Raw genomic sequence first — 56,949 nt, 5'->3', positions numbered from 1 at the left:
CGAGCCGAGCATGATCGAGCGGTGGGAAATCGATTTGTCGCCCGGTACGCGAATCCGTCCGGACACGCGGCCACCAGGTTGGGCCAGGAAGATCAGGTCGTTGGCGTTCATAGCGTCCACATAGGCCCGGCGGGCCAGGATTTTACTGAAATGCTCGCGGGCGACTCGAGCGCGGGTGAATACACCCAGCAACTGGTGCCCGTCCCCAGCATCGACCGCGTCGCGCAAGGCGTCGAGATCGCTGCGAAATGTATCCAGCGTGCGCAGGACAGCGTCGCGATTGGCGAGGAAGATGTCATGCCACATGATCGGGTCGCTGCCGGCGATTCTCGTGAAATCGCGGAATCCTCCCGCAGCGTACCGGAAGATGTCGAGGTTTTCATTGCGTTTGGCCAGCGAATCCACCAGGCCGAACGCCAGCAGGTGCGGCAAGTGGCTGGTGGCTGCGAGGACTTCGTCATGGCGCTCGACCGGCATGTGCTCGACATCGGCCTCCAACGCGCGCCACAGGCGATCGACCAGGGCCAGGGCTGCCGGGTCGGTTTCGGCGAGCGGCGTGAGGATCACCTTGTGCCGGCGGAACAGTGCAGCGTTTGAAGCCTCCACCCCGCTCTGCTCGGAACCGGCGATCGGGTGCCCGGGCACGAAATGCGCCAGACGCTCGCCGAACACGGCCCGCGCAGCACGCACCACATTGCCCTTGGCGCTACCAACATCGGTGATCACCGCCGCCCCCAGGTCGAGCTGCGCCAAGCGAGCCAGAAGCTTTTCCATGGCCAGGATCGGCACCGCCAACTGGATCACGTCGGCGCCGACACAGGCAGCAGCCAGATCCTCCTCGCAGCGGTCTACCACGCCGAGCGCGACAGCCTGCTTGCGCGATTGGGCATCCAGGTCGACACCGACCACTTCGCGGCACAGGCCGCTTTCACGCAGGCCCTTGGCGAAAGAGCCACCGATCAGACCCAGGCCGACGACGACCAGGCGATTGATGAGCGGTGCGGGTTTGTTTACAGCATTAACCACGAGTACGAACCCTGTTCAGAACAGCAACATGTGCCAAATGACGGCCTACGGATGGGCAGGAGAAACCCGCCCCTACAGGCTCGACGCCACGCTCACGGGCGACGCGAAACCTGTGGGAGCGGGCTCGTCCCGCGATGGAGCGCAAAGCGCTCCCGCCCACGGGCGACAATAATTTCAGAGCACCGCCTTCGGATACGACCCCAGCACCTTCAGCGCCACGGCTTCCTGGCTGATCTTCTCCAGCACCGCCTTGATCAGCGGATCGCGGTGATGGCCGACGAAATCGATGAAGAACACGTAGGTCCACTTGCCGCTGCGCGACGGACGGGTCTCGATACGGGTCAGGTCGATGCCGTTGTCGTGGAACGGCACCAGCAGTTCGTGCAGCGCGCCCGGCTTGTTGCTCATCGAGACGATGATCGAGGTCTTGTCGTCGCCGGTCGGCGGCACTTCCTGGTTGCCGATCATCAAAAAGCGCGTGGAGTTGTCCGGACGGTCTTCGATCTTCTCGGCCAGACGGGTCAGGCCGTAGAGATTGGCCGCCATGTCGCCGGCGATCGCCGCCGAGTTCCACTCACCCTTGACCCGCTTGGCCGCCTCGGCATTGCTCGAGACCGCCACGCGCTCGACGTTCGGGTAGTGCGCATCCAGCCACTTGCGGCACTGGGCCAGGGACTGGGCGTGCGAGTAGATGCGGGTAATGCTGTCGGTCTTGGTGTTCTCGCCCACCAGCAGGTGGTGGTGGATGCGCAGCTCGACCTCGCCACAGATCACCATGTCGTGTTCGAGGAAGCTGTCCAGCGTGTGGCTGACCGCACCTTCGGTGGAGTTCTCCACCGGCACCACGCCGAAGTTGACGGCACCGGCCGCCACTTCGCGGAACACTTCGTCGATGGCTGCCATTGGCCGGCTGATCACCGCGTGACCGAAGTGCTTCATCGCCGCGGCCTGGGTGAAGGTGCCCTCGGGGCCGAGATAGGCGATCTTCAGCGGCTCTTCCAGGGCCAGGCACGACGACATGATTTCGCGGAACAGTCGCGCCATCTCTTCGTTGCCCAGCGGCCCCTTGTTGCGCTCCATGACGCGCTTGAGCACGGCGGCTTCACGCTCGGGGCGGTAGAACACCGGCTTTTCGCCTTCGGCCAGCGACGCCGTCTTGACCCGCGCCACTTCTTCGGCGCAGCGGGCGCGGTCGCTGATCAGCTCGAGGATCTTCTCGTCGAGGCTGTCGATGCGAACGCGCAGGGCCTTGAGTTCCTGTTCGGACATCAGCCGTGCTCCTTCTCGAATTCGGCCATGTAGGCCACCAGGGCTTCCACCGCATCCAGACCCAGGGCGTTGTAGATGGAGGCGCGCATGCCGCCCACCGAACGGTGACCCTTGAGGTTGAGCAGGCCACGGGCGTCGGCGCCAGCCAGGAAGGCCTTGTCCAGGCGTTCGTCGGCCAGGCGGAACGGCACGTTCATCCACGAGCGGGCGTTGTGGGCGATCGGGTTGGTGTAGAAATCGCTGTTGTCGATGAAGCCATACAGGCGCTCTTGCTTGGCGCGGTTGCGCTGCTCCATGGCGTCGACGCCACCCTGCTCCTTGAGCCACTCGAACACCAGGCCCGAGAGGTACCAGGAGTAAGTGGCCGGGGTGTTGTACATCGAACCGTTGTCGGCCGAGACCTTGTAGTCGAGCATGGTCGGGCAGCTGCTGCGGGCATGGCCGAGCAGGTCTTCACGGACGATCACCACCACCAGGCCGCTCGGACCGATGTTCTTCTGCGCGCCGGCATAGATCAGGCCGAACTGCGAGACGTCGATCGGGCGCGAGAGGATGTCCGACGACATGTCGACCACCAGCGGCACGTCACCGGTCTGCGGTACCCAGTCGAACTGCAGGCCGCCGATGGTTTCGTTGGAAGCATAGTGAACGTATGCAGCCCCCGGGGTCAGCTTCCACTCGTTCTGGCCAGGAATGGCCAGGTAGTCGTAGGGCTTGGCGCTGGCAGCGACGTTGATGTTGCCGAACCGGCGCCCTTCCTCGATGGCCTTCTTCGACCAGATACCGGTCTCGATGTAGTCGGCCGTACCGTTTTCCGGCAGCAGGTTCAGCGGAATCTCGGCGAACTGCTGGCTGGCGCCGCCCTGGAGGAACAGCACCTTGTAGTTGGAGGGGACGGACAGCAGCTCGCGCAGGTCCTGCTCGGCCTTTTCGGCGATCGCCACGTAGTCGTCGCTACGGTGACTCATTTCCATCACCGACAAGCCCTTGCCACGCCAGTCCAGCATTTCGGCCTGGGCACGCTGCAGGACAGCGTCGGGAAGCGCGGCAGGGCCTGCGCAGAAGTTGAAGGCTCGTTTGCTCACATCCACTCTCGCTCTAATAGAACAAAATCTAACCAGCTGGTTCAGCGGTACCCTGTGGGAGCGGGCTTGCCCGCGAACACCGGCGAAGCCGGTGCCATGCATCGCACCGCCCGCTCCCACAGAAACCAGACGTTGCCGTCTCTAATCAGTCAAACGGGGCGACCTTGGTCGCCCCGCTCGGGTTTTACGCTTGCTTACTCCTGCGGAGCCTCTTCGGCGCCTGCAGCTTCGTCATCCGGCGCATCGGCTTCGACGCCCTCCTCGTCCGTCTCGATCACATCGTCGAGTTCGTCCTCGGACGGCTCCTGGATACGCTCCAGCCCCACCAGCGTCTCGTCGCTGGCCAGCTTGATCAGCGTCACACCCTGGGTGTTGCGGCTCAGGCTCGAGACCTCGCCAACCCGTGTGCGCACCAGCGTGCCCTGGTCGGAGATCAGCATGATCTCCTCGCCTTCCTGAACCTGGATGGCGCCGATCAACAGACCGTTGCGCCCCTTGGTGCCCATGGCGATCACGCCCTGGCCACCACGCCCGCGACGCGGGAACTTGGACAGCGGGGTGCGCTTGCCGAAGCCGCGCTCGGAGGCGGTGAGGATCTGCGCGCCGGACTCGGGGATCAGCATGGAAATCACTTCCTGCCCCTTGCCCAGCCTCATGCCGCGAACACCGCGCGCGGTACGGCCCATTTCCCGCACCACGCTCTCGGCGAAGCGGATCACCTTGCCGGCGCTGGAGAACATCATGACTTCCTTCGCGCCGTCGGTAATGGCCGCAGCGATCAGGGTGTCACCTTCCTTGAGCTTGACCGCGATCAGGCCGTTGGAGCGTGGACGGGCGAACTGCACCAGCGGGGTCTTCTTCACGGTGCCGGAGGCAGTGGCCATGAAGATGTAGGCACCCGTCGGCTCGGCGACCAGTTCCGGCGTATCGCCGTCTTCTTCGTCGACTTCTTCGGCCTCGATCACTTCGCCTTCGAGCACCGCGTCATCCGCCTCGTCGATTTCCTCGTCGAGATCGGCGCTCTGCTGCAGGGCCTCGAGGTCGATCTGCAGCATCGCGGTGATGCGCTCGCCGTCTTCCAGCGGCAGCAGGTTGACCATCGGCCGGCCACGCGCTGCGCGGGAAGCTTCGGGAATGTCGTAGGTCTTGAGCCAGTACACCTTGCCCTTGCTGGAGAACAGCAGCAGGGTGGCGTGGCTGTTGGCGACCAGCAGGTGTTCGATGTAGTCCTCGTCCTTCACACCGGTCGCCGACTTGCCCTTGCCGCCACGGCGCTGGGCCTGGTAAGCGGACAACGGCTGGGTCTTGGCATAGCCGCCGTGGGAGATGGTCACCACGCGCTCTTCTTCGGGGATCATGTCGCCGTAGTTGAGGTCGTGGCGGGCATCGAGGATCTCGGTGCGACGCGCATCGCCGTACTCGGCGCGGATCGCCTCCAGTTCTTCGCGGATCACTTCCATCAGGCGCTGGGCGCTGTTGAGGATGCGGATCAGCTCGCCGATCTGCTCGAGGATTTCCTGGTACTCGGCCAGCAGCTTCTCGTGCTCCAGGCCGGTCAGGCGGTGCAGGCGCAGGTCGAGGATGGCCTGGGCCTGCTCGGGCGACAGCCAGTACTTGCCTTCACGCAGGCCATACTGCTCGGGCAGGTCTTCAGGGCGGCAGGACTCGGCACCGGCGCGCTCGACCATGACCTGCACGGCGCTGGATTCCCACGGCGTGCCGATCAGCGCTTCCTTGGCCTCGGACGGGGTCGGCGAGGCCTTGATCAGGGCAATGACCGGATCGATGTTGGACAGCGCGACCGCCTGGCCCTCGAGGATGTGCCCGCGCTCACGCGCCTTGCGCAGCTCGAACACGGTACGGCGGGTCACCACTTCACGGCGGTGACGGACGAACGCCTCGAGCAGGTCCTTCAGGTTCAGCAGGCGCGGACGCCCGTCGATCAGGGCGACGACGTTGATGCCGAACACGCTCTGCAGCTGGGTCTGCTGGTAGAGGTTGTTGAGCACCACCTCCGGCACCTCGCCGCGGCGCAGCTCGATGACGATGCGCATGCCGTCCTTGTCGGACTCGTCGCGCAGCTCGGTGATGCCCTCGATCTTCTTCTCTTTGACCAGCTCGGCGATCTTCTCGATCAGCCGCGCCTTGTTCAGCTGGTACGGCAGCTCGGTAACGACGATCTGCTGGCGGCCACCGACCTTGTCGATATCCTCGACCTCGGAGCGGGCACGCATGTAGATGCGGCCACGGCCGGTGCGGTAGGCCTCGATGATGCCCTGGCGGCCGTTGATGATGCCGGCCGTGGGGAAGTCCGGCCCCGGAATGAACTGCATCAGCTCATCGATGGTGACTTCGGGGTTGTCGATAAGCGCCAGGCAGCCATCGATCACCTCGCCGAGGTTGTGCGGCGGGATGTTGGTCGCCATGCCCACGGCGATACCGCTGGAACCGTTGACCAGCAGGTTGGGGATCCTGGTCGGCATGACCGCCGGGATCTGCTCGGTGCCATCGTAGTTGGGCACCCAGTCGACGGTTTCCTTGTGCAGGTCGGCCAGCAGCTCGTGGGCCAGCTTGGTCATGCGCACTTCGGTGTATCGCATGGCCGCGGCGTTGTCGCCGTCGACCGAACCGAAGTTGCCCTGACCGTCGACCAGCAGGTAGCGCAGCGAGAAGGGCTGCGCCATGCGCACGATGGTGTCGTACACGGCGGTGTCGCCGTGCGGGTGGTACTTACCGATGACGTCACCGACCACACGGGCGGACTTCTTGTACGGCTTGTTCCAGTCGTTGCCCAGTTCGCTCATCGCGTACAGGACGCGGCGATGCACGGGCTTCAAGCCGTCACGTGCATCGGGCAGCGCTCGCCCGACAATCACGCTCATCGCGTAGTCGAGGTAGGACTGTCTCAGTTCGTCTTCGATATTGACCGGGAGGATTTCTTTGGCCAGTTCGCCCATGAGAAGCCTGATTCCTTTTTCTGGTGAAACTTCGCCATATCCATCGGTGGACGAACGAAGCTCGCCGCCGCAGCGTTGGACGGTGCGGCGACTTACGACAAATCAATGAGTTGAGCCCAGGATCTGCGCAATGAAGGGCGCTGAAAAGAGCGACCTTGGAAACTGTCGGATAGTACCACAAAGGGTTGCGCGGTGGGAGATATGGCAGGATGCCGCTGGCGCGGAAAAATACCGCGCCCAACGCCACCCCCGGCACGAGGGCACAAGCAATCAGTGCAGGCGCTTGCGGCACATCAGCTGGGCGATTTTCGCGGTATCCGGCCGCTCGACAATCCCCTTCTCGGTCACGATCACATCGATCAGATCCGCCGGGGTCACGTCGAAGACCGTATTGAACACTTCGACATCGGCCGCCACCCGCTTGCCGGCAACCTCCAGCAATTCGCCCGGCTCACGCTCTTCGAGAGGAATATCGTCACCGCTGGCCAGGTTGAGGTCGATGCTGGTGCTCGACGCCACCACCATGAAACGCACGCCATGGTGCATGGCCGAGACGGCCAGCTGATAGGTGCCGATCTTGCTCGCCACATCGCCGTTGGCAGCGATGCAGTCGGCACCGACCACAACCCAGGTGATGCCCTTGGTCTTCATCAGGTGCGCCAGCGCCGAATCCGCGCACAGCGTGACCGGAATGCCTTCGTGAGACAACTCCCAGGCAGTCAGGCGCGAGCCGTGCAGCCAGGGCCGGGTTTCACCGGCATAGACCCGCTCGACCATGCCCTCCAGGTAGGCCGCATGGATCACCCCCAGGGCGGTGCCGAAGCCACCACTGGCCAGGGCACCGGCATTGCCGTAGGTCAGCAGGGTCTGCTCGCTGCCCTGGTGACGACGGATCTGCTCGATACCGTTCTGCGCCATGGTCAGGTTGGCCTCGCGATCACTGTCGTGGATCGCCACGGCCTCGGCCTCCATCAGCGCCAGCACGTCTTCGTCGGGGCGCAGGCGCTGCAGGCGCTCACGCATGCGGTTGAGCGCCCAGAACAGGTTGGCGGCGGTCGGACGCGACTCGGCGAGGTCGAGGAAGTCCTCCTCCAGCGCGCGCTCCCAATCGTCGCCCTCGGCCAGGCGCTGACGCAGCGCGAGCACCAGGCCATAGGCCGCACTGATACCGATGGCCGCCGGACCGCGCACGGCCATGTCACGGATCGCCCGGACCACCGACGCCACGTCGGCGCAGGCCAGCCAGTGCTCGCGGACAGGCAGCAGACGCTGGTCGAGCAGGTGCAAGGTGCCATCACGCCACTGGATGGAAGTCACCTTCTCCGCCGCCAAAAGTCGCTCGCGCATCGCCTCTCCCCGCCGTTCACTGATCAAAAGCGGACGATTATAGCGAGCCTCGGGCGCAGGCGCTCGGGTATACTGCGCGTTCCATTCAACGGAACCCGGTAGCCCGCCTATGCTCTCAGCCTCTTCGCCGCTCGACCTGCTGCTCGCACCCCGCTGGCTGGTGCCCGTGGAGCCGGCCGGCGTGGTACTCGAAGGGCATGCCCTGGGCATCCGCGACGGGCTGATCGCCTGGATCGGCCCCCGTGAACGGGCACCACAGGCCCTGGAGGTGCGTGAGCTGCCCGACTGCGTGCTCACCCCGGGGCTGGTCAACGCCCACGGACACGCGGCCATGACCCTGTTCCGCGGCCTGGCCGACGACCTGCCGCTGATGACCTGGCTGCAGGAACACATCTGGCCGGCCGAAGGGCGCTGGGTCGACGAAGCCTTCGTGCGCGACGGCACCGACCTGGCCATCGCCGAGCAGCTCAAGGGCGGCATCACCTGCTTCGCCGACATGTATTTCTTCCCCCGCGAAGCCTGCGACCGCGTACACCGCAGCGGCATTCGCGCCCAGGTGGCCGTGCCGCTGCTGGACTTCCCCATCCCCGGCGCACGCAGCCCCGACGAAGCCCTGCACCTGGCGATCGAACTGTTCGGCGATCTGCGCCACCATCCGCGGATCAGCATCGCCCTCGGCCCGCATGCACCGTACACGGTCAACGACGAGAACCTGGAGAAGATCCGGGTCATCGCCGACCAGCTCGACGCCGCGCTGCACATGCACATTCACGAAACCGCCGGCGAAGTCGAAAGCGCCGTGGCCGAACACGGCGAACGCCCGCTGGCGCGCCTGGCCCGTCTCGGGCTGCTCGGGCCGCGGCTGCAGGCCGTGCACATGACCCAGATCAGCGACGACGACCTGGCGCTGCTGGTAGAAAGCAACACCAGCGTGATCCACTGCCCGGAGTCCAACCTCAAGCTTGCCAGCGGTTTCTGCCCGGTCGAGCGCCTGTGGCAGGCCGGTGTCAACGTGGCCGTAGGCACCGACGGCGCCGCCAGCAACAACGACCTCGACCTGCTCGGCGAAACCCGCACCGCAGCCCTGCTGGCCAAGGCCGTGGCGGGCTCGGCCACGGCCCTGGACGCCCATCGAGCCCTGCGCATGGCCACCTTGAACGGCGCCCGCGCGCTGGGCCTTGAAGCCAGCATCGGTTCGCTGGAGCTGGGCAAGGCCGCCGACATCAGCGCCTTCGACCTTTCGGGCCTGGCCCAGCAGCCGGTGCACGACCCGGTTTCACAACTGATCTATGCCACCGGCCGCGACTGCGTGCGCCACGTCTGGGTCGCAGGCCATCACCTGCTCGACGACCGGCAGCTGACGCAGATGGATGAAGCCGCGCTGATCGATACCGCCCGCACCTGGGGCGAGCGCATCCGCGTAGGCAAAGCATGACAGACCGGCAGCCGAGGCTGCCGGTCGAGACACCTTTTATCGAAGTTTTCAGAGGATCTGTTCAATGAGCAACGTTGACCGCGCCGAAATCGCCAAGTTCGAGGCCCTGGCTCACCGCTGGTGGGACCGCGAAAGCGAATTCAAGCCCCTGCACGAGATCAACCCGCTGCGGGTCAACTGGATCGACGAGCGCGCCAGCCTCGCCGGCAAGAAAGTACTCGATGTCGGCTGCGGTGGCGGCATTCTCAGCGAGGCCATGGCCCAGCGCGGCGCCAGCGTGACCGGCATCGACATGGGCGAGGCACCGCTGGCCGTGGCGCGCCTGCACCAGCTGGAGTCCGGCGTCGAGGTCGAGTACCGGCAGATCACCGCCGAAGCCCTGGCCGAGGAAATGCCCGGCCAGTTCGATGTGGTCACCTGCCTGGAAATGCTCGAGCACGTGCCCGACCCCTCTTCGGTGATCCGCGCCTGCCATCGCCTGGTCAAGCCCGGCGGCCAGGTGTTCTTCTCCACCATCAACCGCAACCCGAAGGCCTACCTGCTGGCGATCATCGGCGCCGAGTACATCCTCAAGATGCTGCCGCGCGGCACCCATGACTTCAAGAAATTCATCCGGCCTTCGGAACTGGGCGCCTGGAGCCGCGTTGCCGGCCTCGAGGTCAAGGATATCATCGGCCTCACCTACAACCCGCTGACCAAGCATTACAAGCTGGCCAGCGACGTCGACGTCAACTACATGATCCAGACCCTGCGCGAGGAATGAGCATGCGCCTGCGAGCAGTACTCTTCGACATGGACGGTACCCTGCTGGACACCGCGCCGGACTTCATCGCCATCTGCCAGGCCATGCTCGCCGAACGCGGCCTGCCGGCAGTGGACGACCAACTGATCCGTGGCGTGATCTCGGGCGGGGCGCGGGCCATGGTCGCCGTCACCTTCGCCATGGACCCGGACGCCGAGGGCTTCGAAGCCCTGCGCCTGGAGTTCCTCGAACGCTACCAGCGCGATTGCGCGGTGCACAGCAAGCTGTTCGACGGCATGGCCGAACTGCTGGCCGACATCGAGAAAGGCAACCTGCTGTGGGGCGTGGTCACCAACAAGCCGGTGCGCTTCGCCGAACCCATCATGCAGCAGCTGGGCCTGGCCGAGCGCTCGGCACTGCTGATCTGCCCCGACCATGTGAAGAACAGCAAGCCCGATCCCGAGCCACTGATCCTCGCCTGCAAGACCCTCGACCTGGACCCGGCCAGCGTACTGTTCGTCGGCGACGACCTGCGCGACATCGAATCCGGGCGCGATGCCGGCACCCGCACCGCGGCCGTGCGCTACGGCTATATTCATCCAGAGGACAACCCCAACAACTGGGGCGCCGACGTGGTGGTGGACCACCCGCTGGACCTGCGCAAGGTGATCGACAGCGCGCTGTGCGGCTGCTGATCCGCGAGGCCTGACGCCCGCCATGGAAGATGGCGTCGCCCACCGATTTCAAGGATACATCACATGTTCGACTACACCGCCCGCCCCGACCTGCTCAAGGGTCGGGTCATTCTCGTCACCGGCGCCGGACGCGGCATCGGTGCCGCTGCAGCCAAGGCCTACGCCGCCCTTGGCGCCACCGTGCTGCTGCTGGGCAAGACCGAGGCCAACCTCAACGAGGTCTACGACCAGATCGAGGCAGCCGGCCATCCACAGCCGGTGGTCATCCCGTTCAACCTGGAAACCGCCCTGCCCCACCAGTACGACGAACTGGCAGTGATGGTCGAGGAGCAGTTCGGTCGCCTCGACGGCCTGCTCAACAACGCCTCGATCATCGGCCCGCGCACGCCGCTGGAGCAGTTGTCGGGCGACAACTTCATGCGCGTGATGCACATCAACGTCAATGCCATGTTCATGCTCACCAGCACCCTGCTGCCGCTGCTCAAGCTGTCCGAAGACGCCTCGGTGGTGTTCACTTCATCGAGTGTCGGGCGCAAGGGCCGGGCCTACTGGGGGGCCTATGGCGTGTCGAAGTTCGCCACCGAGGGCCTGATGCAGACCCTGGCCGACGAGCTGGAAGGCGTGGCGCCGGTGCGGGCCAACAGCATCAACCCCGGTGCCACGCGCACGGCGATGCGGGCACTGGCCTACCCCAGCGAGAACCCGCAGGACAATCCGCTGCCCGAAGACATCATGCCGGTGTACCTGTATCTGATGGGGCCGGACAGCCGCGAAGTGAACGGGCAGGCGTTCAACGCGCAGTAGACGCATGCCGTTCACCGGCCTTGTTGCCAGACAAGGCCGGTGAACAACCTCAAGCCCGGTCAGCCGGCAGCCAGCGCCGGCTTGTGAAAGACCTGGCGCTGGACAGGCTCCATCGCCAGGCAGCGCTCGAGGAACAGGTACATGCAGTCGTAGCTCTTGCAGATGGCCTTGCGCAGTTGCGCCTGCAATTCTTCCGATGGATTCTCACCCACCAGCGTGCAGATGATTTCCAATGCCTCCCAGGGGTGCGCGTCATCGTACTCGGCGTGCAGGTCCAGCCATCTCATCGCTGCCTTGGCATCCTTGTCACCCTTGCGGATGAAGTCTTGCGCGTAGGCTGTATCGGGGTAGACCTTTGCCGACCACTCGCCCGTCGCGCCTTCGATCGCGTAGTTGGTCGCCGCCATCGCAATGGCCAGCGACTCGGTCGCGCAGACTCGCCAGCACCAATCGTTGAGGCCATTGAGCTCCGGCGGCACCTCCTGGGCCTGCAAGTCGTGCAAGGTGATCTTGTGCGCCTTGCACCACTTCACCCAATGGTCGGCGTGATTGAGCTCAACCCGGATATTGCGTATCAGCCAGCGCCGCGCCATATCCTCGCCCTGGCTGCGACCATAGCGTGTCTTGGTGAGGTTATGCGCCATGTACAGGGAAAACTGCTCGACCACCGGCCAGCCACCGATGAGGTACTGGCGTATGGTGTCACGACTCAGGTTGCCATCGCTCAGGCGCTGGTAGACTTCATGCTCTACAACCCTGCGTTTGCTCTCGGCACACTCCGAGATCATTTTCTGCGCCCAGTCGGGGTAGCTCTTGGGGTCCATCAATGGACCGATCCGTACGAATGCGTCAATCACTGTCAGCTCCTTGATTCCTTGTGATTTTCCGGACGACTACTACTGTCAGCGGAAGGTCCCTGGCGCCCGGTGCATCAGGGGCCTTACTGCCATGCGTTGGCGCTGAAGGCTGTCACAGGTGAATACCTGCGGCCGCTCGATCAGATAGCCCTGGGCGTAGTCGACGCCGATCTCCTGCAGCGCCTGCTCGATCAACGGGGTTTCGACGAACTCGGCGATGGTCCTCTTGCCCATGACATGGCCGATATGGTTGATCACTTCCACCATAGCCCTGTTGATGGGATCGTCGAGCATATCCTTGACGAAACTTCCGTCGATCTTCAGGAAGTCTACTGGCAAATGCTTCAAATAGGCGAATGACGACATTCCGGCGCAGAAATCGTCCAGCGAGAACTTGCAACCCAACCCCTTCAATTCATTGATGAAGCGAATGGCGCTTCCCAGATTGGCGATAGCGCTGGTCTCGGTTATTTCGAAACAAATCATGTGCGCCGGGATCTGGTACTCGGAAAACAGCCGCTGCAGGTACTCGAGGAACTTGTCGTCACCAATGCTGGTGCCGGACAGGTTGATCGCGCACATCGCCAGCGGCTTGCTGCGCCCCTCGTCCAGCGCCTGGCGAATGACCATGAACACGTTGCGCACCACCCAGCGGTCGAGCGCGGTCATCAGGCCATAGCGCTCGGCGGCGGGAATGAAGCTGTCGGGCAGGATGGTACGGCCGCTTTCATCGTGCAGGCGCAGGAGGATTTCCAGATGCCCGGCACCGGCATCGTTCTTCAACGGCGCGATTTCCTGGGCATAGAGACAGAAGCGGTTTTCTTCCAGCGCCACGTGCAGGCGCTGGATCCAGGCCATCTCGCCAAAGCGCATCGACAGCTCGCTGTCGTCGGCATGGTAGACCTGTACCCGGTTACGGCCTTTTTCCTTGGCCATGTAGCAGGCCATGTCGGCGGCGCGCAGGGAGGCCTCCAAGGTGCCTGGCGACTGGGCGATGTGCACCAGGCCGATGCTCACGGTGGTGACGAAAGGCCGGCCCTTCCACACGAAATGCAGGCTCTGCACGGTCTGGCGCAGGTGTTCGGCGATTCGTTCGCCCTGGTCGGGCGGGCAGTTCTCCAGCAGCACACCGAACTCATCGCCACCCAGCCGCGCCAGCGTGTCGCCTTCGCGCAGACCGGCCTGCAGCACGGCGCAGATGTGGCGCAGCAGCTCGTCGCCTGCGGCGTGCCCGCAGGTGTCGTTGACCAGCTTGAACTGGTCGAGGTCGAGGAACATCAGCGAATGGCGCCCCGACTGCCGGGCCAGGGTGTTGAGCGCCTGTTCGAGGCGGTACTCGAATTCACGGCGGTTGGCCAGGCCGGTCAGGGCATCGTGGGTCGCCTGCCAGGACAGGTTGGCGATGTACTGCCGCTCCTGGGTCATGTCGTGCAGGGCCAGGACAATGCCGCTGATCTGGCCATCGGTATGGATGGGCGAGCCGACCAGATTGACCGACACCGTGCTGCCGTCCAGGCGCTGGATCAACCGCGCATGCTCGGCACCGCCCTTGAGGCTGCCACTGAGCACCTGCTCGACCAGGGTCAGGCTGTCCTTCTCGGCATTTTCATCGAGCAGGCTGAACAGCGCCGCCAGCGGCAGGCCCTGGGCCTGGGCAGCCTGCCAGTGGGTGAGCTGCTCGGCAGCCGGGTTCATATAGACAATGCAGCCCTCGACATCGGTGGTGATCACCGCGTCACCGATCGATTCGAGGGTAGTCTGCGCCCGCTCTCGCTCGACCTGCAGGGCGCTGGCAAAGGCCTGGCGCTGGGACAGCAACCGCGCCGAGCGGCGCCAGGCCAGGGCGATGAGAAACAGCGCCGTGACCAGGTTGGTGACCATCAGTACCCGCAGCAGCACCCGCGACCCCTCACCCAGCGCATCGCTGAAGGCCTTGGCGGCCGGCGTCACCCCTTCGTTGATGGCCACGATCCGGGCCTTCCAGCCGGCGACCTCGCGGGCACCGGCCAGCCCCGCGGCGAAACCGGCGCGCATTTCCCCGGCCAGCACGTCCAGCTGGCGAAGGTATTCGTCACCCGTGTTCCAATGATTGATGGCGGTCTGCATGTAGCTGACCTGGCTGAAGTTGCGGTAGAACCAGATGATCCGGTTGACGTCCTCGGGATGATTACCACCCTGCAGGATCCCGCGCCGCGCTGCGTCCAGGTCCGGCACGGGCTGGTCGAGAGCGACCCGCAGCTGGCGATCGCCCTGGGGCACGGCAATAGCCTGGCGATAGCGCTGGAAGATGCGCTCGTCGTGGCCTTCGGCGTAGAGGTTCAGGTAATAGATGGCGTCCTTCTGTGCCTTGGACCACAGACTCTCGCCGGCCACATAGGCACGCATGGCCGAAAGCGAATAAAGGCTGAGGCTGCCCAGCAGCACCTGGAAAACCACCACTGCGACGAAGGGCCAGATGATTCCCAGCAACCTTGGCGCTTCGAGAGTCCGATTTCCCTTCATGTAGTCCCTGTCACAGAGCGGATATGGCACAAATCGACCCAGACAAGCACAGCGTAGGCCATTTGCCATAATTGCGCGGGGCTTTTTGTCGCGGCCATTGCGCCTATTGGGGCGCTGCGTGATCAGGACTGTTGCAGATGCCCGTACAGCTTGGCGTACAGCCCGCCTTCGGCGATCAGCTGCTGGTGGCCGCCGTCCTCGGCCACGTGTCCGCCGTCGAACACCAGAACCCGGTCGGCCTGTTTCACCGCCGAAAGCCGGTGGGCGATGATCAGGGTGGTGCGGCCGCTCAGAAACCGCGCCAGTGCCTGGTGCAGGTTGTATTCGGTGGCGGCGTCGAGGGCCGAGGTAGCCTCGTCGAGTATTACCACCTTCGGCTCGGCCAGCACCATCCGTGCGATTGCCAGCCGCTGGCGCTGACCGCCCGACAGGCGCACGCCGGAACGCCCGACCACGCTGTCCAGCCCCTGGGGCAGCGCGGCGATGGTGGCCTCGAGCTGGGCGATGCGCAGTGCCTGCCAGCACGCCTCATCGGTGCAGTCACGGCCCATGGTCAGGTTGGCCCGCACGCTGTCGTTGAACAGCGACGGGTGCTGCAACACCACCGCGACATGCTCGCGCAAAGTTTCCAGGCCGATTTCCTGCAAGCTGGCGCCGCCGAAGCGGATGGTTCCGGCCTGGGCGCTGTAGAGCCCCAGCAGCAGTTGCACCAGCGTGCTCTTGCCGCCGCCGCTGGCACCGACGATGGCGACTTTCTCGCCCGGGGCGATGGACAGGTCGAGGTGCTCCAGCACGGGCTCGTCGGCGTAGGCAAAGCGCAGGTCGCGCACCTCGATGCCTACTGTCTGGTGCCCGGCAAACGGGTCGCAAGCGGCCGGGTATTGCGGCTCGTCCTCGCGCGACAGCAACTCGTTCAAGCGGCTGAGCGCGCCGCCGGCGGCATAGTAGGCGTATTGCAGGTTGAGCAGTTGCTCCACCGGCCCGATCATGAACCACAGGTAGCTGAACACCGCCAGCATCTGTCCGATCGACAGGTCGGAGAACAACACCGTCAGCATCGCTGCGGCACGGAAGATGTCGATGCCGAACTGGAACAGCAAGCCGCTGGCACGGCCACTGGCATCGCTTTTCCACTGCGAGGCCACCGCGTAGTCACGCACCTCCCGGGCGCGCACGCCCAGGCGGCCGAGGAAATAGCCCTGGCGGTTGCTGGCGCGGATCTCCTGGATGGCGTCGAGGGTCTCGCTCAGTGCCTGGGTGAAACGTCCGGTGCTGTCGTTCTCGAGCTTCTTCAGGTGCTTGACGCGCTTGCCCAACTGCACCGTGAAGTAGATCACCAGGGGGTTGAACAGCAGGATCAGCAGCGCCAGCTTCCAGTGCATCCAGATCAGGATCGCCGCGGTGCCGGTGAGGGTCAGCATGGCCACCAGGAAGCGGCTCAGGGTCTCGCCGACGAACTTGTCCAGGGTGTCCAGGTCGGTGACCAGGTGCGTGGTCACCGTGCCACTGCCCAGGCTTTCATATTCCTTGAGCGAGATGCGCTTGAGCCGCTCGATCAGGCGGATACGCAGGCGGTAGACGATATCCTTGGCCAGGCTGGCGAACTGGCGGGCCTGGATCACGCCGAACGCCAGCGAGGCAAGCCGCAGCGACAGGGTGGCCGCCAGCATCAGGCCGATGTAGCCGGCCGGCGCCTGCCACTGGACGGGCAGCAGTTGGTTCATCCACTTCAGCGCGGCATCACCGTGGCCCAGCAACACTTCGTCCACCAGCAACGGCAGCAGCAGAGGGATCGGCACGCTGCAGACGGCAGCGAGCACGGCCACCAGGTTGGCGGTCCACAGGGCTTTCTTGTGATGCAGGGCCAGGCGGCGAATCTGTGCCCAGCTCAGTCGGTCGTGCGCAGCGGCAGGCTGCCCTGGCACAGGGTCTGGGGACCCTGGCAGGTCAAGCACAGGCGGCCTGCTCCAGCCAGCGGCCAAGCAACGGCTGCAGGCGCTCGAGTGGCTGATAGCCGTTGGTCAGCAGCGCCAGCTGGCCATTGCGCTCGGCCAGCAGGGTCGGGAAGCCGGCGATGCCCAGATCCTGGACCCAACTGAAGTCGGCGGCCGTGCGATCACGGACCTCGGTGCTGGAGAACGCGTCGGAAAAGCGCTCGCGGTCGAAACCGGCCTGTTCGGCCAGGTCCAGCAATTGCGGGGCGCGGGTGACATCCACGCCCTGCTCGTAGAACGAAGCCTGGATCAGCTTGAGCAAGCCCCAGCCACGCTCGGCGTCGAGCTCGCGCGCGGCCACCAGCGCCCGGCAGGGCGGTTCCGTGTCGTAGACGAAACCATCGGGCATGGCCTCTTCGAAGCGGAACGCCTGGCCGGTAGTCTCGGCCACCGCCTGCCAGTGCTCGAGGATGTACTTGCGGGTCGAGCCGTCCAGCGCGCTGCTGGCGCTGCGCAGGCCGCCCACCACCAGGTGCGCCTGCACCCCGGCGTCACGCGCCTGGGCGATCAGCGCCTCGGCCACCGGCGCAAACCCCCAGCACCAGGAGCACATCGGGTCCATCACGTAGAGCAGGCGGGCGGTCATGGCTCAGGCCTCGGCTTTGTAGTTGTAACCGATCGGATGCGGCAGGTTGCGCGCCTTGGCCAGTTCGATCTGCTTCTGGCGGTCGATGGCGCTGCGCCGGGTCTTCTCGCTCAGGGTGTCCCAGCAGTGCGGGCAGCTCACCCCGGGCGAATAATGCTCGGACGCGCGATCCTGTGCATCGATCGGATGGCGGCAGGCATGGCACTGGTCGTACTCGCCCTCGCTCAGGTCGTGACGCACCGTGACCCGGTTGTCGAAGACGAAGCAGTCGCCGTCCCAGAGGCTTTCTTCCTGAGCCACTTCCTCGAAGTATTTCAGGACCCCGCCCTTGAGATGATAGACCTCCTCGAAGCCTTCACCGAGCATGTAGCTGGACGCCTTCTCACAGCGAATGCCGCCGGTGCAGAACATCGCGACCTTCTTGTGCTTGCTCGGGTCGAAGTTGGCCTTGATATAGTCGGGAAACTCGCGGAACGTCTCGGTCTTGGGGTCGATGGCGCCCTTGAAGGTGCCGATGGCCACTTCATAGTCGTTGCGGGTGTCGATCAGCAGCACTTCAGGGTCGCTGATCAACGCGTTCCAGTCCTTGGGCTCGACATAGGTGCCGACCTGCTTGTTGGGGTCGACGCCCGGTACGCCCAAGGTGACGATCTCTTTCTTGAGCTTGACCTTGGTGCGGTAGAACGGCTGCTCGTCGCAGTACGACTCTTTATGGTCGACATCCGCCAGGCGCGGGTCGCTGCGCAGCCAGGCCAGCAGGCCGTCGATGCCTTCACGGGTACCGGAAACGGTGCCGTTGATGCCCTCGAGCGCCAGCAGCAGGGTGCCTTTGACGTCGTTGTCCTGCAAGGTCTTGAGCAGTGGCTCGCGCAGGTCGAGGTAGTCTTCGAGGGTGACGAACTTGTAGAGCGCCGCCACGACGATCGGTTGGGACATGAATCTGTATCTCCAGGTGGTTGCCCTCGTAAGGGGCGGACCGGGTTTGACGAAAAGCGAGGGGGCCGCAAAAGCGGCCCCCCGATGACGCGGATTCTACCAGAACGACGGAAAGGTTTCAGTGCCCGCCGCCGGCACACACCGGCGAAGCTGGCGCCACCCCGACCTTCGCCCATTCCTCGGACGTGTAGGTGTGGATGGCCAGGGCGTGGATCTCGCCCATCAGCTCGCCCATGGTGGCGTAGACCTTCTGGTGGCGCTTGACGCTGTTCAGCCCGGCGAACTGCTCGCTGACCAGCACCGCCTTGTAGTGCGTCTCCTGCCCACGGCTGTGCATGTGGCTTTCGTTCAGCACCTGCAGGTGCAGGTCGCCAAGCGCCGCCAGCTGCTGTTCGATGCGTTGCTGCATGCTCATCGGTTCAGGCTCACTTCTTCGCCGGGGCGGCGGCCTTGCCAGCGTTCGGGTCCAGTTCCTTGGTCATGTCGTCCAGCAGCTTGTTCACCACCGGCACCGCAGGCTCCAGGCTCTGCTGGGTCAGCTGGGCCGACTGCTGGGTGACCTTGGGCATTTCGCGCAGGACTTTCTTGCCCAGCGGCGACTCGTAGAACTTGACCAGGTCGTTGAGCTCCTGCTCGCTGAAGGTCGCGGTGTACAGGTTGACCATCTGCGGCTTGAGCTTCTTCCAGCCGATGGCGTTGTCCAGGGCAGCGTTGGCCTTGGCCTGGTAGCTGTCGAGCACGGATTTCTTCGCTGCCGGAGCCTTGGTCTGCTCGAAGCGCTGGGCGAACATCTGCTGGACCTGCATGTACACCGGGGTGCCCAGCTTGTCGGCATTGGCCAGGGTCAGGAACTTCTCGGCGGCGGCGTTGTGGCTGGCGGTGGCGGCGAGGACCTGGCCGCTGGCACAGGCCAGGGCGACGGCGGCAAAGAGGACACGGAGACGGGTCATTGCAATTCCTTCATGAGAGGGTGAGGCGGATACCTCAGAGTAGAGCATTCTGCGCCGCGTGAGGCGCTGTACTCAAGTGGGAAGACGAGCGATTGACCGCCCGGGTGGATCAAGGCCTAAACTGCGCACTCGAACTGACAATGGAGTGAATGCAGTATGAGCCGTATCGAGACAGACAGCCTGGGCCCGGTCGAAGTTCCAGAGGACGCTTATTGGGGTGCGCAGACCCAGCGCTCGCTGATCAACTTCGCCATCGGCAAGGAGCGCATGCCGCTGGCTGTCCTGCACGCCCTGGCGCTGGTCAAGAAGGCCGCGGCCCGGGTCAATGACCGCAACGGTGACCTGCCTGCCGACATCGCTCGCCTGATCGAACAGGCCGCCGACGAAGTGCTCGACGGCGAACACGACGACCAGTTCCCGCTGGTGGTCTGGCAGACCGGCAGCGGCACCCAGAGCAACATGAACGTCAACGAGGTGATCGCCGGGCGCGCCAACGAACTGGCCGGCAAGGGCCGCGGCGGCAAGACGCCGGTGCACCCCAACGATCACGTCAACCGTTCGCAGAGCTCCAACGACTGCTTCCCCACCGCCATGAGCATCGCCGCGGCCCAGGCCGTGCACGGCAAGCTGCTGCCGGCCATCGCCGAACTGTCTTCGGGCCTGGCCGAGCTGTCGGCGCGCCACTCCAACCTGGTCAAGACCGGCCGCACGCACATGATGGACGCCACGCCCATCACCTTCGGCCAGGAGGTCTCGGCCTTCGTCGCCCAGCTCGACTACGCCCAGCGCGCCATCCGCGCCACCCTGCCGGCGGTCTGTGAGCTGGCCCAGGGCGGCACTGCCGTCGGCACCGGCCTCAACGCCCCACACGGCTTTGCCGAAGCCATCGCCGCAGAGCTGGCCGCATTGTCCGGCCTGCCGTTCGTCACCGCACCGAACAAGTTCGCCGCCCTCGCCGGCCATGAACCGCTGACCAGCCTGGCCGGCGCGCTCAAGACCCTGGCTGTGGCCTTGATGAAGATTGCCAACGACTTGCGCCTGCTCGGTTCCGGGCCGCGTGCAGGGCTTGCCGAAGTGCGCCTGCCGGCCAACGAACCAGGCAGCTCGATCATGCCAGGCAAGGTCAACCCGACCCAGTGCGAGGCGCTGTCGATGCTGGCCTGCCAGGTACTGGGCAACGATGCGGCGATCGGCTTCGCGGCCAGTCAGGGCCACCTGCAGTTGAACGTGTTCAAGCCGGTGATCATCCACAACCTGCTGCAGTCGATCGAGCTGCTGGCCGACGGTTGCAGCAACTTCCAGGCGCATTGCGTGGCCGGCATCGAGCCGGACGCCGAGCAGATGGCCGCCCACCTGGAGCGCGGGCTGATGCTGGTGACGGCGCTGAATCCGCACATCGGCTACGACAAGGCCGCTGAAATCGCCAAGAAGGCCTACAGCGAAGGCAAGACCTTGCGCGAGGCGGCGCTGGAGCTCAAGTACCTGACCAACGAGCAGTTCGACCAGTGGGTACGGCCGGAAAACATGCTGGCACCTGGCGCCAAGGGCTGATCCTCGGCCGATAGTGACCTCTTCGCGGGCAAGCCCGCGAAGAGGTCGGCGCCGATTGTCAGTGAACCCCTGCCTCCCTGCCCCGCCGCGCCCGCCACCCCGCGATCAGCGAAGGCCCCAGCGCCACCAGCGCCGATCCCGCCACCACCGTCACCGCCCCGGCATAGCCCAGCGCATTGATCTGCTCGGCATGCACGAACTCAGGCCACACCCAGGCCGACAGCGCCACCGCAATGAAGGTGACCAGTGGCGTCAGGGCCAAGGTCGCACTCACCCGCGATGCCTCCCAATGCGCCAGCGCCTCGGCAAATGCGCCGTAGGCGACCAGAGTGTTCAGGCAGCACGCCAGCAGCAACCAGCCCTGCACTGGCGTCAACTGCAACGCCTCCAGCGGGTGCACCCAGGGCGTCAGCAGCGCCGCGCAGCACAGGTAGATCACCATCATCACCTGCTGCGAATGCCACACCGTCAGCAACTGCTTCTGGCTCAGGGCATAGAACACCCAGATGCTGGTCGCCAGGATGATCGTCAGTACACCGGTGGTATAGGTCCCCAGCGAGGTCAGCAACTCTTCCAGGCGCTGGTTGAAGAACAGCCCGAATCCGCCCAGCAGTACCAGCAGACCCAGCCCCTGGCCCAGGCTGAAGCGCTCCTTGAACACGAACACACTGGCCACCAGCAGCAACACTGGCCCCAGTTGCACGACCAGCTGCGCGGTGCCCGGGCTGAGCAGCTTCAGGCCGACCAGATAAAGCACATAGTTGCCCATCAGCCCGCACACGGCCACCGCCACCAGCCCGATGCCCTTGCGCCCCAGACGCTGGAACGGCGGCAGGCGTCGATTGGCGGCCAGCCAGGCGAACAGCAAGCCACCGGAGACCAGCAGGCGGTACCAGGTGACGGTGATCGGGTCCATGACCTGCAGCACCTGCTTGAGCTTGATCGGCAGGATGCCCCAGAGCAGCGCGGTCAGCAGCGCCAGGCACAGGCCGTAGACCCAGCGTCCGGAAGAAATGTGCATGGTGTCCTCGATCAATGCCCTGGTGCGGGGGTGATTGGATTCTAAGGGCTTGGGCCGCGCGACCGGGAAAAGATGACGGGAAAAGAATTCATCAGGTCATTCCCGCGGGGCATGGCTGCCCCGCAGTCGCCTGCCTCGCCTACTTCTTGTGCCGGGCGAACGCCGCCTCGAGCGCGTCGTTGATGGTACGCAGCACCTTGACCCGGGCCCAGCGCTTGTCGTTGGCCTCCACCAGCGTCCAGGGCGCGATCTCGGTGCTGGTGCGGTCGACCATGTCGCCCACGGCTTCGGCGTAGACGTCCCATTTCTCGCGGTTGCGCCAGTCTTCCTCGGTGATCTTGTAGCGCTTGAACGGGATTTCCTCACGTTCCTCGAAGCGCTGCAGCTGGGTCTGCTGGTCGATCGCCAGCCAGAACTTCACCACCACGATGCCGGCATTGCTCAACTGCTCCTCGAAATCGTTGATCTCGCCGTAGGCGCGCATCCAGTCGGCCGGGCTGCAGAAACCCTCGACCCGCTCCACCAGCACGCGCCCGTACCAGGAGCGGTCGAAGATGGTGAATTTGCCGCGCGCCGGCACATGGCGCCAGAAGCGCCACAGGTAGGGCTGGGCGCGCTCTTCCTCGGTGGGTGCGGCGATCGGCACGATGCGGTACTGGCGCGGGTCCAGCGCTGCCGCCACACGGCGGATCGCCCCACCCTTGCCGGCGGCATCGTTGCCCTCGAACACGGCGATCAGGGCGTGCTCGCGCATGCGCTTGTGGCGCAGCAGCCCGGCCAGGCGCGCCTGCTCGGCCACCAGTTGCTTCTGGTAGTCGTGCTTGTCCAGATGCTGGGTGAGGTCCAGGGCACCGAGCAGGCTCAGCTGGTCGATGCTGCGACCCAGGGGCGCCACGTTGCCCTGGTGCTTGCCCTTCGGCGCATTGGCCAAGGCGGCCTGCAGGCTCTCGAGCAGGATGCGCCCCACGGCCAGTGCGCGGTAGTGCGGATCGAAGCCTTCGATCACATGCCAGGGCGCGTAGTCGCGGCTGGTACGGCGCAGCACACGCTCGCCGAAACGCACGAAGCGGTCGTAGGTCTGCGACTGCTGCCAGTCCAGCGGGCTGATGCGCCAGCTGTGCAGCGGATCGTCGCGCAGGGCCTTGAGCCGGGTCTTCATCTGTTTCTTGGAGAGGTGGAACCAGAACTTGATGATCAGCGCGCCTTCGTCGCAGAGCATCTGTTCCAGGCGCTCGGCGCCGTTGATGGCCTGGTCCAGCACCGCGTCCTTGAAGCGCCCGTGCACCCGTCCCTGGATCATCTGGCTGTACCAGTTGCCGAAGAACACGCCCATCCGCCCCTTGGGCGGCAATGCACGCCAGTAGCGCCATGCCGGCGGACGCGCCAGCTCCTCGTCGGTCTGCTGGTCGAAGGTCAGCACCTCGATCATCCGCGGGTCCATCCACTCGTTGAGCAGCTTGACCGTCTCGCCCTTGCCGGCACCTTCGATGCCGTTGATCAGCACGATGACCGGAAAGCGCGCCTGCTGCTTGAGCTCGAACTGAGCCTCCAGCAAGGCTTCGCGCAGGGCCGGCACCTCGGCCTCGTAGGTTTCCTTGTCGATGCTGTGACCGATTTCCGCGGATTCGAACATGACTCACTCCTTCGATGGATAAGCAAGAGTAGCGGATTGCACGCCCGGCTTGCGCGCCTCTTCGCTGCAGCGGGTAAGGCGCGCGCTGCGCAGATGACATAAAATCCCCGCTTCACTGCCAGCCGAACCGACCATGCCTGACACCCCTCTCCCCCAGCACGCCCAGATCGACTGGGACGACCAGGGCCGCCCCCACTCGCGGCAATACGACGACGTCTACTTCTCGAAGAACGAAGGCGTGCATGAAACGGTGTATGTGTTCCTCGAGCGCAACCACCTGGCCCGGCGCTTTGCCGAACTGGCCGCGCACGCCTGCCTGGTGATCGGCGAGACGGGCTTTGGCACCGGCATGAACTTCTTCTGCGCCTGGCAGTTGTTCGCCGAAACGGCCCACCACGAAGCGCGACTGCATTTCGTCAGCGTCGAGAAGTACCCGCTCACCCGTGCCGACCTCGCCCGTGCCGCCGCGTTGTGGCCGGAGCTGGCGCCCTTCAGCGGGCCGCTGCTGGCGCAGTACGTGGCCGTGCACCCGGGCTACCAGCAGTTCAGCTTCGATCAGGGCCGGGTCACCCTGACCCTGCTGGTCGGCGATGTGCTGGAGCAGCTGCCGCTGCTCGATGCCCCGGTCGACGCGTGGTTTCTCGACGGCTTCGCCCCGGCGAAGAACCCCGACATGTGGACCCCGGAGCTGTTCGCACAGCTGGCGCGGCTGTCGCGACCGGGCACCACGCTGGGCACCTTCACCACCACTGGCTGGGTACGCCGGGGCCTGGCAGCAGCCGGTTTCACGATCAAGAAAGTGCCGGGGCTGGGCAAGAAGTGGGAAGTGATGGGGGGAGAATTCGTCGGCTGGCCTGAAGACCTGCCGACGCCGCCACAACCCGCTCCCTGGTATGCACGCCCGGCCCCCGTGCAGGCTCCGCGCCATGCGCTGGTGATCGGCGCCGGGCTGGCCGGTTGTGCCAGTGCCGCCAGCCTGGCGGCCCGTGGCTGGCAGGTCGAGGTGCTGGAGCGCCACGATGCCCCTGCCCGCGAGGCATCAGGCAACCCCCAGGGCGTGTTGTACCTGAAGCTGTCGGCGCATGGCACCGCCTTGTCACAGATGATTCTGGCCGGGTTCGGCTACACCCGCCGCTGGCTCGAGCGCCTGCAGCGTGGCCAGGACTGGGACGACTGCGGCGTGTTGCAACTGGCTTTCGACGCCAAGGAGTCCGAGCGCCAGGCCAAGCTGGCCAGCGCCTTCGACAGCAGCCTGTTGCACTGCCTGGATCGCGAGCAGGCCGAAGCGGTCGCCGGTGTCGACCTGGCCAGCGGCGGGCTGTTCTACCCCGAGGGCGGCTGGGTGCATCCGCCTGCGCTGTGCCGGGCGCAGCTGCAGCACCCGCGCATCCGTGTGCTGACGCATCACCAGGTGCTCGAACTGCGCCGGGTCGATGACCTCTGGCAAGCCTGGGACGGCGACCGCTTGCTGGCCAGTGCACCGCTGGTGGTGCTGGCCGCAGCGGCGGATGTTTGCAACTTCGCGGCGTGTGCCGAACTGCCGCTCAAGCGTATTCGCGGCCAGATCAGCCGACTGCCGCAGACCGCCAGAAGCCAGGCGCTGGGCACCGTGGTCTGCGCCGACGGCTATGTCGCACCGGCACGCGACGGCGAGCACACCCTCGGCGCCAGTTTCGACTTCCATAGCCTCGACCTCGCCCCCACTGCCAGCGAACACGCCAGCAATCTTGGCCTGCTTGAGGCGATTTCTGCCGACCTGGCGCAGCGCCTCGATACCGGCGCACTGGATCCGGCGCAGCTGCAGGGGCGGGCGGCATTTCGCTGCACCAGCCCCGACTACCTGCCGATCGTCGGGCCGCTGGCCGATCCTGCTGCATTCAACGCGGCCTATTCAATGCTGGCCAAGGATGCCCGACAGGTTCCGGCCATCGACTGCCCCTGGCTGGAGGGCCTGTACGTCAACAGCGGCCACGGCTCACGCGGCCTGATCACCGCGCCGCTGAGCGGCGAGCTGATTGCTGCCTGGGCCAGTGGCGAACCATTGCCGGTGCCTCGGGCTGTGGCCGAGGCCTGTCATCCAAACCGTTTCATACTGCGCAGGCTGATTCGCGGCAAATGAAAGGTGATCCCGGAAAACGGAGCACCATCCGCCACATATAACAGATTGATCTAAAACTCCCGCAAATCCCCTGGGTCAGTTCCTTAAGGTGCCCCATGGGAGGGCACTCTTTCCCCAACGGCAAAACCGGTAAGGACTTATGTGCGGATTAGCAGGAGAGTTGCGTTTCACCCCCATCAACCAAGCCCCCCGCCCGGCGGATCTCGCCGCGGTCGAGCGCATCACCCACCATCTGGCGCCACGCGGGCCCGATGCCTGGGGCTTCCATAGCCAGGGGCCGATTGCCCTCGGCCATCGGCGCCTGAAGATCATGGACCTGTCCGACGGCTCGGCGCAGCCGATGGTCGACAATACCCTCGGCCTGTCCCTGGCGTTCAACGGCGCCATCTACAACTTCCCGGAACTGCGCCAGGAACTGCAGGACCTGGGCTACAGCTTCTGGTCCGAAGGCGACACCGAAGTCTTGCTCAAGGGCTATCACGCCTGGGGCGCGGCCCTGCTGCCCAAGCTCAACGGCATGTTCGCCCTGGCCATCTGGGAACGCGACAACCAGCGCCTGTTCCTGGCCCGCGACCGCCTGGGCGTCAAGCCGCTGTACCTGTCGCGCAACGGCGAGCGCCTGCGTTTTGCCTCGACCCTGCCAGCGCTGCTCAAAGGCGGCGACATCGACCCGATGATCGACCCGGTGGCGCTCAATCACTACCTCAACTTCCACGCCGTGGTGCCCGCCCCGCGCACCCTGCTGGCCAACGTGCAGAAGCTCGAACCCGGCACCTGGATGCGCATCGACCGCCATGGCGAAGTCGAGCGCCAGACCTGGTGGCAATTGCAGTATGGCCCCCACCCAGACGAGCAGGACCTCGACCTCGAAGGCTGGACCACCCGCGTGCTCGACGCCACCCGCGATGCCGTGGCGATCCGCCAGCGTGCGGCAGTGGATGTCGGCGTGCTGCTGTCCGGCGGTGTCGACTCCAGCTTGCTGGTCGGTCTGCTGCGCGAAGTGGGCGTGGACGACCTGTCGACCTTCTCCATCGGTTTCGAGGATGCCGGCGGCGAACGCGGCGACGAGTTCCAGTATTCCGACCTGATCGCCCGCCACTACGGCACCCGTCACCACAAGCTGCGCATCGCCGAGCACGAGATCATCGATCAGTTGCCCGCCGCTTTCCGCGCCATGAGCGAACCGATGGTCAGCCACGACTGCATCGCCTTCTACCTGCTGTCGCGCGAAGTCGCCAAGCACTGCAAGGGTGTGCAGAGCGGCCAGGGTGCCGACGAGCTGTTCGCCGGTTACCACTGGTACCCGCAGGTGGACGGCGCCGATGACGCCTTCGCCGCCTACCGCGAGGCCTTCTTCGACCGCAGCCATGCCGAATACCGCGACACCGTGCAGGCGCCCTGGCTGCTGGACAACGATGCAGCCGGTGATTTCGTCCGCGAGCATTTCGCCCGCCCCGGTGCCACACATGCCGTGGACAAGGCGCTGCGCCTGGACAGCACGGTGATGCTGGTCGACGACCCGGTCAAACGCGTCGACAACATGACCATGGCCTGGGGCCTGGAGGCACGTACGCCGTTCCTCGACTACCGCCTGGTCGAACTCTCGGCACGCATTCCGGCACGCTTCAAGCTCCCTGACGGTGGCAAGCAGGTGCTCAAGCAGGCGGCGCGACGAGTCATTCCCCACGAAGTCATCGACCGCAAGAAGGGCTACTTCCCGGTGCCCGGCCTCAAGCACCTGCAGGGCGCGACCCTGGACTGGGTGCGCGAGCTGCTGACCGATCCGAGCCAGGACCGGGGCCTGTTCAACCCGGCCATGCTCGACCGCCTGCTGAGCAATCCCCACGGCCAGCTCACGCCGTTGCGCGGCTCCAAGCTGTGGCAACTGGCGGCCCTGAACCTGTGGCTCAGCGAACAAGGAATCTGACCGATGAAAGCCCATAGTGCCTACGGCCAGCGCCTGCTGCGCGGCCAGGCGCCCTCCTACGAACGCCTGCAGGCGCGCCTGGCCGGCGACGGCAGCGAACCGCACGATCAACCGCGTGCGGTGCACTGCGGCTGGGGACGGTTGCTGATCGGCCACACCTACCCCGACCCTGCGCAGCTGGCGGACGCCATGCTCGATGAGCAGCCCGGCGAGCGCGACATCGCCCTGTACGTGGCCGCCCCCCAGCAGTTGCTGGCCCAGGCCCCGCAGCAGCTGTTTCTCGACCCGTCCGACACGCTGCGCCTGTGGTTCACCGACTACCGCCCGGCCCAGCGCGTGTTCCGTGGCTTTCGCATTCGCCGCGCTCAGGCCGAGGGCGACTGGCAGGCGATCAACACGCTGTACCAGGCGCGCGGCATGATGCCGGTCAACCCCGAGCTGCTCACTCCGCGTCATCTGGGCGGGCCGGTGTACTGGATGGCCGAGGACGAAGACACCGGCGCCGTGATCGGCAGTGTCATGGGCCTGAATCACAGCAAGGCCTTCGACGACCCGGAGCACGGCAGCAGCCTGTGGTGCCTGGCGGTCGACCCGCAGTGCAGCCGACCGGGCGTCGGCGAGGTGCTGGTGCGTCACCTGGTCGAGCACTTCATGAGCCGTGGCCTGGCCTACCTCGACCTGTCGGTGATGCACGACAACCGCCAGGCCAAGCGGCTTTACGACAAGCTCGGCTTTCGCAACCTGCCCACCTTCGCGGTCAAGCGCAGGAATGGCATCAACCAGGAGCTGTTCCTCGGCCCCGGTCCCGAAGCCGGCCTCAATCCCTACGCGCGCATCATCGTCAACGAAGCCCTGCGCCGCGGCATCGAGGTGCAGGTCGACGACGCCAGCGCCGGGCTGTTCACCCTGAGCCTGGGTGGCCGCCGGATCCGTTGCCGCGAGTCGCTGAGCGACCTGACCAGTGCCGTCACCATGACCTTGTGCCAGGACAAGCGCCTGACCCGCAAGGTGCTGCACGATGCCGGCCTGCAGGTGCCCGCCCAGCAACTGGCCGGCAACGCCGACGACAACCTGGCCTTCCTCGAAGAGCATGGCGCGGTGGTGGTCAAGCCGGTAGACGGCGAACAGGGCCAGGGCGTGGCAGTCAACCTCACCGAGTACGAAGAGATCAGCCACGCTGTGGAACAGGCGCGGCGTTTCGACAGCCGCGTGCTGCTGGAGAGCTTCCACGCCGGATTCGACCTGCGCATCCTGGTGATCGGCTTCGAAGTGGTGGCCGCAGCCATCCGCCATCCGGCCCAGGTGATCGGCGACGGCACGCACACCATCAAGGCGTTGATCGAGGCCCAGAGCCGTCGTCGCCAGGCGGCCACCGGAGGCGAAAGCCGCATCCCGATGGACGAGGAAACCGAGCGCACCCTGCGCGCCGCCGGATTGGGCTTCGAAGACGTGCTGCCGGCGGGCCAGCGCCTGGCGGTACGGCGCACGGCGAACCTGCACACGGGCGGCACCCTGGAAGATGTCACCGAACACTTGCACCCGGTGCTGGCCGACGCGGCGGTGAGAGCTGCGCGGGCGCTGGAGATCCCGGTAGTGGGCCTTGACCTGATGGTCCGCGATGCGCAGCAGCCGGACTACGTGATCATCGAAGCCAACGAACGTGCCGGGCTGGCCAACCATGAACCGCAGCCGACCGCCGAGCGCTTCGTCGACCTGCTGTTCCCGCATAGCCGGCCTCTGGCCTGAATCTGCTGGCCTGTTCGCGGGCATCACCGTGGCAACGGGCTTGCCCGCGAACAGGCCCGCAAAGTCCCCAAGGAGTACCCATGTCCGAACCACTCCCCGAACCCGACCTGGACTACCTCAAGCGCGTGCTTCTGGAGATGCTCGCCATCCCCAGCCCCACCGGCTTCACCGACACCATCGTGCGTTACGTGGCCGAGCGCCTCGACGAGTTGGGCATCCCCTTCGAGCTGACCCGCCGCGGCACCATCCGCGCCACGCTCAAGGGTCGCCAGAGTTCGCCCGACCGCGCGGTCTCGGCGCACCTGGATACCATCGGCGCCAGCGTGCGCCAATTGCAGGACAACGGCCGCCTGGCACTGTCGGCGGTAGGCCACTGGTCCAGCCGATTCGCCGAAGGCAGCCGGGTCAGCGTGTTCACCGACACCGGCGTGTTTCGCGGCAGCGTGCTGCCGCTGATGGCCAGCGGACACGCCTTCAACACCGCGATCGACCAGATGCCGGTCAGCTGGGAGCATGTCGAGGTGCGCCTGGACGCCTACTGCGCCACCCGCGCCGATTGCGAGGCGCTGGGCATCGGCATCGGCGACTTCGTCGCTTTCGACCCGTTGCCGGAATTCACCGACAGCGGTCATATCAGTGCCCGCCACCTGGACGACAAGGCTGGCGTGGCGGCGTTGCTGGCGGCCCTCAAGGCGGTGGTGGAAAGCGGCCGTCAACCCTTGATCGACTGCCACCCGCTGTTCACCATCACCGAGGAGACCGGCTCCGGCGCGGCGGGTGCGCTGCCGTGGGATGTCAGCGAGTTCGTCGGTATCGACATCGCGCCGGTAGCACCGGGGCAGGCATCCAGCGAACACGCAGTGAGCGTGGCCATGCAGGACTCCTCCGGCCCTTACGACTATCACCTGTCGCGCCACCTGCTCAAGCTGGCAGGCGAGCAGGACCTGCCGGTGCGCCGCGACCTGTTCCGCTACTACTTCAGCGACGCCCACTCGGCGGTGACCGCCGGGCACGACATCCGTACCGCGCTGGTGGCCTTCGGCTGCGACGCCACCCATGGCTACGAGCGCACCCACATCGACAGCCTGGCCGCGCTGAGCCGCTTGCTGTCGGCCTACCTGCTCAGCCCGCCGGTGTTCGCCAGCGACTCGCAGCCGGCCAATGCATCCCTGGAGCGGTTCAGCCATCAGCTGGAGCACGATGCTCAGATGGAAAGCGACACCCGGGTGCCGGCGGTGGACAGCCTGGTCGGCAACAAGAGCTGAACCTGCTGGCGGGCCTTTTTCGCGGGGACGCCGGCGAAAAGGCCCGCCAGCGATTAACGTCCCATCGCCACTTTCCAGTAGCATGCAGCCCAATCTGCCCAAGCCGACAACCATCATGCTGATCCCTTACGACCAACTCGAAGCCGATACCCTCACCCGCCTGATCGAAGACTTCGTCACCCGCGACGGCACCGACAACGGCGACGACACCCCGCTGGAAACCCGCGTGCTGCGCGTGCGCCAGGCCTTGGCCAAGGGCCAGGCGTTCATCCTCTTCGACCTTGAAAGCCAGCAGTGCCAACTACTGGCCAAACATGATGTGCCCCGGGAACTGCTGGACTAGCTCGACGTACTGCGCTCCAGCTCCTGTTCCTTGATGCGCTTGTGGATCTCGGCCCGATGCACCACCACCTCCCGCGGCGCACTGATGCCGAAGCGCACCACACCGCCCTCGATGGCCATGACCTTGATGCGAATGTTGTCGCCGATGGTGATCACCTCACCCAGTTCGCGTCCGATTACCAGCATGCTCCGATCCTCCAGACCGAGGGAAAATCCGAGCCTGCTACGGGGATCCGGCCTATTCAATTGTTCACTCATTAAATAGACCAGACCTACCCGCCAAGGTAAAAAACCCTACAGACAAGCCACCACTAGCGCGCCTTGGCCCTCATCTTCACCGCCATGCCGGCCATCTCGTCGTAGAGCGCCTGCGGCTTCTCGCATTTCAGGCGCCAGGCGTCACGCCCGGCCTCGTGCGGCAGGATCAGGAACTCGCCGGCAGCGACCTGGGCATGGATGTAGTCGGCAATGTCGGCAGCGCTGATCGGCGAGCCCTCCAGCAGCTTGCCGACCTGCGCCTTCATCGCTGGATTCGGCCCGCGGAAGGAGTCGAGCAGGTTGGTCTGGAAGAACGACGGGCAGACCACGTGCACCCCCACCTCGAGCTGACGCAGCTCCACCAGCAGGCTCTCCGACAGCGCCAGCACGCCGGCCTTGGCCACGTTGTAGTTGCTCATCCCCGGCCCCTGCATCAGCGCCGCCATCGACGCGATGTTGACGATGCGCCCCTTGCTGCGCTCGAGCATCGGCAGGAACGCCTTGCAGCCCTTGACCACGCCCATCAGGTTGACCGCGATCTGCCAGTCCCAGTCTTCCAGCGACAGCTCGGCGAAAAACCCGCCCGAAGCGACACCGGCATTGTTGACGATTACGTCGATGCCGCCGAACTGTTCCTCGCAGGCCTGGGCCAGGGCGGTCAGCTGGCTGTAGTCGCGCACATCGCAGCGCTGCACGAAGCCGTCGCCGCCCGCTTCACGGACCTGTTCCAGGGTTTCGCGCAAGCCTGCTTCGTTGACATCCGCCAGCGCCAGGCGCCAGCCCTCCCGAGCCCAGCGCAGGGCAATCTCGCGGCCCAGACCGGAACCTGCGCCGGTGATCATGATGCGGTTTTGCATGGTGACTGGCCTTGTGCCGACTGATTTGCAACCGAGTCTAATCAAGCCCGGCCAGCCAGGCAGGGTCCATCAGGATAGTGAATGGATGGCCATGACCGTTCGGTCAGTGTCCAGGCAATCAGCCGCCAAGCGAGGCGACACTCAAATGGAATCTTTCCCAGGCGGCGCCGGTCCGAATCTACAAGAGGCCGGCAGTTCGAGGCCCTTGACCCCCAACCACGCAAGGACTCCGCCCATGACCACGATCCTCATCATCATCCTGATCCTGCTGCTGATCGGTGGCTTACCGGTCTTCCCCCATTCGCGCAGCTGGGGCTATGGCCCGTCCGGTATCGTCGGCGCCGTACTGGTGGTGCTGCTGGTGCTGTTGTTGCTCGGAATGATATGACGCCCACCTCCCTGCCAAATGAAAACGCCCCGCATTGCGGGGCGTTTTCATTCAGCGCTCGAGTATCAGTGCGAGACCGCACCCGAAGCGCCCAGACCGGTCTGCGAACGGACGAACTGCGGGTAGAACAGTGCACGTTCGTCGTCGGCGGCCTTGGACTTGTCGGTGATCGAGAAGAACCAGATACCGGCGAAGGCAATGATCATGGAGAACAGTGCCGGGTACTCGTACGGGTAGATGGCTTTCTCATGGCCGAGGATCTGCACCCAGATGGTCGGGCCGAGGATCATCAGGCCCACTGCGCTGATCAGGCCCATCCAGCCGCCGATCATGGCGCCGCGGGTGGTCAGCTTCTTCCAGTACATCGAGAGCAGCAGCACCGGGAAGTTGCAGCTGGCGGCGATGGAGAAGGCCAGGCCGACCATGAAGGCGATGTTCTGCTTCTCGAACAGGATGCCCAGGCCGATCGCCAGTACGCCCAGGGCGACGGTGGTGATCTTCGACACGCGGATCTCGTCCTTGTCGTTGGCCTTGCCCTTGCGCCAGACGCTGGCGTAGAGGTCGTGGGAAACCGCCGAGGCACCGGCCAGGGTCAGGCCGGCAACCACTGCCAGGATGGTGGCGAAGGCCACCGCCGAGATGAAGCCGAGGAAGATGCTGCCACCCACGGCATCGGCCAGGTGCACCGCGGCCATGTTGTTGCCGCCCAGCAATGCGCCTGCGGCGTCCTTGAAGTCAGGGTTGGTGCTGACCAGCAGGATCGCGCCGAAGCCGATGATGAAGGTCAGGATGTAGAAGTAGCCGATGAAGCCGGTGGCATACAGCACGCTCTTGCGCGCTTCCTTGGCGTCGCTGACGGTGAAGAAGCGCATCAGGATATGCGGCAGGCCGGCGGTACCGAACATCAGTGCCAGGCCCAGCGAGAAGGCCGAGATCGGGTCCTTGACCAGACCGCCCGGGCTCATGATCGCCTCGCCCTTGGCGTGCACCTTGATCGCCTCGGAGAACAGGGTGTTGAAATCGAAGCCCACGTGCTTCATCACCATCAGCGCCATGAAGCTGGCACCGGAGAGCAGCAGCACCGCCTTGATGATCTGTACCCAGGTGGTGGCCAGCATGCCGCCGAACAGCACGTACAGGCACATCAGGATACCGACCAGGATCACCGCGACATGGTAGTCCAGGCCGAACAGCAGTTCGATCAGCTTGCCCGCGCCGACCATCTGCGCGATCAGGTAGAAGGCCACCACCACTAGCGAGCCGGAGGCCGAGAGGGTGCGGATTTCTTTCTGCCCGAGGCGATAGGAAGCCACGTCGGCGAAGGTGTACTTGCCCAGGTTGCGCAGGCGCTCGGCAATCAGGAAGAGGATGATCGGCCAGCCGACGAGGAAGCCGATCGAGTAGATCAGGCCATCGTAGCCGGAAGTGAACACCAGTGCGGAAATCCCCAGGAAGGAGGCAGCCGACATGTAGTCACCGGCAATCGCCAGGCCGTTCTGGAATCCGGTGATGCGCCCGCCGGCAGCGTAGTAGTCCGACGCCGACTTGTTGCGTTTCGATGCCCAGTAGGTAATCCCCAGGGTGAAGCAGACGAAGGCCAGGAACATGATGATCGCCGACATGTTCAACGGCTGTTTCTGCACTGCGCCGCTGATTGCATCGGCAGCCCATACGGCGGGTGCGAAAGCACCGCAGGCCAGGACGGCCAAGGTTTTACGAATCATTGCTGCGCCTCCTTGAGGATCGCCTTGTTCAGCTCGTCGAACTCGCCGTTGGCACGCCGCACATAGATGGCGGTGAGGACGAAGGCCGACACGATCAGGCCGACACCGAGCGGAATGCCCCAGGTGATGGACGAGCCGGGGCTGAGTTTGGCACCGAGGATCTGCGGGCCATAGGCGATGAGGAGGATGAAGGCGCAGTAGAGGCCGAGCATGATCGCCGAGAGAATCCAGGCAAACCGCTCGCGCTTGGTGACCAGCTCCTTGAAGCGCGGACTTTCTTGTATCGATCGGTAGATGCTGTCGTTCATTGTTTTTGTCCTAGCAGCAACACAGTAAGGGGAGAACCCGCCTTAACTTTATGCTGCCGGTGGACGCCAACCAGACGACCTTAGTCTTAGATGCAACAGTCTTTTACCATTCAAGTAACAAAGTCAGGGCCAATGCGCACTTTGTGGGAGCGGGTTTACCCGCGAAAAGTACCCATTGGCCCTATCGGTTATTTACCCGTCCACTCCTTGACCCGCTCCGGATGCTTGGCCACCCAGTCCTTGGCCGCCGCTTCAGGCTTGGCGCCCTCCTGGATGGCCAGCATCACCTCGCCGATCTCGTCCTTGGACTGCCACTGGAACTTCTTGAGGAACTCGGCCACTTCCGGCGCCTTGCTCGCCAGCTCCTTGCTGCCGATGCTGTTGACGGTTTCGGCAGCGCCATACACGCCTTTCGGATCCTCGAGGAACTTCAGTTTCCACTTGGCGAACATCCAGTGCGGCACCCAGCCGGTCACGGCGATGGACTGCTGCTTGGCGTACGAACGGCCCAGCTCGGCGGTCATCGCCGCGCCGGAGCTGGCGGTCAGCTTGTAGCCGGTGAGGTCATAGTCCTTGATCGCCTGCTCGGTCTTGAGCATCACCCCGGAGCCTGCGTCGATGCCGACGATCTTCTGCTTGAAACTGGCGTCGGTCTTGAGGTCGGCGATGCTGGTGGCCTTGACGTATTCAGGTACGATCAGGCCGATCTTGGCGTCCTTGAAGTTGGGGCCGAAGTCGACCACGTTATCCTTGTTCTTGCTCCAGTACTCGCCGTGCGTCACCGGCAGCCAGGCCGAGAGCATGGCGTCGAGCTTGCCGGTCGCCACGCCCTGCCACATGATCCCGGTGGCCACGGCCTGCAGCTTGACGTCGTAGCCGAGCTTCTGCTTGATCACTTCGGCAGCCACGTTGGTGGTGGCGACGCTGTCGGCCCAACCGTCCACGTAACCGATGCTCACTTCCTTGGCCATCGCCTGCGCAGCGCCCATGGCCAGAACCAGGGCGCCGGTCACACCCAGGAAACGTCGCATTCTTGTTGTAGTCGACATCAAAGCATCCCCTCGTCAAGTCTTGGAGATTGCATCATCAACCTGCGGCGACGCGCGACCTGCTCCGTCAGCGACACTCACCCAACGATAAGCGACAGCACTTGGCCATTAACGTCACCCGGGGCCAGGTTTCTGCGCGATCCTTGCATGCCAAAGCGTTGACGCCGGGCTACTATCAGCGACTCTCAACCGATGAACCGCGCCAGACGATGGACCGCTCGATGCCCAGCACGCCCCGCACTACCCTGCCCTACCTGATCGCCTGCCTGTTCGCCGTGCTTGGCCTCGGTGCACTCTGGCATGGCCTGGGCAGGCCGGTGCACCTGCCTGATGCAGCCAGCCCGACGCACAAGCTGCAGTGCGCCTCCTACACGCCATTCGACAAGGACCAGTCGCCCTTCGACCAACCGTTTCGCCTGCGCCCGGCGCGCATGGACGCCGACCTGGCGTTGCTCGCCGAGCGCTTCCAGTGCATCCGCACCTATTCGATGACCGGGCTCGAGGCGATCCCGGCGCTGGCACGCAAGCACGGGCTGAAGGTGATGCTCGGTGCCTGGGTCAATGCCAACCCGGTGGACACCGACAAGGAAGTGGCATTGCTGATCGAGGCCGCCAACGCCAACCCTGACGTGGTCAGCGCGGTGATCGTCGGCAACGAGGCGTTGCTGCGCAAGGAAGTCACCGGCCAGCGCCTGGCCGAGCTCATCGCTCGGGTCAAAAGCAAGGTGCAGGTGCCGGTCACCTATGCCGATGTCTGGGAGTTCTGGCTTCAGCATCCGCAGGTGGCTCCTGCCGTGGACTTCCTGACCATCCACCTGCTGCCGTACTGGGAGGACGACCCGCGCGGCATCGACGATGCGCTGGCGCATGTCGCGCAGGTGCGTCGCGAGTTCGGCGAGCGCTTCGCGCCCAAGGACATCATGATCGGCGAGACCGGCTGGCCCAGCGAGGGCCGCCAGCGCGAAACCGCCGAACCCAGCCGGGTCAACGAAGCACGCTTCGTTCGCGGTTTCGTCGCCATGGCCGAAGCCAACGGCTGGCACTACAACCTGATCGAAGCCTTCGACCAGCCCTGGAAACGTGCCAGCGAGGGCGCAGTGGGCGGTTATTGGGGGCTGTACGATGCCGACCGGCACGACAAGGGCGTGCTGGAGGGGCCGGTCAGCAACCTGCCGTTGTGGCCACGCTGGTGGTTGGCCAGCAGTTTGCTGGTGTTGGCGACCCTGGCCCTGGCCGGGCGCCCGGCGCAGGCGCGTGCGGCATGGCTGCTGCCGCTGCTGGCTGCTGTCGGCGCAGGCAGCCTGGGGCTGTGGGGCGAACTGATGCGCACCAACGCGCGGTTTGCCGGAGAGTGGCTGTGGGCAGTACTGCTGGCCGGCTTGAACCTGCTGGTACTGGCCCACGGCGCATTGGCCCTGGCCCGTCGCGAAGGCTGGCGCGAGCGGCTGTTCAGTTGGCTCGAGGCGCGTGCGGGCTGGTGGCTGCTGGCGGCAGGGTTTGCGGCAGCGGTGAGCATGCTGGCGATGGTCTTCGATCCGCGTTATCGCAGCTTCCCCAGCGCAGCGCTGCTACTGCCGGCGCTGGTCTACCTGCTGAGGCCGGTGGCGGCGCGCCGGGCCGAAATGGCGCTGCTGGCATTGATCATCGGCGCGGGGATTGCGCCACAGCTGTATCAGGAAGGGCTGCACAATCATCAGGCCTGGAGCTGGGCGGCGGTCAGCGTGCTGATGGTCGCCGCCCTCTGGCGCAGTTTACGCAGGGAGTGAACAGCACAGCAGCAAGCCGCTGTCAGCGCGACACCCTGACCAACCGCAAGCCCGCCAGCACCACCGCGAAAACCGCCAGGCTTGCCGTATACAGCACCAGCGCCGGCAAACCTGCCAGCAGCGCCAGCACCGCTACCCACCAGCCGGGCCGCCCGGGCAACACCTGGCACAGCAGCGCCAGGCCCAAGGCGACCCAGCCGATCACCTGGAAGTGAATCCACAACCCCAGCAACGAGCGCGCCTGGCATTGCCAGTGCTCGCCCGGCGCTGCGCACAGGCCCACCCAGCGGCCGTCTTCCATCAGGCCGAAACGCACGCCATAACTGGCCGCGAGCCATAACGACAGCAACAGCAGCAAGGCAACGACTGGCCACCAACGACTCATGCACGACTCCGGAAAAAGTGTAACCGGCGCTCAGGATAATCCCCCTTGCCCGCCGCGCAAGGCAAAATGGCTCGGCTGGGCTAATGTCCAGCAACGGATGATTGCCGCACCGACCACCTTCGCGGCAACATCCGCTACGACAAAGGACGGCGTACAAGGCAACTTTGCCTTGGACACGATGGTCCTAGCTCCACACTGCCTTGCCGTCTCCTGGGGGACTCTCCATGCTTCGACCGTTGCGCCTCGCCGCCCTGCTGTGCGGCCTGCTCCTGGCTGCGGCCGCCTCCGCGCGGGACATAGACCCCGCTACCTACGGCTACCCGTTGACCAACCCGTTCGAGGCGACCATCGCCACCACCCCGCCGGACCAGCGCCCGACGCTGCCCAGCGACGAGGACATCGACCAGTCCGACTACAGCCTGAACCTGCGCCCGGAGCGCGAATTCACCCTGCCGGACAACTTCTGGCCGGTGAAAAAGCTCAGGTACCGCCTGGCCCGCCAGGATCACCAGGCGCCACTGGTGTTCATCATCGCCGGCACCGGCGCGCCCTACAGCAGCACCATCACCGAGTACCTGAAGAAGCTGTTCTACCAGGCCGGCTACCATGTGGTGCAGTTATCCTCTCCCACCAGCTGGGACTTCATGAGCGCGGCCTCGCGCTTCGCCACCCCTGGCGTCAGCCGCGAGGACGCCGAAGACCTGTATCGGGTCATGCAGGCCGTGCGTGCCCAGCATCCACGCCTGCCGGTCAGCGAGTTCTACCTCACCGGCTACAGCCTCGGTGCGCTGGATGCCGCATTCGTCAGCCACCTGGACGAAACCCGGCGCAGCTTCAACTTCAAGCGCGTGCTGCTGCTCAATCCACCAGTGAACCTGTACACCTCGATCAACAACCTCGACAAACTGGTGCAGACCCAGGTCAAGGGCATCGATCGCAGCACCACGTTCTACGAGCTGATGCTGGAAAAACTCACGCGCTACTTCCAGGACAAGGGCTACGTCGACCTCAACGACGCCCTGCTGTATGACTTCCAGAAGTCTCGCCAGCACCTGTCCAACGAGCAGATGGCGATGCTGATCGGCACCTCGTTCCGTTTCTCGGCGGCCGACATCGCCTTCACCTCCGACCTGATCAACCGCCGTGGCCTGATCATCCCGCCGAAATTCCCGATCACCGAAGGCAGCAGCCTCACGCCGTTCTTCAAGCGCGCGCTGCAATGCGACTTCGACTGCTACCTGACCGAGCAGGTGATCCCCATGTGGCGTGCGCGCACCGACGGCAACAGCCTGCTGCAACTGATCGACCAGGTCAGCCTGTACGCGTTGTCCGACTACCTGCGTGACAGCCCGAAGATCGCCGTGATGCACAACGCCGATGACGTGATCCTCGGCCCGGGCGACATCGGTTTCCTGCGCAAGGTGTTCGGCGACCGCCTGACCCTTTATCCACACGGCGGCCATTGCGGCAACCTCAACTACCGCGTCAACGCCGACGCCATGCTGGAGTTCTTCCGTGGCTGACAGAATCGTACTTGCCCTTGCCCTGTTCATCAGCACCGGCGCCCTGGCTGCGGAAACCGCACCGCGCACCAGCGTGATCGAAGCCGATGTGATCGACACCCCGGCCGTGGAGTCGGACGGTTTCCTCGATCCTCTGCGCGAGCTGAAATTCAACCCCGGTCTCGACCAGCGCGAGTTCGAGCGCTCGACCCTGGCCGCGCTGAACGTCTACGACCCGCTGGAGTCGATGAACCGGCGGATCTACCACTTCAACTACCGCTTCGACCAGTGGGTACTGCTTCCGGCAGTCGATGGATATCGCTACGTGACCCCGAAATTCGTCCGCACCGGGGTGAGCAACTTCTTCAACAACCTGGGTGATGTGCCGAACCTGTTCAACAGCCTGTTGCAGCTCAAGGCCAAGCGCTCGGCGGAGATCACCGCGCGCCTGATGTTCAACACCCTGATCGGTGTCGGTGGGCTGTGGGACCCGGCAACCAGCATGGGCCTGCCGCGCCAGAGCGAGGACTTCGGCCAGACCCTGGGCTTCTACGGTGTACCGGAAGGCCCCTACCTCATGCTGCCGGTCTTCGGGCCGTCGAACCTGCGTGATACCACCGGGCTGGTGGTGGACTACGCAGGCGAGCGTGAGGCCAACTTCCTGAATGTCGCCGAGGCCAGCACCAATCACCCGGAAATCTTCCTGCTGCGGGCGATCGACCGACGCTACACCACCAACTTCCGCTATGGACAGACCAACTCGCCGTTCGAATACGAGAAAGTGCGATACGTGTATACCCAGGCGCGCAAGTTGCAGATTGCCGAGTGAGTGCAGCGGGGCCGCCATGCGGCCTCAGCCCACCACCCCCAGAAACTGCTGCAACTCCCGCCGCTTGGCCAGGGCATCGCGGCGCCCCAGCTCGATCAGCTCACTGCAATAGCTCGCCTCGAACAGCAGGTAGCTGAGCACACCTGCCCCGCTGGTCTTCGTCGCACCCGGCCCGCGCAGGAACAGGCGCAACGCCGCCGGCAGTTCACGCCGGTGGCGCGCGGCGATCTCGTCCAGCGGCTGGCTGGGCGCAACCACCAGCACCTCCACCGGGGCCAGGCCCAGCCGCCGGGCGTCCAGGTGTGCCGGCATCAGGTGGCTCAGGTGATTGAGGCGCTGCAGCAACTCGATATCGTCCTCGAGGCTGTCGATGAAGGTGCTGTTGAGCATGTGTCCGCCGATCTGCGCCAGGCTCGGCTGCCGCCCACTGAACACACGGGCGCCCTGCGCCGGCAGCGTGGGGCGCTGCGGGTTGCCGCTGACACCGACCACCAGCACGCGGCTGGCGCCCAGGTGCAGCGCCGGGCTGATCGGTGCCGACTGGCGCACCGCACCGTCACCGAAGTATTCATCGCCCAGGCGTACCGGGGCGAACAGCAGCGGAATGGCTGAACTGGCCAGCAGGTGCTCGATGGTCAAGGACGTCGGTACGCCAATGCGCCGGTGGCGCAACCAGGGCTCGATGGCCCCGCCGCCCTGGTAGAAGGTCACGGCCTGCCCCGACTCATAGCCGAAGGCAGTGACGGCCACCGCGCGCAACTGCCCGCTGGCCAGGGAGTGGCCGATGCCGTCCAGTTGCAGGTGCGCGCTCAGCAGCGTGCGCAACGGGCTGCTGTCGAGCAGCGCCACCGGCAACTGCCGGCCCAGGCCGAGCAGGCTGTGGCCGACGAAACGGCTGGCCTGGCGCATGACACCGGGCCAGTCGCTGCGCAGCACCAGGTGGCTGCGAAAGTTCTGCCAGAAGTGGGTGAGGCGCTGCACCGACTCGGCAAAGCGCGTGGCACCGCTGGCCAGGGTCACGGCGTTGATCGCACCGGCCGAGGTGCCGACGATGACCGGGAACGGGTTGGCTGCACCAGGCGGCAGCAACTCGGCGATGCCGGCAAGCACGCCGACCTGGTAGGCGGCGCGGGCGCCGCCGCCTGAGAGAATCAGGCCGGTAGTCGCGGGTGGGGCCATCGGTACCTTCCTGGATTATCGGTTGTCAGATCCACCCCCTTCACGGGCAAGCGGCCCTTGCCCCGGATCAGCGCTTCTTCTTGTCGTACAGCCGCGGCGCACCCTCGGGCCGCGACTTGAATCGCCGGTGCGCCCAAAGATACTGCTCGGGGCATTCGCGCAGCACGCTCTCGACCCACTGGTTGATCCTCAGGCAATCGGCTTCCTCGGTTTCGCCGGGGAAGCCCTCAAGCGGCGGATGCACCACCAGGCGATAGCCACTGCCGTCTTCCAGGCGCTTCTGGGTGAAGGGAATGACCCGCGCCTTGCCCAGACGGGCGAACTTGGTGGTCGCGGTCACGGTGGCGGCGGGAATGCCGAACAACGGCACGAACAGGCTCTGCTTGGCGCCGTAGTCCTGATCCGGGGCGTACCAGATCGCCCGGCCGCCGCGCAACAGCTTGAGCATGCCGCGCACATCCTCGCGTTCCACCGCCAGCGAATCGGGATTGTGCCGCTCGCGGCCACGCCGCTGGATGAAATCGAACACCGGGTTGCCGTGCTCGCGGTACATGCCGTCGATGGTGTGGGCCTGGCCGAGCAGCGCCGCGCCGATTTCCAGGGTGGTGAAGTGCACGGCCATGAGGATCGCGCCCTGGCCATCGCGCTGGGCTGCCTGCAGGTGCTCGAGCCCTTCGATGTGCGCAAGCCGGGCAAGCCTGGCTTTGGGCCACCACCAGCTCATGGCCATTTCGAAGAAGGCGATGCCGGTGGAGGCGAAGTTTTCCTTCAGCAGGCGCTGCCGTTCGTCGCGGGAAAGCGCTGGGAAACACAGCTCCAGGTTGCGCGCGGCAATGCGCCGGCGCTCACCGGCCAGGCGATACATCACCGCACCCAGCGCGCTGCCAAGCCACAGCAGGGCACGATAGGGCAACTGCACCACCAGCCACAGCAGGCCGAGGCCCAGCCACAGGCCCCAGAATCGTGGATGGAGAAAATAGGGACGAAAACGCGGACGATCCATTGAAGCTTCCGGAATGACAAAGGCCCGGCATTCTACAACCTTTGGTCGCAGGTTGCGGCCAATCGGTCTTATCGTTATAAGTCAGGGCACTTTTTTCGTAACAAGTCGTCTATGCAGACCATGAGCCCAAACCACACACCCGACTCCGCCACCGTGTTCCAGCTCAAGGGCAGCATGCTCGCCATCACTGTGCTGGAACTGGCGCGCAACGACCTCGAAGCCCTCGACCGCCAACTGGCGGCGAAAGTCGCGCAGGCACCGAACTTCTTCAGCAACACACCGCTGGTGCTGGCCCTGGACAAGCTGCCGGCCGACGAAGGCGCCATCGACCTGCCCGGCCTGATGCGCATCTGCCGGCATCACGGCCTGCGCACCCTGGCGATCCGCGCCAGCCGGATCGAGGACATCGCTGCGGCAATTGCCATCGACCTGCCCGTACTGCCACCGTCCGGCGCCCGCGAACGCCCCCTGGAACCGGAGCCGGAAGTGAAGAAGGTCGAGCCCGCCCCTGCTCCACCGCCGGCCGTGGAAGCGGAAATCCGCCCGACCCGCATCATCACCAGCCCGGTACGCGGCGGCCAGCAGATCTATGCTCAGGGCGGCGATCTGGTGGTGACCGCTTCGGTGAGCCCGGGCGCGGAACTTCTCGCCGATGGCAACATCCATGTGTACGGCGCCATGCGTGGCCGCGCACTGGCCGGTATCAAGGGCAACACCCGGGCCCGCATCTTCTGTCAGCAGATGACCGCCGAGATGGTCTCCATCGCCGGTCAGTACAAGGTCTGCGAAGACCTGCGGCGTGATCCGCTGTGGGGTTCGGGGGTACAGGTGAGCCTGGTCGGCGACGTGTTGAACATCACCCGTCTTTAACGGATACTGCCGCCATTTTAAGAGCAACTTTTCCACCGTTGCCTTTTTTGCATTTGCTGGGACTTAGCGTCCCGTTTATTTAGGGGTGAAACACCTTGGCCAAGATTCTCGTGGTTACTTCCGGCAAGGGGGGTGTGGGCAAGACCACCACCAGCGCCGCCATCGGTACCGGCCTCGCACTGCGCGGGCACAAGACTGTGATCGTCGACTTCGACGTCGGCCTGCGTAACCTCGACCTGATCATGGGCTGCGAACGCCGCGTGGTGTACGACTTCGTCAACGTGGTCAACGGCGAAGCCAACCTGCAGCAGGCCCTGATCAAGGACAAGCGCCTCGAGAACCTGTTCGTGCTGGCCGCCAGCCAGACCCGCGACAAGGACGCGCTGACCCAGGAAGGCGTGGAAAAGGTCCTGATGGAGCTCAAGGAGCAGTTCGACTACGTCATCTGCGACTCCCCGGCCGGCATCGAGAAAGGCGCGCACCTGGCGATGTACTTCGCCGACGAAGCCATCGTCGTGACCAACCCGGAAGTCTCCTCGGTACGTGACTCGGACCGCATGCTGGGCATCCTGTCGAGCAAGTCGCGCCGCTCCGAAAACGGCGAGGAGCCGATCAAGGAACACCTGCTGATCACCCGCTACCACCCCGAGCGCGTGGAAAAGGGCGAGATGCTCAGCATCGCCGACGTCGAAGAGATCCTGGCGATCAAGCTCAAGGGCGTGATCCCGGAATCGCAGGCAGTACTCAAGGCATCCAACCAGGGTATCCCGGTCATCCTCGACGACCAGAGCGACGCCGGCCAGGCGTACAGCGACACCGTCGACCGCCTGCTGGGTAAAGAGAAGCCTCTGCGCTTCATCGAAGTGCCGAAGCAAGGATTCTTCGCGCGCCTGTTTGGAGGCAAGTAAACCATGAACCTTTTTGACTTCTTTCGTGGCAGACAGAAACAGAGCAGCGCGTCGGTAGCGAAAGAGCGTCTACAGATCATCGTGGCGCATGAGCGCGGCCAACGCAGCGAACCGGACTACCTGCCGGCGCTGCAGAAAGAACTGCTCGAAGTGATCCGCAAGTATGTGAACATCGGCAACGATGACGTTCACATCGAACTGGAGAACCAGGGCAGCTGTTCGATTCTGGAACTGAACATCACCCTGCCGGATCGCTGATAGAATCCTCTGTCACACCGCGATCCCCTGTGGGAGCGGGCTTGCCCGCGAAAAGGCCGGTACAGGCGCCATCACTCTGGCCCTTGTACCAGCCTTCTTCGCGGGCAAGCCCGCTCCCACAGTGCTTTACAGAGAACCGTTGAACATGCCGCTGTCGAACATCCAGATCCTCTTCGAAGACGCCGCCATCCTGGTGATCAACAAACCGACCCTGCTGCTGTCGGTGCCGGGCCGTGCCGAGGACAACAAGGATTGCCTGATCACCCGCCTGCAGGAAAACGGCTATCCGGACGCGCTCATCGTCCATCGCCTGGACTGGGAGACGTCCGGCATCATCCTGCTGGCCCGCGATGCCGACAGCCACCGCGAGCTGTCCCGCCAGTTCCACGACCGCGAGACGGAAAAGGCCTACACCGCGCTGTGCTGGGGTCAACCTGCGCTGGACAGCGGCAGCATCGACCTGCCCCTGCGCTACGACCCGCCGACCAAGCCGCGACATGTCGTGGACCACGAGCAGGGCAAGCACGCACTGACCTTCTGGCGCATCGTCGAGCGCTGCGCCGATCACTGCAGGGTCGAGCTGACGCCGATCACCGGACGTTCGCACCAGTTGCGCGTGCACATGCTGTCGATCGGCCACCCGCTGTTGGGCGATCGCCTGTATGCCAACCCCGAGGCCCTGGCGGCCCACGACCGGCTGTGCCTGCACGCCTCGATGCTGAGCTTCACCCACCCGGTTTCCGGGGAGCGCTTGAAGTTCGAGTGCCCGGCGCCGTTCTAGATTTTTGTGGCTGCACCGGCCCTTTCGCGGGTAAACCCGCTCCCACAGGGTCACCACCAACCCTGTGGGAGCGAGTTTACCCGCGAAAGGGTCGACACAATTTGTCGAGCAATTACGCTAAACTCGCGCCACTGCTGTCTGGAGTGAGCTATGCGCGAAGCACTGAATACCGGCCTGATCGATTTCCTCAAGGCCTCCCCGACGCCCTTCCACGCCACCGCAAGCCTGGCCAAGCGCCTCGAGGCTGCCGGTTACCAGCGCCTGGACGAGCGCGACAGCTGGGCCACGGTGCCCGGTGGACGCTACTACGTCACCCGCAACGACTCCTCGATCATTGCCATCCGCCTGGGCAAGCATTCGCCGCTGATCGGCGGTATCCGCATGGTCGGAGCGCACACCGACAGCCCGTGCCTGCGGGTCAAGCCGCAGCCCGAGCTGCAGCGCCACGGCTTCCTGCAACTGGGGGTGGAAGTCTATGGCGGCGCCCTGCTCGCCCCCTGGTTCGACCGCGACCTGTCGCTGGCCGGCCGGGTCACCTTCCGCCGCGACGGCAAGGTCGAAAGCCAGCTGATCGACTTCAAGCTGCCGATCGCCATCATTCCCAACCTGGCCATCCACCTCAACCGCACCGCCAACGAAGGCTGGGCGATCAATCCGCAGCACGAGCTGCCGCCGGTCCTGGCCCAGGTCGCCGGTGACGAACGCGTCGACTTCCGCGCCCTGCTCACCGAGCAACTGGCCCGCGAATATGGCCTGATCGCCGATGTGGTGCTGGACTACGAACTGAGCTTCTACGACACCCAGGACGCTGCGGTGATCGGCCTGAACGGCGACTTCATCGCCGCAGCGCGCCTGGACAACCTGCTGTCGTGCTACGCCGGCCTGCAGGCACTGCTGGCAGCCGACAGCGACGAAACCTGCGTGCTGGTGTGCACCGACCACGAAGAGGTCGGCTCCTGCTCGGCCTGCGGTGCCGACGGCCCGATGCTCGAACAGACCCTGCAGCGCCTGCTGCCCGAAGGTGACGAGTACGTACGCACCATCCAGCGCTCGCTGCTGGTATCGGCCGACAACGCCCACGGCGTACACCCCAACTACGCCGACAAGCACGACGGCAACCACGGGCCCAAGCTCAACGCGGGCCCGGTGATCAAGGTCAACAACAACCAGCGTTACGCCACCAACAGCGAAACCGCCGGCTTCTTCCGCCACCTGTGCATGGCCGAGGAAGTGCCGGTGCAGAGCTTCGTGGTGCGCAGCGACATGGGCTGCGGCTCGACCATCGGCCCGATCACCGCCAGCCACCTGGGTGTACGCACGGTGGACATCGGCCTGCCGACCTTCGCCATGCACTCGATCCGCGAGCTGTGCGGCAGCCAGGACCTGGCGCACCTGGTGAAGGTGCTGACGGCGTTCTATCGCAGCCGGGAACTACCCTGATATCAGGTAGGCCTTTTCGCGGGTAAACCCGCTCCCACAGGTGTCCCCTCTCCTGCAGGAGAGGGTTTACCCGCGACAGGTCACGCAAATCCTCCACCCCTCAACGCGCTATGCTTGAAGCATGGCGCACGACAACAGAAGGACTCTGTTCATGTCCCCCTTCCTTTCCCTGTTCCTCCCGGTCTTTCTCTTCCTGATGCTGCTGACCATCGGTTTCAGCCTGCGCGAGCGCAATGTCGGCGTGCTGATGATGTGGATCGGCACCCTGGGCATTTTCGGCATCATGTGCTGGAAGATCCTCGAGAAACTCGCTTGAGAAATCCTCTACACTCCGGCAATCGATCGACCTGAGGTAGATTTCCCGGTGCCCGCATTTCTTCGTTGCCTGACCCTGCTGCTGCTTCTGTTCATCGCCCCTGTCCAGGCCGCCGGCCTGCCCGGCCTGCTGGGGGGCAGCGCGCCTGCCCAGCCCCAGGCCAGCGAGCCGCTGGACAAATCGCTGGACGAGGTGATCAAGAACCTGGAAAACGACCAGCAGCGCAGCAAGCTCCTGGCCGACCTGAAGAAGCTGCGCGACGCCAGCAAGCAGTCGCAGCCTGGCGTCGAGCAAGGTGTGCTGGGCCTGATCGGCAATGCCATGCACGACCTGGAGAAGCAGTTCAGCGGTGACGCCAGCCCCTTTGTGCGCTGGTCGCAGGAAATCGACCAGGCCCAGGCCGAACTGGCTGCGCTGGTGGTGCCGGTGCATCAATGGCCGGCGATTCTCTTCGGTTTCGCCGCAGTCATCGCGGTCTGGAGCCTGCTGGCCTACGCCTTCAACTGGATTGGCCATAGAGTGAGGATCCGCTTCGGCCTCAGCGAAGAACTGCCGCAGCATCCACGCACCTGGGACCTGGTGCGCTTTGCCCTGCGCAAGCTGGGGCCTTGGCTGGTGGCGCTGGTATTCACGGTGTACCTGAGTTTCGCCCTGCCACAGTCGCTGGGCAAGTCCCTGGCCATGGTGCTGGCCTATGCGCTGGTGGTCGGTACCTGCTTCTCGGCCATCTGCGTGATTGCCTTCTCCCTGCTCGACGGCCCGCATCGCCATCGCGCCCTGCACATCCTGCGCCGCCAGGCGTTTCGTCCGCTGTGGTTGATCGGCAGCTTCGCCGCGTTTGGCGAGGCGATGAGCGACCCACGCCTGACCAGCGCCCTGGGCACCCACCTGGCCCACGCCATAGCCACGGTGACCAACGTCCTGGCGGCGCTGTGCACCGGCCTGTTCATCCTGCGTTTCCGACGCCCGATCGCCCACCTGATCCGCAATCAGCCCCTGTCGCGACGCCTGACCCGACGTACGCTCAGCGACACCATCGAACTGCTCGGCAGTTTCTGGTTCGTCCCCGCGCTGATCCTGGTGGCGATTTCGCTGTTCGCCACTTTCGTCTCCGCTGGCGACACCAGCACCGCCCTGCGCCAGTCACTGATGTGCACGGTGCTGGTGGTGGTGTGCATGGTGCTCAACGGCCTGGTACGCCGCCACGCCGCCAAGCCCCGGCGCGCCAACATGCGCCAGGCGGTCTACACCGAGCGCCTGAAGAACTTCGGCTATGCCCTCGTGCACCTGTTCATCTGGTTGCTGTTCATCGAACTGGGCCTGCGCGTGTGGGGCCTGTCGATGATCGGCTTCGCCGAAGGCGAGGGCCACGATGTCAGCGTACGCCTGATGGGCCTGGCCGGTACCCTGATCGCCGCATGGCTGGTGTGGATTCTCGCCGACACTGCGGTGCACCACGCCCTGGTGCGCTCACGCCGGGGCCTGGCCAACGCCCGCGCACAGACCATGATGCCGCTGATCCGCAACGTGCTGTTCGTGGCGATCTTCATCATTGCCGTGATCGTCGCCTTGGCCAACATGGGCATGAACGTCACGCCGCTGCTGGCCGGTGCCGGCGTCATCGGCCTGGCCATCGGTTTTGGCGCACAGTCGCTGGTCGCCGACCTGATCACCGGCCTGTTCATCATCATCGAGGACAGCCTGGCCATCGACGACTACGTCGATGTCGGCGGCCACCTGGGCACGGTCGAGGGCCTGACCATCCGCACCGTGCGCCTGCGCGATATCGACGGCATCGTGCACACCATCCCGTTCAGCGAAATCAAGAGCATCAAGAACTACTCGCGGGAATTCGGCTATGCGATCTTCCGCGTGGCGATCCCGCACAGCATGAACATCGACCAGGCGATCACCCTGATCCGCGAGGTCGGCCAGAAGCTGCGCAACGATCCGCTGATGCGTCGCAACATCTGGTCACCGCTGGAGTTGCAGGGCGTGGAGAGTTTCGAGTCGGGCTCGGCGATCCTGCGCGCCCGCTTCAAGACCGCGCCGATCAAGCAGTGGGAAGTATCACGCGCGTTCAACCTGGCGTTGAAGCGCCAACTCGACGAAGCCGGCCTCGACCTGGCCACGCCACGGCTGTCAGTGCAGGTGGTGACGGCGGGTGGTGGCGCGATGGCCGAGGGTAGCACTGCGTCCAGGTAATCATGGCTGCACGCACCACAATTGCTGCCTGCGCTCGTATGCGAATTGCATCATGGCGCCAATACGCCCGGTTGCAGTCGATCGGGAAAACCTCATCAAGGCTCTGTATCAAAAGCCTTGATACCCGGTGATGCTGCGTTGAATACAGCCTGGTGCGCCAGCCCGGTTGGAATGCTCATTTACAACCCATAAAGTCGAACGCGCGCTCGGCTTTTATCGCCTTGTCTGGCCTTCGCGCAGACACATTTCAGACAGACCCTGGTCAGCACAGCAGACAGACGCTGCGCCGAACTTGATCGAAAAATCCTTCGACAATGCAACTTTGCACTCCGGTGAATAGCAAGCGCGAACAGCCCCTCGCGCCCCGACTTGCATTTTCAAGGCAATTCGGAGAAGCGGTAACTATCCTGACAATGTTGGGTCTCCTTCAAAGGCCCTCTCATGGATGATGGAGCACCCAATATGCTGCCTATTCGTCGCGACCTCCATTTCACACTGCCTGCCAAACACATCAAAAACTGGCATGATCAAGGGCCATATGTAAGCCATTATTTCAACACCCTGTCGCTCCTGTTTCCCCAGATCGAGCTGTTCTTCATGGACAGCGTGCGACACTACCGCAATCGCATTGGCGATCCTGGGCTGAGAAAAAAAGTACAGGCTTTCATCGGCCAGGAAGCCATGCACTCTCGTGAACACCTTGTCTACAACCGCCTGTTGCAATCTGCCGGACTGCCCGCTCGCGCCCTGGATCGGCGGTTCAAGACGATCCTGGACTTCCAGAGAAAACACCTGCCTGCCTCATTCAATCTCGCCGTGACCATCGCCATGGAACACTACACGGCAACCCTTGCAGAAGTTTTCCTCAGTGACCTTTCCCGACACGGCAATACCGTCGAAGAGTATCAGCTGATGTGGTCCTGGCATGCCCTTGAAGAAATCGAGCACAAGTCTGTGGTGTTCGATGTCTGGAACACTGTCATCAAACCAGGGCCTTTACGTTACCTGCTGCGCGCCGGGGCGATGTTGTATGCCACTATTTCTTTCTGGCCTCTCGTATTTGGCTTCCATATTCGCCTGCTGATCGCTGATCGTCGCGCGGGAGGGCATAGGACAGGGATGTGGCGGATGATCAAGTATCTCTATGGACTCAGAGGAGTTTTTCCGCGCATGGCATTGCCGTGGCTGGATTATTTCAGACCTGGGTTTCATCCATGGGATCACAATAATCAAGCACGTCTAGATAAAATCGACGTTTTGATCGAAGAGATTGAGCGCACCAACAACCGTTATGCAATGAACAACAGAGCAACAGCTTCGGGGCTGTATGAAAAGCATTGGGACGAAGGTCAGGGAAGGTGAAAACAGCGCAGGAACGGTCGGGGTCCCATTCGACTTTACGGGTTGTGAATGAGCACTCAGACCGGGCTGGCGCACCAGGGTGTTTTCAACACACATGAAAAAGCATCAACGCGTTCAGTGAGCGAGTGGCTGCGGTTGCGGTTTCGGTTACCGTCTCCACCTCACCCCGCCTGCGCCCGTATGCGGATCGCATCATGGCGCCAGTACTCCAGGTCGCAGTCGATCAGATGGCCAGATGTGGAGCTATCGAGCCGCCTCGCTGACCAACCACAAATTCATATGGATGTGATTTTAGAAGTCATCTGACAAGCCCCACTAGCCACTGCCATATCTGTAAAAAATCCTACAGCACAAGACGATATTTCATTCAACTTAAAAACTTGTACATCTTTTATCTCTAGCTAACATGAAAAGTGTCGCAATGACGCGACATTCTTACGCGAATTTAACAATGAAAGCCATACGGCGCACTGACATACTGGAAAATGATTCCTATCTCGAGGCATTTCGACTGGGGGGATTAATCGAGTGATCGTTGATCCTACGCAGTTAAATCATACTCTCCGACTGACCCTGCTTCTACTCATGTGCCTGCTGGGCGTCTTTCCCCTAGACGTCATTCTGCCTTCATTTCCTGCAATCGCATCTTCATTCGATGTTGAAACACATGGCGTTGCTTACTCTCTCAGCATCTTTGCCCTTGGCGTGAGTATTTCACAACTCATCATCGGCCCTTTATCCGATGCCATCGGCCGAAAGCGGCTCTTGTTGAGCGGGCTTTTTGCATCCACCCTCGGTGCAGCAGGATGTCTGCTTTCATCCAGCTTTGAAAGCTTCATACTATTCCGCTTACTACAAGCGCTGGGGTGCGGGTGCTTCGTACTTAGCCACGCTTTGGTACAGGATCTTTACTCGGCACAACGACAAAATAGCATCCGCATCATCCTGACCGGTGCAAGCGGCGTATTTATTTGCCTATCCCCTCTCATCGGCAGCATACTCCAAGCGCACTTCAGTTGGCAGGGTAGCTTTATCCTATTTATTATACTAGGTATCATTTGCGGACTGATCACCACCAAACTTCTGAAGGAACCCGCGACACCTTTCAACACCGAACACTTTCTTTTGCATTACAAGAAATTGATAAGAGACTCAGTATTTTTTAAACTTTCATTATTTTCATGCTTGGCATTCGCCTGTCACTTTTCATTTATCGTCAGCGCCCCTCTATTATTCATGAACCGCCTAGGCCTTTCTCCGAACACTTTCGGCCTGGTATTCACTATTTACGGATCTTCGTATGTTCTAGGCGGCGTGATAGCTCATTGGCTCTATCCGCGGATGAACCCAAGAAAACAGATCGGCATGGGTTTAACGCTCATAGGCTTTTCCGGTGTAACCCTGTGGATCTGGGGGGTTGTGACAGAGCCATCCATTACGAACATCTTGCTACCCATGATCACCTGCTCGATAGGCATCACCATCATTCGCCCGATAGCGACAACTCAGGCACTGGGCCGGCACCCCCGTTGTGCGGGAGCTGCGGCATCCCTCAACAATACGCTGATGTTCGCGTCTGGAGGCGCGATCAGCACTTTGATCACAGCTACAGATAGTCTGCTGACATTGTCTGCGCTTTTGATTTTTTCAGGCCTTTTAGGCTGGGCACTGCTCACAATGCTTCCTCGTCCAGAGGATGAGGCTCGCTAACTTGCGCGACACAATCGGTCGGACATTTACGGAGGCTTGAGGAGGCGTCTACCTCACCCCGCCTGCGCCCGTATGCGGATCGCATCATGGCGCCAGTACTCAAGGTCGCAATCGATCAGATGGCCATGCTGGTCGCTGTTGACCCGGGTGATGTGCAGCCCCGGGCTGCCCGTCGACACTCGCAGGGCCGTGGCCGCCGCCACTGGCAACGCGGTCGGCAGGATCTCGAAGCACACCTGTCCGTAGCGGATAGCGTATTCGCGGGCGTAGATCTCGGTCAGCGACTGGGCCAGGTCCAGGTCCAGAATGCCGGGAAAGTAGCGGGGATTGAGATAGTGCTCGGCATACAACACCCCTCGCCCGTCGATCCGCCGCAACCGGCAGATGCGCACCACGCTGGACAACGCCGGCAGGCGCAAGCGGGCGCAGATGGCGGCCGAGGCCGGCTGCAGGCGCGCCGACAGCAGTTCGGTGCTCGGCGCACGCCCCTGGTCGCGCACCATCGCATGGAAGTGACTGCGCTCGATCAGGTCGTAGGTCAGCCGCTCGGGCGCGACGAACCAGCCACGGCGCTCCTCGCGGTAGATCAGGCCCAGGGCCTCCAACTGCACCAGGGCTTCGCGCAGGGTGATACGCGTGGTGTCGAACACCTCGCTCAGTTTGCGCTCGGCCGGCAGCTTGCCACCCGGCGCCAGCAAGCCGTGCTCGATCTGCTCCTGCAGCGCATGGCAGATGGCTGTTACCGCCCGCGGTGGGGTCGATTGCATCAAGGGTTACCTATCTGGACTAGTCCAGCCCCATTCCAGGGCAGCTGGAGAATAGGACAAGCCTAGGCATGGCCGATGAACATCCTGTGACAACAGCATGAACAGACAACCTCATGAAACGGGGAAAGCCTTGCCAGTCAAGGCGTGCGGTTCTGGTCTACGCTGTGCTTTCAGGCTTTGCCGGGCTTCGCAGAGAAGGCCACCTACATCAAATTGTCATGCAACCGACCTACCTTGGCTCAAGGATTGCTGACCTAGACCAATCCTTCGCGGCAACGCCTCCACCTACGCATTCACCACAACGCGCATAACAACGATTGCAAGGCACCCACCAAAGGAGCTTCGGATGAAAAAGTTCTTCATGGCGTCACTGCTGGGCTCGGCCATCGCCCTGTGCACCACGGCCATGGCCGCCGGTACCGACCTCAAGGCCCTGGAAGACGCCGCTCGCAAGGAAGGCACGGTCAACAGCGTGGGCATGCCGGATGCCTGGGCCAACTGGAAAGGCACCTGGGACGACCTGGCCACGAAGTACGGCCTCAAGCACAGCGACACCGACATGAGCTCGGCCCAGGAAATCGCCAAGTTCGACGCCGAGAAAGACAACGCCAGCGCCGACATCGGTGACGTCGGCGCCGCCTTCGGCCCCATCGCCGTGACCAAGGGCGTGACCCAGCCTTACAAGCCGAGCACCTGGGACCAGGTCCCGGAGTGGGCCAAGGACAAGGACGGCCACTGGGCACTGGCCTACACCGGCACCATCGCCTTCATCATCAACAAGGACCTGGTCAAGGAAGACGAGCGCCCGACCACCTGGCACGACCTGGAAAAGGGCAAGTACAAGGTCGCCATCGGTGACGTCGGCACCGCCGCCCAGGCCGCCAACGGCGTGCTGGCCGCCGCCATCGCCTACAAGGGCAGCGAATCGAACATCGAGCCAGGCCTGCAACTGTTCACCAAGCTGGCCCAGCAGAAGCGCCTGTCGCTGGCCAACCCGACCATCCAGACCCTCGAGAAGGGTGAAGTGGAAGTCGGCGTGGTCTGGGACTTCAACGGCCTGAGCTACCGCGACCAGATCGATCCGAAGCGCTTCGAGGTGCTGATCCCGTCCGATGGTTCGGTGACGTCCGGCTACACCACCATCATCAACAAGTACGCCAAGCACCCGAACGCCGCCAAGCTGGCCCGCGAGTACATCTTCAGCGATGCCGGCCAGACCAACCTGGCGATCGGCCATGCCCGCCCGATCCGCGCCGAGCACCTGAAGCTGCCAGCCGATGTGCAGGCCAAGCTGCTGCCCAACGAGCAGTACAAGGCCGCCCAGCCGATCAAGGACGCCGATGCCTGGGAGAAGACCTCCAAGGCCCTGCCGCAGAAGTGGCAGGAGCAGGTGATCATCGAGATGGAGTAAGAGGCTGGGTGCTGTAGTACCTGATCCGGCCTATTCGCGGGCAAGCCCGCTCCCACAGGGATATCACAAGGTTCAGCTGCAGTGATTCCCTTGTGGGAGCGGGCTTGCCCGCGAAGAAGGCCATGCGGTTTACGACTGGAGCCAACATGCAACACAACGTCATCCTGGTCCTGCTCGACGGCCTCAATCACCAGGTAGCGCATCACGCCATGGGCCACCTGCACGCCTACGTCGAGGCTGACCGCGCCGCCCTGTACCGCGTGGAATGCGAACTGCCTTCACTTTCACGCCCACTGTACGAATGCATCCTCACCGGTGTCGCGCCGATCGACAGCGGCATCGTGCACAACAACGTCAACCGCCTGTCCAACCAGCGCAGCGTGTTCCACTACGCCCGCGAGGCCGGGCTGGGCACCGCAGCGGCGGCCTACCACTGGATGAGCGAGCTGTACAACCGCTCGCCCTTCGACCCGGTCCGCGACCGCCACACCCATGCGCCCAAGCTGCCGATCCAGCATGGCCTGTTCTACTACGCCGACCACTACCCCGATTCGCACCTGCTGGCCGATGCCGAATACCTGCGCCGCCGCCACGCGCCGAATTTCCTGCTGGTGCACCCGATGAACATCGACGATGCCGGCCACCGCCATGGCCTGGACAGCAGCCAGTACCGCAATGCCGCGCGCAGTGCCGACATCCTGCTCGCCGACTACCTGCCACGCTGGCTCGAAGAGGGCTACCAGGTGCTGGTCACCGCCGACCACGGCATGAACAACGACCGCTCGCACAACGGCCTGCTGGCCGAGGAACGCGAGGTACCGCTGTTCGTCTTCGGCGACGCCTTCAGCCTCGACCCTGCGGCCAAGCCGTTGCAGACCGAACTGTGCGGCACGATCTGCGAACTGCTGGGCGCCGCCCACGACAAAGCGGTCTGCCGGGAGCTGCTCAAGTGAATTCCAGCCACCGTGGCCGTTACCTGGCCCTGCTCTGCCTGCTGCCCTTTGCCGTGTTCTTCTTCATCTTCCAGATCGCCCCGCTGCTCTGGGTGGCCATCGCCAGCCTGCAGCACGAAGGCGGCTGGGGCCTGGACAACTTCAGCAAGATCTTCGCCTCGAAGTTCTACCTGCAGGCCATCGAACGCAGCCTGGAGATCAGCTTCTGGTCGAGCCTGTTCGGCATCGTCATTGCCACGCTCGGCGCCTATTCCCTGCGCCAGGTCGACTCGCGCCTGCGCGACTTCGTCAGCGCCTTCGCCAACATGACCAGCAACTTCGCCGGCGTGCCGCTGGCCTTCGCCTTCATCATCCTGCTGGGCTTCAATGGCGCCCTCACCCTGGCGCTCAAGGAGATCGGCCTGCTCGGCGACTTCAGCATCTACTCCAAGACCGGCCTGATCATCGTCTACACCTACTTCCAGATCCCGCTGGGCGTACTGCTGCTGTATCCGGCCTTCGATGCCCTGCGCGAAGACTGGCGCGAATCCGCCGCGCTGCTGGGCGCCGGCCACTGGCAGTTCTGGCGGTACATCGGCCTGCCGGTGCTGACCCCGGCCCTGCTGGGCACCTTCGTCATCCTGCTGGCCAACGCCCTGGGCGCCTACGCCACCGTCTACGCCCTGACCACCGGCAACTTCAACGTGCTGCCAATCCGCATCGCCGCACTGGTGGCCGGCGACATCACCCTGGACCCGAACCTGGGCAGCGCGCTGGCCATGGTGCTGGTGGGGTTGATGACGCTGGTGACGGTGGTCCATCAATGGCTGCTGAAAAGGAGCTACCATGCGCGCTGAATCACACAAAGGCGGCTGGTACCACCGTACCGTGGTGTACCTGCTGTTCCTGATCCTGCTGCTGCCGCTGGCAGGCACCCTGCTCTACTCGCTGGCCACCAGCTGGTCGGCGTCGCTGCTGCCCAGCGGGCTGACGCTCAAGTGGTACGTGCAACTGTGGAGCGAGCCGCGCTTTCTCGCCGCCTTCGGCCAGTCGCTGATCGTCTGCGTCGGTGCGCTGGTGCTGTCGGTGGTGCTGATCCTGCCGCTGTTGTTCGTGGTGCACTACCACTTCCCCAGGCTCGACGCGCTGATGAACATCCTCATCCTGCTGCCCTTCGCGGTGCCGCCGGTGGTGTCGTCGGTGGGGCTGCTGCAGCTGTACGGCAGCGGTCCGATGGCCATGGTCGGCACGCCGTGGATCCTGATCGGCTGCTACTTCACCATCGCCCTGCCCTTCATGTACCGGGCCATCACCAACAACCTGCAGGCCATCAACCTGCGCGACCTGATGGACGCCGCCCAGTTGCTCGGTGCCAGCACCTGGCAGGCGGCGCTGCTGGTGGTGCTGCCGAACCTGCGCAAGGGCCTGATGGTGGCCTTGCTGCTGTCGTTCTCGTTCCTGTTCGGCGAGTTCGTGTTCGCCAACCTGCTGGTCGGCACCCGCTACGAAACCCTGCAGGTCTACCTGAACAACATGCGCAACAGCAGCGGCCATTTCAACAGCGCGCTGGTCATCTCCTACTTCGCCTTCGTGCTGGTGCTGACCTGGGTTGCCAATCGCCTGAACAAGGATAAATCCTGATGAGCTTCGTCAGCGTACAGAAACTGCAAAAGAGCTACGCCGGCAGCCCGGTCTTCGAAAACATCGACTGCTCCATCGAACGCGGCGAATTCGTCACCCTGCTCGGCCCCTCCGGCTGCGGCAAGTCCACCCTGCTGCGCTGCATCGCCGGCCTGACGCCGGTCGACAGCGGGCGCATCCTGCTCGATGGCCAGGATATCGTGCCGCTCAGCCCGCAGAAGCGGGGGATCGGCATGGTGTTCCAGAGCTATGCCCTGTTCCCCAACATGACCGTCGAACAGAACGTCGCCTTCGGCCTGCGCATGCAGAAG

General features: G+C 64.1%; 51 protein-coding genes and 1 pseudogene (2 of these 52 only partly in view). 28 read left to right on the top strand and 24 right to left on the bottom strand.

The features are described 5' to 3' along the window. From AC1TXO_RS07690 to mtnA, 5 genes are all read right to left on the bottom strand, one after another. Window positions 1-1,026: the 5' end (the start) of a bifunctional prephenate dehydrogenase/3-phosphoshikimate 1-carboxyvinyltransferase gene (locus AC1TXO_RS07690; protein WP_486405757.1), read on the bottom strand. It extends 1,212 nt beyond the left edge of the window; only the first 1,026 of its 2,238 coding nucleotides appear in the window; its start codon is at window positions 1,024-1,026; its stop codon lies beyond the left edge, outside the window. Window positions 1,027-1,200: 174 nt separating this feature from the next. Continuing rightward, window positions 1,201-2,295: a prephenate dehydratase gene (pheA, locus tag AC1TXO_RS07685; RefSeq protein ID WP_054893877.1), complete on the bottom strand. Its 1,095-nt coding sequence runs from the start codon at window positions 2,293-2,295 to the stop codon at window positions 1,201-1,203. Further along, on the bottom strand, window positions 2,295-3,380 hold the full coding sequence (serC, locus tag AC1TXO_RS07680) for a 3-phosphoserine/phosphohydroxythreonine transaminase (protein WP_486405756.1): 1,086 nt from the start codon (window positions 3,378-3,380) through the stop codon (window positions 2,295-2,297). Before serC ends, pheA begins: the two co-directional genes overlap by 1 nt. Window positions 3,381-3,574: 194 nt before the next feature. Next, entirely contained in the window at window positions 3,575-6,337 is a 2,763-nt protein-coding gene (gene gyrA, locus AC1TXO_RS07675; protein WP_486405755.1) for a DNA gyrase subunit A, read from the bottom strand. A gap of 270 nt (window positions 6,338-6,607) precedes the next feature. Next, complete coding sequence (gene mtnA / locus AC1TXO_RS07670; protein ID WP_486405754.1) at window positions 6,608-7,684, bottom strand: S-methyl-5-thioribose-1-phosphate isomerase; 1,077 nt, start codon at window positions 7,682-7,684, stop codon at window positions 6,608-6,610. Between the two features lie 109 nt (window positions 7,685-7,793). Here mtnA and AC1TXO_RS07665 point away from each other — a divergent pair, with 109 nt between their 5' ends. The 4 genes from AC1TXO_RS07665 (at window position 7,794) to AC1TXO_RS07650 (ending at window position 11,360) form a co-directional block, all read left to right on the top strand. Beyond that, complete coding sequence (locus AC1TXO_RS07665) at window positions 7,794-9,119, top strand: TRZ/ATZ family hydrolase (protein WP_486405753.1); 1,326 nt, start codon at window positions 7,794-7,796, stop codon at window positions 9,117-9,119. A 64-nt stretch (window positions 9,120-9,183) separates the two neighbouring features. Further along, window positions 9,184-9,882 carry a bifunctional 2-polyprenyl-6-hydroxyphenol methylase/3-demethylubiquinol 3-O-methyltransferase UbiG gene (gene ubiG, locus AC1TXO_RS07660; protein WP_486405752.1) on the top strand — a complete coding sequence of 233 codons (699 nt, stop codon included), beginning with the start codon at window positions 9,184-9,186 and terminating at the stop codon, window positions 9,880-9,882. Between the two features lie 2 nt (window positions 9,883-9,884). Further along, window positions 9,885-10,556 (top strand): N-acetylmuramic acid 6-phosphate phosphatase MupP, encoded by a 672-nt coding sequence (gene mupP / locus AC1TXO_RS07655; RefSeq protein ID WP_486405751.1) that lies wholly within the window; start codon window positions 9,885-9,887, stop codon window positions 10,554-10,556. A 63-nt stretch (window positions 10,557-10,619) separates the two neighbouring features. After that, window positions 10,620-11,360: a YciK family oxidoreductase gene (locus AC1TXO_RS07650; RefSeq protein WP_486405750.1), complete on the top strand. Its 741-nt coding sequence runs from the start codon at window positions 10,620-10,622 to the stop codon at window positions 11,358-11,360. Window positions 11,361-11,419: 59 nt separating this feature from the next. Here the strand turns inward: AC1TXO_RS07650 and AC1TXO_RS07645 are convergent, their stop codons facing one another. The 7 genes from AC1TXO_RS07645 to AC1TXO_RS07615 all read right to left on the bottom strand — a co-directional run bounded on the left by AC1TXO_RS07645 (window position 11,420) and on the right by AC1TXO_RS07615 (window position 19,185). After that, a complete protein-coding gene (locus tag AC1TXO_RS07645; protein WP_486405749.1) occupies window positions 11,420-12,217 on the bottom strand; it encodes an iron-containing redox enzyme family protein in 798 nt (265 codons plus the stop codon). Window positions 12,218-12,262: 45 nt separating this feature from the next. Then, window positions 12,263-14,719, bottom strand: a complete 2,457-nt coding sequence (locus AC1TXO_RS07640) for an EAL domain-containing protein (RefSeq protein WP_486405748.1) — start codon at window positions 14,717-14,719, stop codon at window positions 12,263-12,265. Window positions 14,720-14,841: 122 nt separating this feature from the next. Then, a complete protein-coding gene (locus tag AC1TXO_RS07635; protein WP_486405747.1) occupies window positions 14,842-16,674 on the bottom strand; it encodes an ABC transporter ATP-binding protein in 1,833 nt (610 codons plus the stop codon). Beyond that, a complete protein-coding gene (locus AC1TXO_RS07630) occupies window positions 16,667-17,299 on the bottom strand; it encodes a DsbA family protein (RefSeq protein ID WP_486405746.1) in 633 nt (210 codons plus the stop codon). The genes AC1TXO_RS07635 and AC1TXO_RS07630 overlap by 8 nt, the downstream gene beginning before the upstream one ends. A gap of 3 nt (window positions 17,300-17,302) precedes the next feature. Next, window positions 17,303-18,235 (bottom strand): oxygen-dependent tRNA uridine(34) hydroxylase TrhO, encoded by a 933-nt coding sequence (trhO, locus tag AC1TXO_RS07625; RefSeq protein WP_486405745.1) that lies wholly within the window; start codon window positions 18,233-18,235, stop codon window positions 17,303-17,305. A gap of 118 nt (window positions 18,236-18,353) precedes the next feature. After that, the gene (locus AC1TXO_RS07620; RefSeq protein ID WP_486405744.1) at window positions 18,354-18,650 is read right to left on the bottom strand and encodes a BolA family protein; all 297 of its coding nucleotides are present in this window, start codon (window positions 18,648-18,650) and stop codon (window positions 18,354-18,356) included. A 10-nt stretch (window positions 18,651-18,660) separates the two neighbouring features. After that, the gene (locus AC1TXO_RS07615; RefSeq protein WP_486405743.1) at window positions 18,661-19,185 is read right to left on the bottom strand and encodes a DUF2059 domain-containing protein; all 525 of its coding nucleotides are present in this window, start codon (window positions 19,183-19,185) and stop codon (window positions 18,661-18,663) included. Between the two features lie 156 nt (window positions 19,186-19,341). Between AC1TXO_RS07615 and AC1TXO_RS07610 the strand changes: the two genes are divergently transcribed. Beyond that, window positions 19,342-20,736 (top strand): class II fumarate hydratase, encoded by a 1,395-nt coding sequence (locus AC1TXO_RS07610; RefSeq protein ID WP_486405742.1) that lies wholly within the window; start codon window positions 19,342-19,344, stop codon window positions 20,734-20,736. Between the two features lie 58 nt (window positions 20,737-20,794). Here the strand turns inward: AC1TXO_RS07610 and AC1TXO_RS07605 are convergent, their stop codons facing one another. Further along, window positions 20,795-21,757 carry a DMT family transporter gene (locus tag AC1TXO_RS07605; protein WP_486405741.1) on the bottom strand — a complete coding sequence of 321 codons (963 nt, stop codon included), beginning with the start codon at window positions 21,755-21,757 and terminating at the stop codon, window positions 20,795-20,797. Between the two features lie 139 nt (window positions 21,758-21,896). Next, window positions 21,897-23,390: a polyphosphate:AMP phosphotransferase gene (gene pap / locus AC1TXO_RS07600; protein ID WP_486405740.1), complete on the bottom strand. Its 1,494-nt coding sequence runs from the start codon at window positions 23,388-23,390 to the stop codon at window positions 21,897-21,899. A gap of 133 nt (window positions 23,391-23,523) precedes the next feature. Here pap and mnmC point away from each other — a divergent pair, with 133 nt between their 5' ends. The 5 genes from mnmC to AC1TXO_RS07575 all read left to right on the top strand — a co-directional run bounded on the left by mnmC (window position 23,524) and on the right by AC1TXO_RS07575 (window position 30,790). Further along, on the top strand, window positions 23,524-25,509 hold the full coding sequence (gene mnmC, locus AC1TXO_RS07595) for a bifunctional tRNA (5-methylaminomethyl-2-thiouridine)(34)-methyltransferase MnmC2/FAD-dependent 5-carboxymethylaminomethyl-2-thiouridine(34) oxidoreductase MnmC1 (protein ID WP_486405739.1): 1,986 nt from the start codon (window positions 23,524-23,526) through the stop codon (window positions 25,507-25,509). A gap of 139 nt (window positions 25,510-25,648) precedes the next feature. Continuing rightward, window positions 25,649-27,436 carry an N-acetylglutaminylglutamine amidotransferase gene (locus tag AC1TXO_RS07590; RefSeq protein WP_486405738.1) on the top strand — a complete coding sequence of 596 codons (1,788 nt, stop codon included), beginning with the start codon at window positions 25,649-25,651 and terminating at the stop codon, window positions 27,434-27,436. A 3-nt stretch (window positions 27,437-27,439) separates the two neighbouring features. Next, complete coding sequence (gene ngg, locus AC1TXO_RS07585) at window positions 27,440-29,182, top strand: N-acetylglutaminylglutamine synthetase (protein WP_486405737.1); 1,743 nt, start codon at window positions 27,440-27,442, stop codon at window positions 29,180-29,182. Between the two features lie 80 nt (window positions 29,183-29,262). Continuing rightward, window positions 29,263-30,447: an osmoprotectant NAGGN system M42 family peptidase gene (locus tag AC1TXO_RS07580; RefSeq protein ID WP_486405736.1), complete on the top strand. Its 1,185-nt coding sequence runs from the start codon at window positions 29,263-29,265 to the stop codon at window positions 30,445-30,447. Window positions 30,448-30,562: 115 nt separating this feature from the next. Further along, complete coding sequence (locus tag AC1TXO_RS07575; protein WP_054893888.1) at window positions 30,563-30,790, top strand: YheU family protein; 228 nt, start codon at window positions 30,563-30,565, stop codon at window positions 30,788-30,790. Here the strand turns inward: AC1TXO_RS07575 and csrA are convergent. Then, the gene (gene csrA, locus AC1TXO_RS07570; protein ID WP_486405735.1) at window positions 30,787-30,975 is read right to left on the bottom strand and encodes a carbon storage regulator CsrA; all 189 of its coding nucleotides are present in this window, start codon (window positions 30,973-30,975) and stop codon (window positions 30,787-30,789) included. The genes AC1TXO_RS07575 and csrA overlap by 4 nt on opposite strands. A 125-nt stretch (window positions 30,976-31,100) precedes the next feature. Next, window positions 31,101-31,904 (bottom strand): SDR family oxidoreductase, encoded by an 804-nt coding sequence (locus AC1TXO_RS07565; protein ID WP_486405734.1) that lies wholly within the window; start codon window positions 31,902-31,904, stop codon window positions 31,101-31,103. Between the two features lie 235 nt (window positions 31,905-32,139). Between AC1TXO_RS07565 and AC1TXO_RS07560 the strand changes: the two genes are divergently transcribed. After that, complete coding sequence (locus AC1TXO_RS07560) at window positions 32,140-32,292, top strand: DUF3309 family protein (protein WP_065862157.1); 153 nt, start codon at window positions 32,140-32,142, stop codon at window positions 32,290-32,292. 65 nt (window positions 32,293-32,357) lie between these two features. On the opposite strand, the gene AC1TXO_RS07555 is transcribed toward AC1TXO_RS07560, so the two are convergent. The 3 genes from AC1TXO_RS07555 to AC1TXO_RS07545 form a co-directional block, all read right to left on the bottom strand. Further along, entirely contained in the window at window positions 32,358-34,016 is a 1,659-nt protein-coding gene (locus AC1TXO_RS07555) for a cation acetate symporter (RefSeq protein WP_486405733.1), read from the bottom strand. Further along, a complete protein-coding gene (locus AC1TXO_RS07550; RefSeq protein ID WP_486405732.1) occupies window positions 34,013-34,324 on the bottom strand; it encodes a DUF485 domain-containing protein in 312 nt (103 codons plus the stop codon). Before AC1TXO_RS07550 ends, AC1TXO_RS07555 begins: the two co-directional genes overlap by 4 nt. A 188-nt stretch (window positions 34,325-34,512) precedes the next feature. Next, complete coding sequence (locus tag AC1TXO_RS07545; RefSeq protein WP_486405731.1) at window positions 34,513-35,373, bottom strand: glycine betaine ABC transporter substrate-binding protein; 861 nt, start codon at window positions 35,371-35,373, stop codon at window positions 34,513-34,515. 209 nt (window positions 35,374-35,582) lie between these two features. Here AC1TXO_RS07545 and AC1TXO_RS07540 point away from each other — a divergent pair, with 209 nt between their 5' ends. Then, on the top strand, window positions 35,583-37,139 hold the full coding sequence (locus AC1TXO_RS07540; protein ID WP_486405730.1) for a glycoside hydrolase family 17 protein: 1,557 nt from the start codon (window positions 35,583-35,585) through the stop codon (window positions 37,137-37,139). A gap of 22 nt (window positions 37,140-37,161) precedes the next feature. Here the strand turns inward: AC1TXO_RS07540 and AC1TXO_RS07535 are convergent, their stop codons facing one another. Further along, window positions 37,162-37,524, bottom strand: coding sequence for a hypothetical protein (locus AC1TXO_RS07535; RefSeq protein WP_486405729.1), 363 nt, complete (start codon window positions 37,522-37,524; stop codon window positions 37,162-37,164). A 224-nt stretch (window positions 37,525-37,748) separates the two neighbouring features. On the opposite strand from AC1TXO_RS07535, the gene AC1TXO_RS07530 reads away from it, so the two are divergent. Both AC1TXO_RS07530 and AC1TXO_RS07525 read left to right on the top strand, forming a co-directional pair. Continuing rightward, window positions 37,749-39,047: a serine/threonine protein kinase gene (locus AC1TXO_RS07530; protein WP_486405728.1), complete on the top strand. Its 1,299-nt coding sequence runs from the start codon at window positions 37,749-37,751 to the stop codon at window positions 39,045-39,047. Between the two features lie 73 nt (window positions 39,048-39,120). After that, window positions 39,121-39,855: an MlaA family lipoprotein gene (locus AC1TXO_RS07525; protein WP_486406812.1), complete on the top strand. Its 735-nt coding sequence runs from the start codon at window positions 39,121-39,123 to the stop codon at window positions 39,853-39,855. A 24-nt stretch (window positions 39,856-39,879) separates the two neighbouring features. Here the strand turns inward: AC1TXO_RS07525 and AC1TXO_RS07520 are convergent, their stop codons facing one another. Further along, a complete protein-coding gene (locus AC1TXO_RS07520; protein WP_486405727.1) occupies window positions 39,880-41,034 on the bottom strand; it encodes a patatin-like phospholipase family protein in 1,155 nt (384 codons plus the stop codon). A gap of 67 nt (window positions 41,035-41,101) precedes the next feature. Further along, window positions 41,102-42,037, bottom strand: coding sequence for a lipid A biosynthesis lauroyl acyltransferase (locus tag AC1TXO_RS07515; protein WP_486405726.1), 936 nt, complete (start codon window positions 42,035-42,037; stop codon window positions 41,102-41,104). 111 nt (window positions 42,038-42,148) lie between these two features. On the opposite strand from AC1TXO_RS07515, the gene minC reads away from it, so the two are divergent. From minC to AC1TXO_RS07475, 8 genes are all read left to right on the top strand, one after another. Further along, window positions 42,149-42,907, top strand: coding sequence for a septum site-determining protein MinC (gene minC, locus AC1TXO_RS07510; RefSeq protein ID WP_486405725.1), 759 nt, complete (start codon window positions 42,149-42,151; stop codon window positions 42,905-42,907). Between the two features lie 95 nt (window positions 42,908-43,002). Next, window positions 43,003-43,815 (top strand): septum site-determining protein MinD, encoded by an 813-nt coding sequence (gene minD, locus AC1TXO_RS07505; RefSeq protein WP_054893840.1) that lies wholly within the window; start codon window positions 43,003-43,005, stop codon window positions 43,813-43,815. Between the two features lie 3 nt (window positions 43,816-43,818). Continuing rightward, window positions 43,819-44,073: a cell division topological specificity factor MinE gene (gene minE / locus AC1TXO_RS07500; protein WP_021782476.1), complete on the top strand. Its 255-nt coding sequence runs from the start codon at window positions 43,819-43,821 to the stop codon at window positions 44,071-44,073. 145 nt (window positions 44,074-44,218) lie between these two features. After that, window positions 44,219-44,854, top strand: coding sequence for an RluA family pseudouridine synthase (locus AC1TXO_RS07495; protein ID WP_486405724.1), 636 nt, complete (start codon window positions 44,219-44,221; stop codon window positions 44,852-44,854). 150 nt (window positions 44,855-45,004) lie between these two features. Further along, window positions 45,005-46,294 carry a M18 family aminopeptidase gene (locus tag AC1TXO_RS07490; protein ID WP_486405723.1) on the top strand — a complete coding sequence of 430 codons (1,290 nt, stop codon included), beginning with the start codon at window positions 45,005-45,007 and terminating at the stop codon, window positions 46,292-46,294. 151 nt (window positions 46,295-46,445) lie between these two features. Beyond that, entirely contained in the window at window positions 46,446-46,610 is a 165-nt protein-coding gene (locus AC1TXO_RS07485) for a hypothetical protein (protein WP_486405722.1), read from the top strand. A gap of 48 nt (window positions 46,611-46,658) precedes the next feature. Continuing rightward, window positions 46,659-48,815 (top strand): mechanosensitive ion channel family protein, encoded by a 2,157-nt coding sequence (locus tag AC1TXO_RS07480; RefSeq protein ID WP_486405721.1) that lies wholly within the window; start codon window positions 46,659-46,661, stop codon window positions 48,813-48,815. A gap of 462 nt (window positions 48,816-49,277) precedes the next feature. After that, window positions 49,278-50,177 (top strand): metal-dependent hydrolase, encoded by a 900-nt coding sequence (locus tag AC1TXO_RS07475; protein WP_486405720.1) that lies wholly within the window; start codon window positions 49,278-49,280, stop codon window positions 50,175-50,177. Window positions 50,178-50,338: 161 nt separating this feature from the next. Here AC1TXO_RS07475 and AC1TXO_RS07470 read toward each other — a convergent pair. After that, a pseudogene (locus AC1TXO_RS07470) lies at window positions 50,339-50,416 on the bottom strand (MFS transporter); the annotation flags it as partial. 289 nt (window positions 50,417-50,705) lie between these two features. Between AC1TXO_RS07470 and AC1TXO_RS07465 the strand changes: the two are divergent. Next, window positions 50,706-51,887: a Bcr/CflA family efflux MFS transporter gene (locus tag AC1TXO_RS07465; protein ID WP_486405719.1), complete on the top strand. Its 1,182-nt coding sequence runs from the start codon at window positions 50,706-50,708 to the stop codon at window positions 51,885-51,887. 53 nt (window positions 51,888-51,940) lie between these two features. Here the strand turns inward: AC1TXO_RS07465 and AC1TXO_RS07460 are convergent, their stop codons facing one another. After that, window positions 51,941-52,654, bottom strand: a complete 714-nt coding sequence (locus AC1TXO_RS07460) for a UTRA domain-containing protein (RefSeq protein WP_486405718.1) — start codon at window positions 52,652-52,654, stop codon at window positions 51,941-51,943. Window positions 52,655-53,000: 346 nt separating this feature from the next. On the opposite strand from AC1TXO_RS07460, the gene AC1TXO_RS07455 reads away from it, so the two are divergent. From AC1TXO_RS07455 to AC1TXO_RS07435, 5 genes are all read left to right on the top strand, one after another. Next, complete coding sequence (locus AC1TXO_RS07455; protein ID WP_486405717.1) at window positions 53,001-54,065, top strand: ABC transporter substrate-binding protein; 1,065 nt, start codon at window positions 53,001-53,003, stop codon at window positions 54,063-54,065. A 146-nt stretch (window positions 54,066-54,211) separates the two neighbouring features. Beyond that, window positions 54,212-55,018 carry an alkaline phosphatase family protein gene (locus tag AC1TXO_RS07450; protein WP_486405716.1) on the top strand — a complete coding sequence of 269 codons (807 nt, stop codon included), beginning with the start codon at window positions 54,212-54,214 and terminating at the stop codon, window positions 55,016-55,018. Then, window positions 55,015-55,854 carry an ABC transporter permease gene (locus AC1TXO_RS07445; RefSeq protein ID WP_486405715.1) on the top strand — a complete coding sequence of 280 codons (840 nt, stop codon included), beginning with the start codon at window positions 55,015-55,017 and terminating at the stop codon, window positions 55,852-55,854. Before AC1TXO_RS07450 ends, AC1TXO_RS07445 begins: the two co-directional genes overlap by 4 nt. Further along, a complete protein-coding gene (locus AC1TXO_RS07440) occupies window positions 55,844-56,638 on the top strand; it encodes an ABC transporter permease (protein WP_486405714.1) in 795 nt (264 codons plus the stop codon). The genes AC1TXO_RS07445 and AC1TXO_RS07440 overlap by 11 nt, the downstream gene beginning before the upstream one ends. After that, a protein-coding gene (locus AC1TXO_RS07435) for an ABC transporter ATP-binding protein (protein WP_486405713.1) crosses the window boundary here: on the top strand, window positions 56,638-56,949 show its 5' portion. It continues 678 nt past the right edge of the window; 312 of the gene's 990 nt are visible here — the first part of the coding sequence; it begins with the start codon at window positions 56,638-56,640; its stop codon lies off the right edge, out of view. Before AC1TXO_RS07440 ends, AC1TXO_RS07435 begins: the two co-directional genes overlap by 1 nt.

Source organism: Pseudomonas sp. FA117 (assembly GCF_057370475.1).
This window is presented reverse-complemented; position numbering and strand designations above follow the sequence as displayed.

What these genes read in the sequence shown, in the direction of transcription:
- pheA (WP_054893877.1), bottom strand. Translation starts at nt 2,295, where the DNA reads ATGTCCGAACAGGAACTCAAGGCCCTGCGCGTTCGCATCGACAGCCTC.
- AC1TXO_RS07515 (WP_486405726.1), bottom strand. Translation starts at nt 42,037, where the DNA reads ATGGATCGTCCGCGTTTTCGTCCCTATTTTCTCCATCCACGATTCTGG.
- AC1TXO_RS07460 (WP_486405718.1), bottom strand. Translation starts at nt 52,654, where the DNA reads ATGCAATCGACCCCACCGCGGGCGGTAACAGCCATCTGCCATGCGCTG.
- minC (WP_486405725.1), top strand. Translation starts at nt 42,149, where the DNA reads ATGCAGACCATGAGCCCAAACCACACACCCGACTCCGCCACCGTGTTC.
- AC1TXO_RS07575 (WP_054893888.1), top strand. Translation starts at nt 30,563, where the DNA reads ATGCTGATCCCTTACGACCAACTCGAAGCCGATACCCTCACCCGCCTG.
- minE (WP_021782476.1), top strand. Translation starts at nt 43,819, where the DNA reads ATGAACCTTTTTGACTTCTTTCGTGGCAGACAGAAACAGAGCAGCGCG.
- AC1TXO_RS07555 (WP_486405733.1), bottom strand. Translation starts at nt 34,016, where the DNA reads ATGATTCGTAAAACCTTGGCCGTCCTGGCCTGCGGTGCTTTCGCACCC.
- AC1TXO_RS07565 (WP_486405734.1), bottom strand. Translation starts at nt 31,904, where the DNA reads ATGCAAAACCGCATCATGATCACCGGCGCAGGTTCCGGTCTGGGCCGC.
- mtnA (WP_486405754.1), bottom strand. Translation starts at nt 7,684, where the DNA reads ATGCGCGAGCGACTTTTGGCGGCGGAGAAGGTGACTTCCATCCAGTGG.
- AC1TXO_RS07530 (WP_486405728.1), top strand. Translation starts at nt 37,749, where the DNA reads ATGCTTCGACCGTTGCGCCTCGCCGCCCTGCTGTGCGGCCTGCTCCTG.
- trhO (WP_486405745.1), bottom strand. Translation starts at nt 18,235, where the DNA reads ATGTCCCAACCGATCGTCGTGGCGGCGCTCTACAAGTTCGTCACCCTC.
- AC1TXO_RS07650 (WP_486405750.1), top strand. Translation starts at nt 10,620, where the DNA reads ATGTTCGACTACACCGCCCGCCCCGACCTGCTCAAGGGTCGGGTCATT.
- AC1TXO_RS07475 (WP_486405720.1), top strand. Translation starts at nt 49,278, where the DNA reads ATGCTGCCTATTCGTCGCGACCTCCATTTCACACTGCCTGCCAAACAC.
- AC1TXO_RS07610 (WP_486405742.1), top strand. Translation starts at nt 19,342, where the DNA reads ATGAGCCGTATCGAGACAGACAGCCTGGGCCCGGTCGAAGTTCCAGAG.
- AC1TXO_RS07495 (WP_486405724.1), top strand. Translation starts at nt 44,219, where the DNA reads ATGCCGCTGTCGAACATCCAGATCCTCTTCGAAGACGCCGCCATCCTG.
- AC1TXO_RS07620 (WP_486405744.1), bottom strand. Translation starts at nt 18,650, where the DNA reads ATGAGCATGCAGCAACGCATCGAACAGCAGCTGGCGGCGCTTGGCGAC.
- pap (WP_486405740.1), bottom strand. Translation starts at nt 23,390, where the DNA reads ATGTTCGAATCCGCGGAAATCGGTCACAGCATCGACAAGGAAACCTAC.
- AC1TXO_RS07615 (WP_486405743.1), bottom strand. Translation starts at nt 19,185, where the DNA reads ATGACCCGTCTCCGTGTCCTCTTTGCCGCCGTCGCCCTGGCCTGTGCC.
- ubiG (WP_486405752.1), top strand. Translation starts at nt 9,184, where the DNA reads ATGAGCAACGTTGACCGCGCCGAAATCGCCAAGTTCGAGGCCCTGGCT.
- ngg (WP_486405737.1), top strand. Translation starts at nt 27,440, where the DNA reads ATGAAAGCCCATAGTGCCTACGGCCAGCGCCTGCTGCGCGGCCAGGCG.
- AC1TXO_RS07665 (WP_486405753.1), top strand. Translation starts at nt 7,794, where the DNA reads ATGCTCTCAGCCTCTTCGCCGCTCGACCTGCTGCTCGCACCCCGCTGG.
- AC1TXO_RS07590 (WP_486405738.1), top strand. Translation starts at nt 25,649, where the DNA reads ATGTGCGGATTAGCAGGAGAGTTGCGTTTCACCCCCATCAACCAAGCC.
- mupP (WP_486405751.1), top strand. Translation starts at nt 9,885, where the DNA reads ATGCGCCTGCGAGCAGTACTCTTCGACATGGACGGTACCCTGCTGGAC.
- AC1TXO_RS07520 (WP_486405727.1), bottom strand. Translation starts at nt 41,034, where the DNA reads ATGGCCCCACCCGCGACTACCGGCCTGATTCTCTCAGGCGGCGGCGCC.
- AC1TXO_RS07450 (WP_486405716.1), top strand. Translation starts at nt 54,212, where the DNA reads ATGCAACACAACGTCATCCTGGTCCTGCTCGACGGCCTCAATCACCAG.
- gyrA (WP_486405755.1), bottom strand. Translation starts at nt 6,337, where the DNA reads ATGGGCGAACTGGCCAAAGAAATCCTCCCGGTCAATATCGAAGACGAA.
- AC1TXO_RS07560 (WP_065862157.1), top strand. Translation starts at nt 32,140, where the DNA reads ATGACCACGATCCTCATCATCATCCTGATCCTGCTGCTGATCGGTGGC.
- csrA (WP_486405735.1), bottom strand. Translation starts at nt 30,975, where the DNA reads ATGCTGGTAATCGGACGCGAACTGGGTGAGGTGATCACCATCGGCGAC.
- AC1TXO_RS07580 (WP_486405736.1), top strand. Translation starts at nt 29,263, where the DNA reads ATGTCCGAACCACTCCCCGAACCCGACCTGGACTACCTCAAGCGCGTG.
- AC1TXO_RS07455 (WP_486405717.1), top strand. Translation starts at nt 53,001, where the DNA reads ATGAAAAAGTTCTTCATGGCGTCACTGCTGGGCTCGGCCATCGCCCTG.
- AC1TXO_RS07605 (WP_486405741.1), bottom strand. Translation starts at nt 21,757, where the DNA reads ATGCACATTTCTTCCGGACGCTGGGTCTACGGCCTGTGCCTGGCGCTG.
- AC1TXO_RS07535 (WP_486405729.1), bottom strand. Translation starts at nt 37,524, where the DNA reads ATGAGTCGTTGGTGGCCAGTCGTTGCCTTGCTGCTGTTGCTGTCGTTA.
- mnmC (WP_486405739.1), top strand. Translation starts at nt 23,524, where the DNA reads ATGCCTGACACCCCTCTCCCCCAGCACGCCCAGATCGACTGGGACGAC.
- AC1TXO_RS07630 (WP_486405746.1), bottom strand. Translation starts at nt 17,299, where the DNA reads ATGACCGCCCGCCTGCTCTACGTGATGGACCCGATGTGCTCCTGGTGC.
- AC1TXO_RS07540 (WP_486405730.1), top strand. Translation starts at nt 35,583, where the DNA reads ATGGACCGCTCGATGCCCAGCACGCCCCGCACTACCCTGCCCTACCTG.
- AC1TXO_RS07550 (WP_486405732.1), bottom strand. Translation starts at nt 34,324, where the DNA reads ATGAACGACAGCATCTACCGATCGATACAAGAAAGTCCGCGCTTCAAG.
- AC1TXO_RS07640 (WP_486405748.1), bottom strand. Translation starts at nt 14,719, where the DNA reads ATGAAGGGAAATCGGACTCTCGAAGCGCCAAGGTTGCTGGGAATCATC.
- AC1TXO_RS07485 (WP_486405722.1), top strand. Translation starts at nt 46,446, where the DNA reads ATGTCCCCCTTCCTTTCCCTGTTCCTCCCGGTCTTTCTCTTCCTGATG.
- AC1TXO_RS07440 (WP_486405714.1), top strand. Translation starts at nt 55,844, where the DNA reads ATGCGCGCTGAATCACACAAAGGCGGCTGGTACCACCGTACCGTGGTG.
- AC1TXO_RS07490 (WP_486405723.1), top strand. Translation starts at nt 45,005, where the DNA reads ATGCGCGAAGCACTGAATACCGGCCTGATCGATTTCCTCAAGGCCTCC.
- AC1TXO_RS07545 (WP_486405731.1), bottom strand. Translation starts at nt 35,373, where the DNA reads ATGTCGACTACAACAAGAATGCGACGTTTCCTGGGTGTGACCGGCGCC.